60 protein-coding genes and 2 tRNA genes (2 of these 62 only partly in view) are annotated in these 57,671 nt (G+C 33.1%); 38 read left to right on the top strand and 24 right to left on the bottom strand.

Annotation, left to right across the window (positions count from 1 at the left end; all coding sequences use genetic code 11):
- From Q7I96_04600 to Q7I96_04565, 8 genes are all read left to right on the top strand, one after another.
- Nucleotides 1–163, top strand: the 3' portion of a protein-coding gene (locus tag Q7I96_04600) for a beta-ribofuranosylaminobenzene 5'-phosphate synthase (protein MDO9626890.1). It extends 839 nt beyond the left edge of the window; the window shows 163 of its 1,002 coding nt (coding positions 840–1,002); its start codon lies beyond the left edge, outside the window; it ends in the stop codon at nucleotides 161–163.
- Between the two features lie 104 nt (nucleotides 164–267).
- Nucleotides 268–753, top strand: coding sequence for a homoaconitase small subunit (gene hacB / locus Q7I96_04595; protein ID MDO9626889.1), 486 nt, complete (start codon nucleotides 268–270; stop codon nucleotides 751–753).
- 245 nt (nucleotides 754–998) lie between these two features.
- Nucleotides 999–1,682 (top strand): HVO_0476 family zinc finger protein, encoded by a 684-nt coding sequence (locus Q7I96_04590; protein ID MDO9626888.1) that lies wholly within the window; start codon nucleotides 999–1,001, stop codon nucleotides 1,680–1,682.
- 87 nt (nucleotides 1,683–1,769) lie between these two features.
- Nucleotides 1,770–2,453, top strand: a complete 684-nt coding sequence (locus Q7I96_04585; protein MDO9626887.1) for a protein-L-isoaspartate(D-aspartate) O-methyltransferase — start codon at nucleotides 1,770–1,772, stop codon at nucleotides 2,451–2,453.
- Nucleotides 2,454–2,783: 330 nt separating this feature from the next.
- A complete protein-coding gene (locus tag Q7I96_04580; protein ID MDO9626886.1) occupies nucleotides 2,784–4,052 on the top strand; it encodes a tRNA (N(6)-L-threonylcarbamoyladenosine(37)-C(2))-methylthiotransferase in 1,269 nt (422 codons plus the stop codon).
- Nucleotides 4,053–4,244: 192 nt separating this feature from the next.
- Complete coding sequence (locus Q7I96_04575) at nucleotides 4,245–5,027, top strand: hypothetical protein (protein ID MDO9626885.1); 783 nt, start codon at nucleotides 4,245–4,247, stop codon at nucleotides 5,025–5,027.
- Nucleotides 5,028–5,045: 18 nt separating this feature from the next.
- Nucleotides 5,046–5,747 carry a hypothetical protein gene (locus Q7I96_04570; protein ID MDO9626884.1) on the top strand — a complete coding sequence of 234 codons (702 nt, stop codon included), beginning with the start codon at nucleotides 5,046–5,048 and terminating at the stop codon, nucleotides 5,745–5,747.
- A 381-nt stretch (nucleotides 5,748–6,128) separates the two neighbouring features.
- On the top strand, nucleotides 6,129–6,908 hold the full coding sequence (locus Q7I96_04565) for a hypothetical protein (GenBank protein MDO9626883.1): 780 nt from the start codon (nucleotides 6,129–6,131) through the stop codon (nucleotides 6,906–6,908).
- Nucleotides 6,909–6,957: 49 nt separating this feature from the next.
- Here the strand turns inward: Q7I96_04565 and Q7I96_04560 are convergent, their stop codons facing one another.
- From Q7I96_04560 to Q7I96_04550, 3 genes are all read right to left on the bottom strand, one after another.
- Entirely contained in the window at nucleotides 6,958–7,155 is a 198-nt protein-coding gene (locus Q7I96_04560) for a hypothetical protein (GenBank protein MDO9626882.1), read from the bottom strand.
- A gap of 185 nt (nucleotides 7,156–7,340) precedes the next feature.
- Nucleotides 7,341–7,413, bottom strand: a tRNA-Phe gene (locus Q7I96_04555).
- A gap of 6 nt (nucleotides 7,414–7,419) precedes the next feature.
- Nucleotides 7,420–7,491, bottom strand: a tRNA-Val gene (locus Q7I96_04550).
- Between the two features lie 246 nt (nucleotides 7,492–7,737).
- Between Q7I96_04550 and Q7I96_04545 the strand changes: the two genes are divergently transcribed.
- Nucleotides 7,738–9,879, top strand: coding sequence for a PAS domain S-box protein (locus tag Q7I96_04545; protein ID MDO9626881.1), 2,142 nt, complete (start codon nucleotides 7,738–7,740; stop codon nucleotides 9,877–9,879).
- Nucleotides 9,880–10,047: 168 nt separating this feature from the next.
- Here Q7I96_04545 and Q7I96_04540 read toward each other — a convergent pair whose 3' ends face one another.
- The gene (locus Q7I96_04540; protein ID MDO9626880.1) at nucleotides 10,048–10,539 is read right to left on the bottom strand and encodes a rubrerythrin family protein; all 492 of its coding nucleotides are present in this window, start codon (nucleotides 10,537–10,539) and stop codon (nucleotides 10,048–10,050) included.
- Between the two features lie 275 nt (nucleotides 10,540–10,814).
- Nucleotides 10,815–11,018: a histone family protein gene (locus tag Q7I96_04535; protein ID MDO9626879.1), complete on the bottom strand. Its 204-nt coding sequence runs from the start codon at nucleotides 11,016–11,018 to the stop codon at nucleotides 10,815–10,817.
- A gap of 153 nt (nucleotides 11,019–11,171) precedes the next feature.
- Here Q7I96_04535 and cofH point away from each other — a divergent pair, with 153 nt between their 5' ends.
- Both cofH and Q7I96_04525 read left to right on the top strand, forming a co-directional pair.
- Nucleotides 11,172–12,287 carry a 5-amino-6-(D-ribitylamino)uracil--L-tyrosine 4-hydroxyphenyl transferase CofH gene (cofH, locus tag Q7I96_04530; protein ID MDO9626878.1) on the top strand — a complete coding sequence of 372 codons (1,116 nt, stop codon included), beginning with the start codon at nucleotides 11,172–11,174 and terminating at the stop codon, nucleotides 12,285–12,287.
- A gap of 338 nt (nucleotides 12,288–12,625) precedes the next feature.
- The gene (locus tag Q7I96_04525; GenBank protein MDO9626877.1) at nucleotides 12,626–13,066 is read left to right on the top strand and encodes a GNAT family N-acetyltransferase; all 441 of its coding nucleotides are present in this window, start codon (nucleotides 12,626–12,628) and stop codon (nucleotides 13,064–13,066) included.
- A gap of 32 nt (nucleotides 13,067–13,098) precedes the next feature.
- On the opposite strand, the gene Q7I96_04520 is transcribed toward Q7I96_04525, so the two are convergent.
- The 5 genes from Q7I96_04520 to Q7I96_04500 form a co-directional block, all read right to left on the bottom strand.
- A complete protein-coding gene (locus Q7I96_04520; GenBank protein ID MDO9626876.1) occupies nucleotides 13,099–13,449 on the bottom strand; it encodes a cyclophilin-like fold protein in 351 nt (116 codons plus the stop codon).
- A gap of 71 nt (nucleotides 13,450–13,520) precedes the next feature.
- Nucleotides 13,521–14,234 (bottom strand): deoxyribose-phosphate aldolase, encoded by a 714-nt coding sequence (gene deoC / locus Q7I96_04515; protein ID MDO9626875.1) that lies wholly within the window; start codon nucleotides 14,232–14,234, stop codon nucleotides 13,521–13,523.
- Nucleotides 14,235–14,472: 238 nt separating this feature from the next.
- Entirely contained in the window at nucleotides 14,473–16,161 is a 1,689-nt protein-coding gene (locus Q7I96_04510) for a tRNA uridine(34) 5-carboxymethylaminomethyl modification radical SAM/GNAT enzyme Elp3 (protein MDO9626874.1), read from the bottom strand.
- A 139-nt stretch (nucleotides 16,162–16,300) separates the two neighbouring features.
- Nucleotides 16,301–17,350 carry a site-2 protease family protein gene (locus Q7I96_04505; GenBank protein ID MDO9626873.1) on the bottom strand — a complete coding sequence of 350 codons (1,050 nt, stop codon included), beginning with the start codon at nucleotides 17,348–17,350 and terminating at the stop codon, nucleotides 16,301–16,303.
- 274 nt (nucleotides 17,351–17,624) lie between these two features.
- Nucleotides 17,625–18,248: an Hsp20/alpha crystallin family protein gene (locus Q7I96_04500; GenBank protein MDO9626872.1), complete on the bottom strand. Its 624-nt coding sequence runs from the start codon at nucleotides 18,246–18,248 to the stop codon at nucleotides 17,625–17,627.
- Nucleotides 18,249–18,483: 235 nt separating this feature from the next.
- On the opposite strand from Q7I96_04500, the gene Q7I96_04495 reads away from it, so the two are divergent.
- From Q7I96_04495 to Q7I96_04475, 5 genes are all read left to right on the top strand, one after another.
- A complete protein-coding gene (locus Q7I96_04495) occupies nucleotides 18,484–18,762 on the top strand; it encodes a PRC-barrel domain-containing protein (protein ID MDO9626871.1) in 279 nt (92 codons plus the stop codon).
- Between the two features lie 141 nt (nucleotides 18,763–18,903).
- Nucleotides 18,904–19,209, top strand: coding sequence for a DUF2098 domain-containing protein (locus Q7I96_04490; GenBank protein ID MDO9626870.1), 306 nt, complete (start codon nucleotides 18,904–18,906; stop codon nucleotides 19,207–19,209).
- A gap of 184 nt (nucleotides 19,210–19,393) precedes the next feature.
- Complete coding sequence (locus tag Q7I96_04485) at nucleotides 19,394–20,416, top strand: histidine kinase dimerization/phosphoacceptor domain -containing protein (GenBank protein MDO9626869.1); 1,023 nt, start codon at nucleotides 19,394–19,396, stop codon at nucleotides 20,414–20,416.
- Nucleotides 20,417–20,499: 83 nt separating this feature from the next.
- A complete protein-coding gene (locus Q7I96_04480; protein MDO9626868.1) occupies nucleotides 20,500–21,297 on the top strand; it encodes an EFR1 family ferrodoxin in 798 nt (265 codons plus the stop codon).
- Nucleotides 21,298–21,569: 272 nt separating this feature from the next.
- On the top strand, nucleotides 21,570–22,085 hold the full coding sequence (locus Q7I96_04475) for a DUF308 domain-containing protein (protein MDO9626867.1): 516 nt from the start codon (nucleotides 21,570–21,572) through the stop codon (nucleotides 22,083–22,085).
- A 184-nt stretch (nucleotides 22,086–22,269) separates the two neighbouring features.
- Here the strand turns inward: Q7I96_04475 and Q7I96_04470 are convergent, their stop codons facing one another.
- Both Q7I96_04470 and Q7I96_04465 read right to left on the bottom strand, forming a co-directional pair.
- On the bottom strand, nucleotides 22,270–23,157 hold the full coding sequence (locus Q7I96_04470) for a glycosyl hydrolase (GenBank protein MDO9626866.1): 888 nt from the start codon (nucleotides 23,155–23,157) through the stop codon (nucleotides 22,270–22,272).
- Between the two features lie 452 nt (nucleotides 23,158–23,609).
- Nucleotides 23,610–25,448, bottom strand: a complete 1,839-nt coding sequence (locus Q7I96_04465; protein MDO9626865.1) for a PQQ-binding-like beta-propeller repeat protein — start codon at nucleotides 25,446–25,448, stop codon at nucleotides 23,610–23,612.
- A gap of 387 nt (nucleotides 25,449–25,835) precedes the next feature.
- Between Q7I96_04465 and Q7I96_04460 the strand changes: the two genes are divergently transcribed.
- The 4 genes from Q7I96_04460 to Q7I96_04445 all read left to right on the top strand — a co-directional run bounded on the left by Q7I96_04460 (nucleotide 25,836) and on the right by Q7I96_04445 (nucleotide 28,765).
- Nucleotides 25,836–26,435: a TetR/AcrR family transcriptional regulator gene (locus tag Q7I96_04460; protein ID MDO9626864.1), complete on the top strand. Its 600-nt coding sequence runs from the start codon at nucleotides 25,836–25,838 to the stop codon at nucleotides 26,433–26,435.
- A 79-nt stretch (nucleotides 26,436–26,514) separates the two neighbouring features.
- A complete protein-coding gene (locus tag Q7I96_04455; protein ID MDO9626863.1) occupies nucleotides 26,515–27,258 on the top strand; it encodes a 4Fe-4S binding protein in 744 nt (247 codons plus the stop codon).
- A 1-nt stretch (nucleotide 27,259) separates the two neighbouring features.
- Nucleotides 27,260–28,051 (top strand): EFR1 family ferrodoxin, encoded by a 792-nt coding sequence (locus Q7I96_04450; protein ID MDO9626862.1) that lies wholly within the window; start codon nucleotides 27,260–27,262, stop codon nucleotides 28,049–28,051.
- Nucleotides 28,052–28,153: 102 nt separating this feature from the next.
- Nucleotides 28,154–28,765, top strand: coding sequence for a hypothetical protein (locus tag Q7I96_04445; protein ID MDO9626861.1), 612 nt, complete (start codon nucleotides 28,154–28,156; stop codon nucleotides 28,763–28,765).
- Between the two features lie 50 nt (nucleotides 28,766–28,815).
- Here the strand turns inward: Q7I96_04445 and Q7I96_04440 are convergent, their stop codons facing one another.
- Entirely contained in the window at nucleotides 28,816–29,601 is a 786-nt protein-coding gene (locus Q7I96_04440; protein ID MDO9626860.1) for a class III extradiol ring-cleavage dioxygenase, read from the bottom strand.
- Between the two features lie 154 nt (nucleotides 29,602–29,755).
- Between Q7I96_04440 and Q7I96_04435 the strand changes: the two genes are divergently transcribed.
- From Q7I96_04435 to Q7I96_04400, 8 genes are all read left to right on the top strand, one after another.
- Nucleotides 29,756–32,485 carry a DEAD/DEAH box helicase family protein gene (locus Q7I96_04435; GenBank protein ID MDO9626859.1) on the top strand — a complete coding sequence of 910 codons (2,730 nt, stop codon included), beginning with the start codon at nucleotides 29,756–29,758 and terminating at the stop codon, nucleotides 32,483–32,485.
- 30 nt (nucleotides 32,486–32,515) lie between these two features.
- Entirely contained in the window at nucleotides 32,516–33,958 is a 1,443-nt protein-coding gene (locus Q7I96_04430; GenBank protein ID MDO9626858.1) for an SEC-C metal-binding domain-containing protein, read from the top strand.
- 23 nt (nucleotides 33,959–33,981) lie between these two features.
- The gene (locus Q7I96_04425) at nucleotides 33,982–35,178 is read left to right on the top strand and encodes a restriction endonuclease subunit S (GenBank protein ID MDO9626857.1); all 1,197 of its coding nucleotides are present in this window, start codon (nucleotides 33,982–33,984) and stop codon (nucleotides 35,176–35,178) included.
- Complete coding sequence (locus Q7I96_04420) at nucleotides 35,172–36,659, top strand: class I SAM-dependent DNA methyltransferase (protein ID MDO9626856.1); 1,488 nt, start codon at nucleotides 35,172–35,174, stop codon at nucleotides 36,657–36,659. The genes Q7I96_04425 and Q7I96_04420 overlap by 7 nt, the downstream gene beginning before the upstream one ends.
- 516 nt (nucleotides 36,660–37,175) lie before the next feature.
- The gene (locus Q7I96_04415) at nucleotides 37,176–37,550 is read left to right on the top strand and encodes a DUF2283 domain-containing protein (protein ID MDO9626855.1); all 375 of its coding nucleotides are present in this window, start codon (nucleotides 37,176–37,178) and stop codon (nucleotides 37,548–37,550) included.
- A gap of 239 nt (nucleotides 37,551–37,789) precedes the next feature.
- Nucleotides 37,790–38,071: a nucleotidyltransferase family protein gene (locus Q7I96_04410; GenBank protein MDO9626854.1), complete on the top strand. Its 282-nt coding sequence runs from the start codon at nucleotides 37,790–37,792 to the stop codon at nucleotides 38,069–38,071.
- Nucleotides 38,064–38,234, top strand: coding sequence for a hypothetical protein (locus Q7I96_04405; protein ID MDO9626853.1), 171 nt, complete (start codon nucleotides 38,064–38,066; stop codon nucleotides 38,232–38,234). The genes Q7I96_04410 and Q7I96_04405 overlap by 8 nt, the downstream gene beginning before the upstream one ends.
- 358 nt (nucleotides 38,235–38,592) lie before the next feature.
- Complete coding sequence (locus tag Q7I96_04400) at nucleotides 38,593–39,780, top strand: restriction endonuclease subunit S (GenBank protein MDO9626852.1); 1,188 nt, start codon at nucleotides 38,593–38,595, stop codon at nucleotides 39,778–39,780.
- A 77-nt stretch (nucleotides 39,781–39,857) separates the two neighbouring features.
- Here the strand turns inward: Q7I96_04400 and Q7I96_04395 are convergent, their stop codons facing one another.
- The gene (locus Q7I96_04395; protein MDO9626851.1) at nucleotides 39,858–40,127 is read right to left on the bottom strand and encodes a type II toxin-antitoxin system mRNA interferase toxin, RelE/StbE family; all 270 of its coding nucleotides are present in this window, start codon (nucleotides 40,125–40,127) and stop codon (nucleotides 39,858–39,860) included.
- A 515-nt stretch (nucleotides 40,128–40,642) separates the two neighbouring features.
- The gene (locus tag Q7I96_04390) at nucleotides 40,643–41,101 is read right to left on the bottom strand and encodes a hypothetical protein (GenBank protein MDO9626850.1); all 459 of its coding nucleotides are present in this window, start codon (nucleotides 41,099–41,101) and stop codon (nucleotides 40,643–40,645) included.
- 141 nt (nucleotides 41,102–41,242) lie between these two features.
- Here Q7I96_04390 and Q7I96_04385 point away from each other — a divergent pair, with 141 nt between their 5' ends.
- Complete coding sequence (locus Q7I96_04385) at nucleotides 41,243–41,518, top strand: hypothetical protein (protein ID MDO9626849.1); 276 nt, start codon at nucleotides 41,243–41,245, stop codon at nucleotides 41,516–41,518.
- Here Q7I96_04385 and Q7I96_04380 read toward each other — a convergent pair whose 3' ends face one another.
- The 8 genes from Q7I96_04380 to sppA all read right to left on the bottom strand — a co-directional run bounded on the left by Q7I96_04380 (nucleotide 41,519) and on the right by sppA (nucleotide 49,450).
- A complete protein-coding gene (locus tag Q7I96_04380; GenBank protein MDO9626848.1) occupies nucleotides 41,519–42,049 on the bottom strand; it encodes a DUF2115 domain-containing protein in 531 nt (176 codons plus the stop codon).
- Nucleotides 42,050–42,138: 89 nt separating this feature from the next.
- Entirely contained in the window at nucleotides 42,139–42,663 is a 525-nt protein-coding gene (locus Q7I96_04375; protein ID MDO9626847.1) for a DUF2115 domain-containing protein, read from the bottom strand.
- Nucleotides 42,664–42,748: 85 nt separating this feature from the next.
- Nucleotides 42,749–44,830 carry a DEAD/DEAH box helicase gene (locus tag Q7I96_04370; protein MDO9626846.1) on the bottom strand — a complete coding sequence of 694 codons (2,082 nt, stop codon included), beginning with the start codon at nucleotides 44,828–44,830 and terminating at the stop codon, nucleotides 42,749–42,751.
- A 215-nt stretch (nucleotides 44,831–45,045) separates the two neighbouring features.
- Nucleotides 45,046–45,516, bottom strand: coding sequence for a cyclic pyranopterin monophosphate synthase MoaC (gene moaC, locus Q7I96_04365; protein ID MDO9626845.1), 471 nt, complete (start codon nucleotides 45,514–45,516; stop codon nucleotides 45,046–45,048).
- Nucleotides 45,517–45,599: 83 nt separating this feature from the next.
- On the bottom strand, nucleotides 45,600–46,670 hold the full coding sequence (locus tag Q7I96_04360) for a glycosyltransferase family 4 protein (GenBank protein ID MDO9626844.1): 1,071 nt from the start codon (nucleotides 46,668–46,670) through the stop codon (nucleotides 45,600–45,602).
- Nucleotides 46,671–46,762: 92 nt separating this feature from the next.
- Nucleotides 46,763–47,830 (bottom strand): cobalt-precorrin-5B (C(1))-methyltransferase CbiD, encoded by a 1,068-nt coding sequence (gene cbiD / locus Q7I96_04355; protein ID MDO9626843.1) that lies wholly within the window; start codon nucleotides 47,828–47,830, stop codon nucleotides 46,763–46,765.
- A 127-nt stretch (nucleotides 47,831–47,957) separates the two neighbouring features.
- Nucleotides 47,958–48,218 carry an MJ0307 family thioredoxin gene (locus Q7I96_04350; GenBank protein ID MDO9626842.1) on the bottom strand — a complete coding sequence of 87 codons (261 nt, stop codon included), beginning with the start codon at nucleotides 48,216–48,218 and terminating at the stop codon, nucleotides 47,958–47,960.
- A 314-nt stretch (nucleotides 48,219–48,532) separates the two neighbouring features.
- Nucleotides 48,533–49,450: a signal peptide peptidase SppA gene (sppA, locus tag Q7I96_04345; protein MDO9626841.1), complete on the bottom strand. Its 918-nt coding sequence runs from the start codon at nucleotides 49,448–49,450 to the stop codon at nucleotides 48,533–48,535.
- 374 nt (nucleotides 49,451–49,824) lie between these two features.
- Between sppA and Q7I96_04340 the strand changes: the two genes are divergently transcribed.
- The 9 genes from Q7I96_04340 to Q7I96_04300 all read left to right on the top strand — a co-directional run bounded on the left by Q7I96_04340 (nucleotide 49,825) and on the right by Q7I96_04300 (nucleotide 57,320).
- Nucleotides 49,825–50,682 carry a shikimate kinase gene (locus Q7I96_04340; protein ID MDO9626840.1) on the top strand — a complete coding sequence of 286 codons (858 nt, stop codon included), beginning with the start codon at nucleotides 49,825–49,827 and terminating at the stop codon, nucleotides 50,680–50,682.
- Nucleotides 50,682–50,978, top strand: coding sequence for a chorismate mutase (locus Q7I96_04335; protein MDO9626839.1), 297 nt, complete (start codon nucleotides 50,682–50,684; stop codon nucleotides 50,976–50,978). Before Q7I96_04340 ends, Q7I96_04335 begins: the two co-directional genes overlap by 1 nt.
- Nucleotide 50,979: 1 nt before the next feature.
- Complete coding sequence (locus Q7I96_04330; GenBank protein MDO9626838.1) at nucleotides 50,980–51,177, top strand: 30S ribosomal protein S17e; 198 nt, start codon at nucleotides 50,980–50,982, stop codon at nucleotides 51,175–51,177.
- Between the two features lie 297 nt (nucleotides 51,178–51,474).
- Entirely contained in the window at nucleotides 51,475–52,695 is a 1,221-nt protein-coding gene (locus Q7I96_04325; GenBank protein MDO9626837.1) for an aspartate kinase, read from the top strand.
- Nucleotides 52,692–53,585 carry a 4-hydroxy-tetrahydrodipicolinate synthase gene (dapA, locus tag Q7I96_04320; protein ID MDO9626836.1) on the top strand — a complete coding sequence of 298 codons (894 nt, stop codon included), beginning with the start codon at nucleotides 52,692–52,694 and terminating at the stop codon, nucleotides 53,583–53,585. The genes Q7I96_04325 and dapA overlap by 4 nt, the downstream gene beginning before the upstream one ends.
- A 494-nt stretch (nucleotides 53,586–54,079) precedes the next feature.
- On the top strand, nucleotides 54,080–54,901 hold the full coding sequence (dapB, locus tag Q7I96_04315; GenBank protein MDO9626835.1) for a 4-hydroxy-tetrahydrodipicolinate reductase: 822 nt from the start codon (nucleotides 54,080–54,082) through the stop codon (nucleotides 54,899–54,901).
- A 106-nt stretch (nucleotides 54,902–55,007) separates the two neighbouring features.
- Nucleotides 55,008–56,051: an aspartate-semialdehyde dehydrogenase gene (asd, locus tag Q7I96_04310; GenBank protein MDO9626834.1), complete on the top strand. Its 1,044-nt coding sequence runs from the start codon at nucleotides 55,008–55,010 to the stop codon at nucleotides 56,049–56,051.
- A 97-nt stretch (nucleotides 56,052–56,148) separates the two neighbouring features.
- Nucleotides 56,149–56,718, top strand: coding sequence for a phosphatase PAP2 family protein (locus tag Q7I96_04305; GenBank protein MDO9626833.1), 570 nt, complete (start codon nucleotides 56,149–56,151; stop codon nucleotides 56,716–56,718).
- An 80-nt stretch (nucleotides 56,719–56,798) separates the two neighbouring features.
- Nucleotides 56,799–57,320, top strand: a complete 522-nt coding sequence (locus Q7I96_04300) for a hypothetical protein (GenBank protein ID MDO9626832.1) — start codon at nucleotides 56,799–56,801, stop codon at nucleotides 57,318–57,320.
- An 87-nt stretch (nucleotides 57,321–57,407) separates the two neighbouring features.
- Here Q7I96_04300 and Q7I96_04295 read toward each other — a convergent pair whose 3' ends face one another.
- A protein-coding gene (locus tag Q7I96_04295; GenBank protein ID MDO9626831.1) for a cyclase family protein crosses the window boundary here: on the bottom strand, nucleotides 57,408–57,671 show its end. Its footprint extends 471 nt past the window's final position; 264 of the gene's 735 nt are visible here — the last part of the coding sequence; the start codon falls outside the window, past its right edge — the gene reads right to left on this strand; it ends in the stop codon at nucleotides 57,408–57,410.

Here is a 57,671-nt window from a genome sequence, read left to right as displayed (position 1 = left end):
TGCTCCAGGGGCAGGTATGAGTTCTTTTGGCCCGACATTATTTGCAGTAACTAAAAAGAATTCCAAAACAGTTTTAAATGCAGCAAAAGATGCTATGGGGGATCAAGAAGGTATTCATATGATTACCCGTGCTCAAAACACTGGGGCTAGAATTAAAAGTTGACTGAATTATCTTAAATTTGAATATTCAATAAACTAATATTAATAAATGAATATTTAATTATTAAACGAATATTACACTCTAAAATTAACTTGGGGCAAAATACAATGAAGGAAACATTAGAAGGAAAAGTTTGGAAATTTGGAGATAATATTGACACTGATGTCATAATACCTGGCAGATATCTCAGAACTTTCAGTCTGAATGATTTGGCTGCCCATGTAATGGAAGGTGTGAGTGCAGATTTTGCTAAAAATGTTGACAATGGTGATATAATTGTGGCCGACTGGAATTTTGGTTGTGGCTCTTCTAGAGAACAAGCACCAGTAGCTTTAAAGCATGCAGGTGTATCTGCTATCATTGCCCGTTCCTTTGCCAGAATATTTTATCGGAATGCCATAAATATTGGACTACCAGTTATAGTTGCAGATATTGAGGTCAATGAGGGAGATGAACTTAGAATAAATTTGGAAGAAGGAATAATCCAGAATTTAAATACTAAGAAAACCTTTGTAATCGAACCCTTCAAAAAATTCATGCTTGAAATTTTAAAAGACGGGGGTTTAGTCGATCATTATCTTAAAAAAAAGTAGAAAATCAAATAATTTTAAAAAATATTTAGAATTATAATTAATTATATTTATTATATTAATTTATTTTAGATTTTTAATTTCAGATTCTATATCTATTAATATCTAGATAAAGATAAATTCAATAAACTACATATCATAAATAATAATGTTGATTAAATTTTCATTAAATTAAATTTATTATATTAACCATACAATCTAATTCAATTGGAATTATTTTTAATAAAATTTTTTAAGAGGTAAAGATAATGAAATGTCCCACTTGCGGATCTAATTCTTTTGAAGCTTTAAAATCTAAAAAAGAGACTTCAAAAACTCAAGAAATAGAAAAACTTATTTTAAAATGTAATGAATGCCAAACGGTTTTTAGAGAAACTATAAGTTATGATAAACCTGTTAATTTCAGAATAATAATCAGTGAACTCGATTCTTCCAGAAAAGATTTCATCAAGATTTATCCTGATGATATTTTGATTGTGGGAGACATATTGCGATTAAATGATGAAGCCCTAGAAGTTACTTCTTTGGAAAATAAAAATGGCAAGCGTGTAGATAAGAGCCCGGCTTCAGATTTAGTTACTATCTGGGCTGCTTCTCTCGATACACCGGCCCGAGTCGGAATTTCTATTGATTATCATGGAAGAATCATTTCCTACAAAGTAGATGTGGATAGAGACCTTTTATTTGCTATTGGTGATGTGATAAGAGTTGATAACATCTTCTTTAAAATAAGTTCCATTAAAACTGAAGAAAAAAAGATGAGAAAAGGTGCGGTGATATCTTCATTAATAAGAAGGATTTATGGAAAGCCATTGCCTCACAAAGTCCCTTATAAATTTAATTTGACCAGTAAAGTTGTTAAAACATCTATGGATGAGAAAACAAGAACTAAATTGTTAAATAGGATGGCTTTTACTAATTCCAAAAAATAACTAAATATTTCTCCAGGTTATTATTCTCCAAGTGTTATAATTGATTTTTTAAAAAAATAGGGTTTATAAGTAGCTGTTTGTGATTTCATGAGTAAATTACATGGGGATAAAAATAAATTTCAGAAGCGATTGTTAGAACGCCAAAAACTGGTTAAAAATCTTCTAAGTTTCGGTTTTATTAAATCTGATAGCGTTAAACGGGCTATGGAATATGTTCCCCGTGAGGAATTCTTACCCATTGAACAGAAGCCCTATGCCTATATTGATAGGCCCTTACCCATTGGTGAAGGCCAGACTATTTCAGCACCACATATGGTGGCCATTATATGTGAAATTCTTTCTTTAAAAGGTGAAATGAAAGTTTTAGAGGTGGGAACTGGTTTTGGATATAATGCAGCAGTGGTGGCTGAAATATTAGGTGAGAATGGGCAATTATATTCTATAGAACGTGTTGAAAGCCTTTTCAAAATCGCAAAAGAGAACCTTAAAAGAACTGGTCATGGAAATGTTAAATTAGTTTTAGGGGATGGATCTTTAGGTATTCCTGAAGCAGCACCTTTTGAAAGAATTTATTTGACTGCAGCAGCCCCATACATACCAGAAACTCTAAAAAAACAACTTAATGTGGGTGGAAAGATTTTAGCACCTATAGGCCAAATGGATCAATATCAAGAACTAATACTAATGGAAAAAATTTCAAAGAACAAATTCAAAACTTCTAATTTAGGTGGAGTTGCCTTTGTACCACTTATTGGGGAACATGGTTGGTAATGAGCTATTTATATATTCATTTATTCAAATTCACCTAATTATATTCATCTTTAATCTCAAATCAGTTCAGATTATTATTGGAACTGAATTTTTTTGATTTATACCACATTTATATATCATAATTTTGTAAACAATTGTTAATTGATAATATTAATAATTAAATTTGAATTTCTAATTCTATTACAAGGGATAATTAAATAATAAATTAGTTTAAATAACTTAGTAACTTTAGAACTATATTTTAAAAATTCTATTATTCTAATTACTTAATAAACTTAAAATAACTTTAATTTATATAATAAATCTTATAACTCCTTAATTCGTGATAAAATGAAAGTTTATATTGAAACTCTGGGATGCACCTTTAATCAGGCGGATTCTCAAATAATGGCCGGTTTACTTCTGGAAAATAATGCAGAAATTGTTAAAACAATTGAAGAAGCTGAAGTGGCCATTTTAAACACTTGTTATGTGAAACACCCCACTGAACACAAGGTTATAAATAAAATAAAAAAATTTAACCAGGATTATCCTGATAAAAAGCTCATTGTAGCTGGATGTATGGTGGAAATAGAACCAGAAAAGCTCCATCAGATTGCACCTGAAGCAGGATGGATTGGCCCACATCAAATAAAAAAAGCTCCTGAAGCTGTTGAGGCTGCTTTGTGTGGAGAAAACCTTCGATTGACTGGATTTTCCAGAGAAGAAAAAGTGGGCCTTCCAAAAATGCGTTTCAACCCATATATTCACATAATACAAATTTGTGAAGGTTGCCTTGGAAAATGCAGTTACTGCTGCACCAGATTTGCTAGAGGAGGATTGCAGAGCTATCCATCCGGAGCAATTAAAGAAGAGGCAGCTCAGGCCCTGAAAGAAGGTTGTGTTGAAATCCAGCTCACGGCCCAGGATACAGCAGCCTATGGAAAAGAAACGGGAGAAAAGCTTTCAGATCTTATTAAATCTATATCTTCTCTGGAAGGTGATTTCAGAATCAGAGTGGGTATGATGCATCCTAAAAATATGATGGATGATGTGGATGGTCTAATTGAAGCATTTAAATCAAAAAATGTTTATAAATTCCTCCATATTCCCATTCAAAGTGGAAATGACCAGGTTCTCCATGATATGCACCGAGGCCACACTGTGGAAGAATTCAAGGAAATTATTGCTGCTTTTAGAAAAGAAATTCCTGAAATCTCCATTGCCACAGATATAATTGTTGGTTATCCTACTGAAGACGAGGCGGCCTTTGATGATACTTGTGAGTTAATAAAGGATATAAAGCCCAATTTTATTCACCTTTCTAAGTATAAACACCGACATAGGACAGAATCTTCTGCTCTGGAGGAAATTCACTTCACAGAATTAAAAAGACGTTCTAAATTCATTGAAGGTATTAAAACTGATATAACTCGCGAAGATAACCAAAAACTAATTGGAACAACTCAGGAAGTTCTGGTAGTGGAAGAAGGTAGAAAAGGCGGATTCATTGGAAGAACAAACTCTTACATGCCCGTGGTTGTCCAAGATGCTGAAGTAGGATCATTTAAAACAGTTAAGATTACTGAGGCCACCAGCACTTACTTGAGGGCGGAGTAATTAATTCATAGGCCTTAATTCCTTTATTTTTTACATAAATATTCTAATTTTTCTTATTTTCTTAGTTTGCCCTATTTTTTTAATCATCTAATTCTCAGATTAATTAAATTATTATACTTAGAATTTTTTAGTAATATTTTAATACTACTTGAACTGATTATTTAGATAATTAGAAATAAATTGGGTGGGAAAATGGGTTACATAATCTGTGAAGAGTGTGGGGGCTACTATGAACTCCAATCTGGGGAGTTTGCTGATGATTTTGAGAATTGTCAGTGCGGTGGCCATTTAAAATTAGTTGAAGATTCTTTTTTAAAGTCTGAACCTGAAAAGAAGGCCAGATTTGTTTGTTCTAATTGCTTGGAAGAAAATGAACCAGGTATTTATTGTTCTAAGTGTGGTGGAAAGTTAATTTCTATTAATAATAAAAATAATGAAACTAAGTCTGGAAGTTCTTATGATATGGATCATATTGAAAGACTTGCTAGAAATTCTAAAAACGCTTCTGGAAATTACAAAAATAATTATTCTAATAATGAAATTGACTCATATAATGAACCAAAAGATATTTTGGAAAGGATTAGTTGGTTGGGAGTAATTGTAGGCGTATTATTTTTTGTAATAACTGCGATTATCACAGTTCTAGGCTTAGTTCTGATAGTATTTGGTGAATATGGTTCTGGGTCTGTTTTTGGATATTATTCGCCGGGAATTTTATTATCGGCTGTTATTTACATATTATTATTGATTATAATAGCTATAATTTCCGGAGCTTTAGCTTCTTTAATTAGCAAAAGCAGAGATTTTAAAGATGGGGCATTAAATGGTGGCTTAGTCGGCGTTATTTTCTCATTATTATTGGGAATTATTGGGGGATCACTTTCTGGTCTGTTTATTGGAATATTCTTTTATGGTGGGCTGGCAGCTTTTGGAGGAGCACTAGGAGTATTTTTGAGAAGGAAATTGGATAAATAATTTCAAAATGGTATTTTCATGAGTTATTTAATCTGTGATCAATGTGGGGCCTGTTATGATCTTGAGGATGATGAATCTGTGGATGATTTTGACTTGACCTGTGAGTGTGGTGGCCATTTTAAACATGTTGATTCCATTCCATCTAAAAACGATAAAAGATTAATAAAATCTGTTCCAAATAAAGTTCTTTTAATACCAGTTACAGTCGTAATTGTTCTCATTATTTTTCTAAGCTTTAATTCCACACCTTCTTTGGAAAAAATGGATCAAATTATTCCTAATCAAGTTGGGGCTTATCAAGTTCCATCTTCTTCTGAAAAAATGAGATCATACACTCATAATCTCCTGCAACCAGTTAATTATCAGGAATCTAAGTATCAAATGGTTGTGGATAAATATTATTTTCCACCGAATGGTTCCATAATGATGCATGTAAGCTTGCATTGCACTGGTGATCATACTGAATTCGATTCCATTGAAAATTCAATGGGAAATAAATTTACTGATGACAAAGTAATCAATGGAAAAAGAGTAAAATTCGTGCAAGTGGACTTAGGTGTGTACATGGCATTATTTCATGGTGATACTTATTCAGTAACAATATGGGCCTCACCAGCTTATGAAAACTCAGTTATACCCGTAAATAATCTTCAAACTGAATTAGTTAGCTTTACAGAAAATTTTATCCCGGAATTTGATAAATCGAATGTGTATTCCTGATCATTTTTTAATCCTGCTGAATCAAAATAAACTTGAATTATAGGCCTTTCTTTTAAATCAAGATGAATCATCAACTTTTAAAAATCAAGATTTATAAAATTAGATTAACTGTACTTGAAAAGTTGAAAGATGCATGGAAAATTAGGTGTTTACCATTTTGATAGTCTGGATAAACAAAAATCCAATTTTATATTATCATTAATAGTTGTCATGTAAAATAATTTCATGCAATTATTCAACTCTCCAATGGATTACTATTGTTAATGTAGATTGAAAATATCCGAATTTTAATTATCACAATCAAAAATAAAGCAAATAAAACCAAATAAATATATATTACTTTGACAAAAAGATTCACATAAGAATTTTTTCGGTGATACGATGCCTTTTTTAGAATGTGATAACTGCGGGGGATACTATGAATTGGAAGATGGTGAATCCCTCGATGATTTTGATGTATGTCAATGTGGAGGGGAATTAAAATATTTTAATTCACTGTCGAATTTTTTAGATGATCAACCGGCTTTTTATCATCAAAATAACTCTGGCTCCAGGAAAAGCAGAGGTGGCTTTGGCTTTGGAAGTCTTGCAAGCAGTTATCATAAAAAGGAGCCGGATGAATACAGCTTAGGGCCCAGTAGTTATAATAATAGTCTGAGTAGGAATGCCAGTAGTTTTGGCCAGAATAATCAAGAAAAAAGTCGCCCAAAAGTATCAAAACCGGGATTTCTAGGAAGAATAAGTTTTTTAGGCCTTTTTGCAGGTTTATGCATTGTAATTTCAGGTTGTTTACTTTCTTATGTTTTATTCTTTGATTATCTCTATTCCACAGCCATTAATGTTTTCAGTTCCACTGGAAATGTAATGACTACCATATCAGTACTTGGGTTTTTGATATACGGAATTTTATTTGTTATCGCTGTAAGTGCAAGTGCGGTGGCCACATTTATTGGTGGTAGTAGGAGCTATGGTGACGGCCTTTTAAATGGACTGTTATTTGGTTTGATAATTATTTTTTCAGCCCTGTTTTATGTGAATAACCTTACTGGAATGTCATTGGCCTTAATGTCCACTTTTGTTCTAGGTTCGGTATTTGTTTCTTTAACATCCTTTGGAGGATTTGTAGGAATAGCATTTAGAAAAATAATTTTTAGATCTTAATTTAATTAATTTATTTTATTTATAATTTTAATATAATTCAAATGTTAAACTAAAATCTTCCTTTTAGAAGTTTTTTCTGGAGTTTTTCCATTTTTTTAGATTCTTTTAATTGCTTATTTGTTTTTGATGATTCCAAAACAAAAATTCCCTGGTATTCACAGTTTTGACACTTCCAGATTCCAGCTTCTGGATTAAACCATTTAATTTTCTTTGATCCACATTTTGGACATGAGGTAACACTCTTCACGATTTCACCAAATAATTTTTATATATTTATTATTTCATTATGTAAATTTAATATTATCTGGTTTAATTTTTACAAAAATGTGAATTTAAAATAAGTATCTATTCTATAAAATGGCTAATAATAACGAATAATTAAATTATTTTAAATTAAATCAAAATTAGAAACAAAATTTTTAAAAAAGTTAGTGCCGTGGGCCGGACTTGAACCAGCGACATCCAGATCTTCAGTCTGGCGTTCTCCCAACTGAACTACCACGGCATAATATGGGCCGGACGAGATTCGAACTCGTGATCACCTCCGTGTCAGGGAGGTATCATACCCCTAGACCACCGGCCCTAAGGAGCGTCCATCTTCAATATAGTTGTATTCCTATATAACCTTTTCTATTAGAACTTTATTAATCTGCTTTTCTAAAAGGGATTATAATAAACTTCTTAATAATTCCCTTGCTCAAAAAACACGAATTTTTATTATTTTTATCAGTTTTTTAGGAATGAAATAATTTATTAGAACTTCTAATACTTATTAATTAGTATAAACATATTATAAACTAACTTATTTTAATTTTTTAAGAGGATAAAAATGAATAAAAAAATTCTTAATGTTTCAGGATTCCATGAAAAACTGGAAGATAAGAATATACAAAATGGCATAATTGTTTCCTTAGTGGGAGCTTGTACCATAATTACTATTTATTTCCACATATTTTTAAATATAAGTACGGTGTTTACTCATTTTTTCTATATACCTATTATTCTTTCTGCTTTATGGTGGAAAAGAAGAGGTCTCTTGGTTACTGCTTTTTTGTCTGTAGTTTTAATTATAACTCGTACTGATATTGCATTATCATTTTTTGCTATTGAAGAAGACCTTTTTAGAATTGCTATTCTATTTTTTGTGAGTATAGTGGCTATTTTATTAAGTGAAAGTATGGCCTATTCACAGGAAGCTTTTAAAAGAATTAGTTATCAAAATAAACTCATTTTAGACTCTGTTGGTGAGGGAATCTATGGGGTTAATAAAAATGGAATTGTCACCTTTTTTAATTCATTTGCCGAAAAAACTACTGGATTCTCTTTTGAGGAGGCTATTGGGAAAAATTCACATGAACTAATGCACCACACCAAAGCGGATGGAACTCATTTTCCTTTAGAGGAATGCACCATACATAACTTCAGTATTTTGAAAGGAGGAAGTAAAAGAGTAACTAATGAATTATTCTGGAAGAAAGATGGATCCAGTTTTCCAGTTGAGTATATTGTAACTCCTATTATCAAATCTGGAGAAATAAATGGGGCAGTAGTGGTATTCCATGATATTTCAGATCGAATAAAAATGGAAAATGCTCTAAAAAATAGTGAAGAAAAATTTAGGGAAGTATTTAATAAAGTTAATGACATTATCACTCTGATTGAATTAAAAGCTGATGGTCGGGCAGGAAAATATATTGAAGTTAATGATGTAGCAGTGGAGACTTTAGGTTATAATTTGGACGAATTTCTTAAAATGACTCCTGGTGATATTGGTAAAAAAGGAGAAGTTACTCGAAATGAAGTAAATATTCTTTTAAACGAGGGTAAGGTAACCTTTGAAAGGACTTATATTACTAAAGATAGGATAGAAATTCCCGTGGAAATCAATTCCCATATTTTTGATTTTAAAGGGAAAAAAGTGGCTTTGTCGGTGGCCAGAGATATTACATATAGAAGAAAAGCTGAACACGCCCTACGTGAGAGTGAAGAGAAGTATAGGTCCCTAATTGAATCGGCCAAGGATCCTATTTCTGTAATGGATTCTAATGGTATTTTCCTTTTAGCTAATACTGCTGGTGCCCATAGTCTAAATATGGAACCCTATGAATTAATAGGTAAATCATTAATGGATATTTTTCCGGAAAGTTCTGAAAAGCAGATGGAAGCTGTTCGGAAAGTCTTTAATACTGGAAAAGGATTAGAGATTGAATTACCTGTAGAACATGAGGGGGTCGTGGGATGGTATAGTGCTAGCATACAACCACTTTTTGGACCTGAAAATAATGTTAAAAGTGTACAAACAATTTCCAGAGATATTACTGATATTATGGAAACACAAATGAAATTGAAGATTGCTTTAGAAGAAAAAGAAATGCTACTCAAAGAAATCCATCACAGGGTTAAAAATAATTTGATGATAATATCAAGTTTATTGAGTATCCAATCACGTTTCATTAAAGACAAGGAAGCTCTCGGTATTTTTAAAGAAAGTCAAAATCGAGCTAAATCCATGGCCCTTATTCATGAGAGATTATATCGCTCCACGGATTTAAAAAGAATTGATATGGGGGACTATATCAGAACACTTGCAAATGACCTTTTCCATGCTTATGTTACCAATGACCAAAAAATTGAGATTAAACTGGATGTAGAAGATATTATGGTAGACATAAATACATCTATTCCATTGGGCCTTATCATTAATGAAATAATTACCAATGCCTTGAAACATGCCTTTCCTAATGAAATGCAAGGTACAATATTGATTTCGTTCCATCGAGTAGGAGATAAACTAAAATTAGAGGTTTCTGATGATGGAATTGGATTCCCTAAAGATTTAGATTATAAAAATACATCTTCAATGGGATTACAATTAGTAAATAGCCTTAGTAATCAAATTGATGCAGAATTAAATGTGGTTATGGAAAAAGGAACTAGTTTCCAGATAACATTTCCGGAAAAAACTTTTTAGACTTTTTAATTTTTAATTAAAGTATCAAATAAGCTTTAATTAAAGTTTAAACCTTTAAATTAGATCTAAATCAATTAAATTTTATAAATCATAAATTCTAAAATAAAAAATAATAAAAAAGTTAGAATACGATTTGTATCCTATTTACTTTAATATTTAATTAAATATTTAATCAATTTTTATAAATTTTGAAGCTGGAACTCCACAAATCGGACATTTTTCAGGAGCTTCGTTTTCTACAGTGTTTCCACATACTTGGCACACATAGTAGTCAACTTCTTCGTTGTTGGCCATATTTTCTAAAGCTTTTTTGTATAGGTCAGCGTGAATCTTTTCTACAGCATTAGCATTTTCAAAGGTAATTACTGCAGCTTTATTATCTTCTGCTTTAGCTTCTTCAATGAAACCAGGATACATTTCTTCGAATTCTTCGGTTTCTCCTTCAATAGCTCCTTTAAGGTTTTCTTCGGTGCTACTGATTCCACCCATTACTCGAAGGTGAGCGTGTGCATGTACAGTTTCTGCATCGGCGGCAGCTCGGAATAATTTTGCAATTTGTGTATGTCCTTCGGCGTCTGCTTTTTTAGCAAAGGCCAGGTATTTTCTATTAGCTTGAGATTCGCCAGCAAAGGCTTCTTTTAAATTATCCATGGTACTCATTTTCACTTCTCCTTTTTAATAATATAATAAATATATTTTTATCAGAATTATATTAACTTTGAGTAATATTAATTTTTTCTATTATAATGAGCGCAAAAATAAAATTCGTGTTTCAAATTCATAAAACTAGTTAGTTTTACTATTAATTTATTAATAAATACTAATTTGAGAATTATTAGATTATTAATGCCTTAAAATAAAAATAAACGATACAATAATGCCTTAATAAAAAATAAAAATAGAAATAAAAAAATGATCGTAATAGAAGCTTAAACTTATTGTTTAGCTGCCATTTCTATATCATTAGCTTTGACGGTTTTTCTACCAGCGTGCTTTGCAAGCTCGACAGCTTTTCGGGAAATTTCTTCACCTTTCTCTTCGAGAGCTTTGGCTAAAGCCTCCTTTGCGTCGTCGCTTATTCTTTGTGCACCGGCATTTTTGATGATTCTGCCTACTGGTGCAATTGGTAATTCGGCCATAATTTCACCTCCAGATTAACCTAGGACTCTAGTATATTTAAATTTATCGGTAATTATGATGTCTGGAACCACCAGTAAGGGCATACTGTATAGGGTGTTGAGATATGCATTAAACCAAAACTTTTAAAGATATAGACTGAGATACTAAATCGCATGTTTGGTAAGTTGAACATTAAACCACGCACCGAGGAAATTTTGGAAGGTGCTTTTAAAGGACCAATTTCTACTGAAGATGCATTATATTTGATTAATACTACTGGAAATGATTTAAATGCATTATTAATTACAGCGGACCTTCTAAGACATGTATTGGTCGGTGATGAAGTGACATTTATTAAAAATTGGAACATCAACTTCACCAATATTTGTTCAGGAACTTGTGGGTTCTGTGCTTTTAAAAAGGATTCAGAAGACTCAGATTCTTACTTTTTAGAAATATCTGAACTGGTAACTAGGGCCAAATCTGCTGCAGATAATGGTGCTAGGGAAATATGTATTCAAGGTGGCCTTCATCCGGAAGTGGATGCCTATTTTTATGAAAAAATCCTAAAAGAGGTCAAGGCCGAACTTCCCAATATTCACATTCATGCCTTTTCCCCAATGGAGATTTATTCTGGTTCAAAAAAAGCGGGTTTATCACTGGAAGAAACTTTAAAGATGCTTAAAGATGCGGGCCTAGGGTCCATGCCGGGGACGGCCGCTGAAATTCTGAATGATGATGTAAGAGAGATTATTTGTCCGGGAAAACTGACTACTACTCAGTGGATTGAAGTTGTAGAAACGGCTCATCGTGTGGGAGTTCCTACTACTTGCACCATGATGTATGGCCACGTGGAAACTTTGGAACATAGAATAAAACATTTAGATATTTTAAGGAACATTCAAAAGAGAACTGGTGGATTCACGGAGTTCGTCCCCCTAACATTTATGCACCAGCATGCTCCAATTTATCAGGAAGGCATTTCTAGGCCAGGTACAACAGGGGCAGATGATTTAAAGCTTTATGCAGTGGCCCGTTTGATGTTCTATGATTCTATTAAAAATATTCAGGTTTCTTGGGTTAAATTAGGCTTTAAGTTTGCTCAAATCTGTTTGATGGCCGGGGCCAATGATTTGGGTGGGACTCTGGGCGAAGAGAATATTTCAAGGTCTGCTGGGGCTTCATATGGTGTAAGAACTGAACCCAGTGAATTAGAAGGAATAATTTCTAATCTGGGTAGAATACCTGCAGAAAGGGATACAGTTTATAAAAATATTCGGAGAATTTAGACTTAAATAATGGCTACTTTACCATACATCACTTTTCAGATCTTTTTTAGATCTTAATGAAATGTTCAGAGTTACAAAAGACAAACATTGTTTTACTTACCTGGATTGATTGTACAGAGGGATTTATTAAGGCATATTGGGAAGATAAGAAATGTGTTTAGATCTGCAAGGAAGTTTATATCAACATTTGCATGTACCGGAAATTCAATAGGGAATTAAATAAACTCATGATGATATCAATCGGAGCATGGAGTAAGAAATATTGAAACTTGATTGGAAAATAAAGTTTGGATTTGTGGTATAAATTGGTTTCAAAAACTTAAACAGAAGTAGGAACAATGAAAATAAGAAGGACTATTAAAGAGGACATATTGGAGTTAGCATTACTGTATAAGCAGTTTTGGAATGAAGATTCCTCAATTGAACTAATGGAAATGAAGTTTATAGAGTTGCAGGAAAATCCTAACTACATTTTACTAAGTGCTTTGGAAGAAAATCATTTGATTGGGTCAGTTTTAGGTATTATATGTGAAGAACTGTATGGTGAATGTAAACCATTTTTGTTAATTGAGGATTTAATCGTCGATCGCAAATACAGAAGAAAAGGCATTGGGAAAGCACTAATGACTGAAATTGAGAAGTTAGCCCTTGAAAATGACTGTTATCAGATTTTATTAATTACTCATAACGATAGAAAAGATGCTATTGCTTTTTATGAATCTTTAGGATTTAACCCTGACACACATAAAGGGTTTAAAAAAACTTTAAACGATAAATGAGTAATAAATTTATTAAAAACTTTAATATTTCTTTAAATTTTTCTTAAAATTATTCTATCTCCCTCATCCACTTTAAAAAATAGCTCCAAATTCTCGGTAATCTGGCCAATGTGATTAACCTCGGAATAGGGCTGTGTATCTCCAAAAAAGATGCAAAAAGCATATCCTGGTGGCCAGTAGGAAATATCTCCTATTTCTGCCATTTTAGAAGGATTTTCTTCTTCCAAAGTAACTGGAATATCAAAATAAATCTCTTCCAACCAGAGCAAGGCCTTATTTTCCAGGGGAAGACTATCATAAATAGCTTGGGCTGATTGAGGGTTTCTATCATCTAACTCTGCAATGGCCTTTCCTTTTCCTTCCACTTCAATTTCTATTTTCAAATTTATCACCTAATTAAATAGAATAAAGAAATTAATGAATAATAATTTTATTCCATATTTATTCATGGTTGTTATTTTTTAATCATTTCTTCTATGATTTGAACTCCGGTGGAAGTTCCTAATTTATCTGCTCCGGCTTCTATCATGGCCAGTGCGGTTTCAAGGTCCCTTATACCACCAGCTGCTTTAATTTTCATATCTGGACCAATAGTTTCTCTCATTAATCTAACATCTTCTATAGTAGCCCCAGTTAGGCCTCCATAAGCTGTTGATGTTTTAACATAATCAGCCCCTGATTTTTTAGCAATAACACATGATACGACTTTTTCTTCCTCATTTAAAAGAGCAGTTTCCAGAATAACTTTCACTACTTTTCCTGAGGCCGCTTCTACCACATCGGTGATGTCTTTTTCTAAAAGATCTTCCAGACCGGATTTAATGGCTCCAATATTCATTACCATATCGATTTCATCTGCACCATGTTTTATGGATTCCTTAGTTTCAAAAGCCTTAGTTTCGGGTGTACTTACTCCCAATGGGAATCCAACTACTGAACAGACATTGATGGGGCTGTCCTGAAGTATTTCACTGGCCAACTGAACATTGGTGGCCGTAACCACGGCACTGGCAAAATTATACTTTACAGCCTCGTTACAGAGTTTAATCACATCGGCCTGGGTGGTATCACCCTTAACATTGGTGTGGTCAATCATTTTGGCCAGATCCTGTGGTGATTTTATTTTAGAAAGTCTATCTGCCCCATATGTATTCTTGTTTTCACTCATTATTTCACCATACCCTTTATTTTAACTAATTTAACTATTCTAATTTTAAATTTGTTTAATAAGTAAAAATAAAAAATTTAAAGAGAATTTAAAATATTAAATGGATATTTTAAGTGGATATTTAATAATATTCCAATATTTTTATCTCCAACATTTTTAAGAAAATTAAAGAAATTATTAAAGAGAATTTAAAATATTAAATAATGAATATAATTGGGCAAATCATTATATTTCTTATTCAAATCAACTTTTTAGTCATATAAGGCCCTTCTCTTTCATATCCAAACTTACGGTAATAGTTTCGAGTTCCTATTCCACTTATTATGACCATTTTTTCTCGATTATATTTTTCTATTGCTATTTCTTCTGCTCGAGCCAGTAATTCTTCTCCATATCCCACGTGCTGACCTACCACAGATTTTTTCTCTCCAATTGGAACTAAAGAACCATAAACATGGAGTTCTCTCACCAAAGCAGTTTTATCATCTATTTCTGGCCTATGGGCTTTATTTGATGGAATTCTCAGCCTTAAAAACCCGGCCAGAACATCGGAAATAGGGTCTTCCTGGGAAAGGAATATTTCTCCCCCACCTACTGACGAATAAGTTTCTTCCATCAGTTGTATTTGGTCTAAATCAGCTTTTATTCCTCTTGAAGCTTGATGGCCTACTTCCCTACACCTTATACATTGGCATTGGACTCCCTCTTCTTCTAAACGATTGTAAACTAGCTCTCCTAAATTGGACTTTTGCACCCCGGCTTCTATTAATGGTGAAGGAATATCCCGTTGTATTCGCATGGTTCTAACCCATTTGGGGAGCATTTTTTTTATTTCTACAATGAGATCAACGGCTTCTTCAGTGGTGTAAGGTTCATAATCTCCTCTTTCCCACATAGCATGCATTTCACTACCTTTAGTTATTAAACAGGGATATATTTTCAGCATGTCTGGTTTAAAGGATGAGTCTGTGAATAAACGGTTGAATATTCTCATATCTCGTTCAAAATCTGAGAATAATCCGGGCATGAGGTGCATGGCTACTTTGATTCCTGAATCTCTCAGTACTCGATTGGATTCAATCACGTCCTTTACACTGTGGCCTCTTTTTATTCGTTGATATATGTAATTATAAATGGTTTGAACACCTAACTCAACTCTAGTAACACCCATATTAAGCATACGATTCACATCTTCCACTTTACAGTAATCTGGGCGAGTTTCAAAGGTAATTCCCACGCATCTTATCTTTGATGTTTCATTGGCCTTTTGGGCATCTTCCAGGAGTACGTATTTTTCTAGGCCATAATGAGGTATGGGTGAATTTAAAATGGAATTGGGGGATGAATTGTTATGGCTTTCTGGTATTTCATCCATAATCTCATGTTTTAAATTTATTTGAGATTCTTTTAAACCAAAATCAACCATGGCTTCCAGGCACTTGGCTACAAACCATTCTTGATAACATAAAACGTGGGCCGGGAAAGTTCCACCCATAATTATTAATTCCACTTTATCTAAGGCATGTCCGATGCTGTTCAACTGTTTTAAACGGTTGTAAACTTGGTCATAAGGATGGAACTTGTACATTCTGGCCCGGAGTGCTGCAGGTTCCTCTCCAGTGTAACTAGGTGGTGCATTATCACTTTCTGGACAATATAAGCATCTTCCATGGGGACAATCCTGAGGTTGACACATCACGGCCACTATGGCCACCCCAGATATGGTTCTGGTGGGTTTTTTCACTAAAACATCACCCAGAATCTTCTTTTCACGGGGAGTGGCATATTTTAGAATAAGGGAATTACTCATGAATTCTTCCAATTTAAAGTCACGGCAGGTCTGACGCTTTGCTTTTTCCAGCTCTTGCTTTGAATTGATTTTTCCTTGAAGTATATGTTCAATTATGGTTCTGCAGGCATTTTCCATGCATTATTCTCCCTATTTTAAATTTAATAATATAATAAATTAGATTTTATTAATATCTGTATGAAAAATCATAATAGTTTGATTATTTAAGCTATCTGATTAACTATTGATTATAATTATTTTATTAATAATATTAGATTTATTTGGCCTTATTCTTCATTAGATTTAAAATCTTAATAATATCTGTTTTTGATATAATTCCCACCAATTTATCATCTTTCACTACAGGCAAACGTCCTAAATTATGTTTTGTAAGTTTTTCAAGGGCAATTATAACTTCCTCATTTGGATTGGTGGTGATTAAATCTTTACTCATCACATCAGATACTAATAAGTTTTTATTTTCTTTTTTAGCATTTGATAAATCATGAAAAGTTACTATACCCTCTAATTTTTCCTCACTCATAACTGGATAACCCATGTGTTTGTATTGAAACATCTTTTCTAGTGCTTCCTCTATACTTATCTGTGGTGAAAGTGTCATAACTTCGGAGGTCATGATATTTTCAACCTTCAGGTCTCCTAAAAGTGAAGAGATTATGGTAGCTTTGTATTCCTGATCAGCTCCAATGTAAATAAACAGTGCAATTAATATAAGGAAAAAGTTAGGTAAAAATATTCCTGCTCCGGCCATTAGTATGGCAAAAATTTTCCCAATAGAAACTGATAATTCTGTGGCCCGCACATATTTCATTCTTTCTGCTAAAATAGCCCTTAATACTCTTCCACCATCCATAGGAAACGCAGGTAGCAAATTAAACACTGCTAAAACCAGATTAACTAAGGCAAATTGCAGTATAAATGCAGAAGCAAATAGGGGCAATGCTGACTCAGTAACTAAGAATAATAGGTAGGAAAGTCCAGCAATTATCACATTGGCCATGGGCCCCACTGCAGCAATATAAAGCTCTTGCCTAGGTTCTTTAGGAATTTCTCCCATTTGGGCCACTCCACCAATAGGTAGAAGCACAATTCTTTCTATATCCACCCCATATCGCTGGGCAATATACGAATGTGAAAGCTCGTGAATCACCACGGTGACGAAAACAAGGGTTATTAAAACTGCTAACTCTAATTGGATTATATTTAAAATGGCCATTAAATAAATGAATAATATTAATAATAAAAATGAGATATCCAGTTCAATTGGAATTTCAAATACAGTGAGAATTCTCAGGGATGTTTTCATGAAATTATATTTGTTTCATTTACTCTAAATAATTTTAGAATTATTAATACATTTTTTTAGACTAACAGATTAGCATAATATTTTGGAAAATAGATTTAGCTTTACTATTTGTAAATATGCAAATTCTGATTATAAAAATAAGCTATTAAAAATAAGCTATTATGAAAATAAAAAATTCTAGAAAAATATATAAAAAAATATATAAATTAAAGTCAGTATTTTTAATTTATTTTTCAAATACTAACTTTAAAACTGATTTGAGATTCAATTATAATTAACTGATATCTACCTTAAATCGTGGTTCCTTTATTTTAGGAAGATCCACAATTAGCACAGACCCTTCAAAGCGAGCTGCAACTTCTTCAATATTTATTTGTACGGGAAGAGGTATATATCGCTCTATTTTTCCTTTACTTCTCTCTTTAAGGATATATTTAACTTTAGGAGATTCATCATCAGATTCTTCTTCGGCAGCTGCTTCTTTCACCATTTCTTCAATATCTTCTTCGAATTGAACAGCGATTTCCACACTTTCTTCAGTAACTTCTAAAATTACATCATCTTTGCTGATATTTGGTAGGTCAACTTTCAATATTAAAGATTCGTCGATTTCTAAGAGATCCACTAAAGGTTTTTCAGTAACAGTGGTGTAATTGGAAATGGTCTTACCAAACTCTTCCTGTTTTCCTTTAAAGGTGCTTATAATATCATCCAGAACTTTTTCTGCATGGGTCTGGATTTTTTCAGTGTTCTCTTTAATGTCCTTTTTTAAATTGGAATCTTCCAATTTACCCTCATTTTCCTCTTGGGTTTCCTGGCTTTTTTCTTTTACCTCAGTTTCAAGTTCAATACTTTTTTCTGGTGCTTTTTCCTTTTTTGCTTTGGTTTTTCTTGCCATTTTTGAAATCCCTCAATTTAAATTTTTTCAGAATTTATTCCATTTTATTGTTTTCTACCTATTCTCTTTTTAATTGATAAAAGAAAGGCTATTTTTAATTATATGCTTATTTTTCACTATTAGTATCTGTTTTTCAGTTTATTTATATATTTTGTTAGTTAATTTTAAATTAAATGGTTCTATGAATACCAAAGTTATAAGTTTTTAAACTAACATAATAAAAAATGGTGTTTTCATGAAGGTGACTGAATTTTTAGGTAAAAAAGTTATAGATAAAAATGCAATGGAAATTGGAAAAATCTCTGATATGGAAATTGACCTTTCAAAAGGTTCTATAAATACTGTAACTATTTCTAAGAGTGATATCGCTTTAAAACAAAAGACTTTCATAGTTTCTGTTGAGGATATTGGGTCAGTAGGAGATTATGTCATTCTCGCACTATCTGGTGAGGATGCAAATCATGATAAAGATTCTCAGGAACCCGAATCTATCTCTATTTCCATTGAAAAGTAAGAATTATTTTTTCATTTTGTTCTAATTTTGGGGCAATAAAATTTTTAAAATAATGACTTAGTAAATAATGCATAATTATCTTTTAAATCATTTAAATCAAACTAATTAATTAATCATTATAAAAATACGGGGAGATTAGATATGCAAATTATTGACGGCCGTGGAAAGCAAGTAAATGTAGGTTTAACTGTTAGATACGGAGGTACTGGAACTACTGGAGAAGTTTCTGCTGTTAAAGTAGAAGAAGATGAAGGATGGATTCAAATAGATCATTCCGAAATGTGGTATAATAGTGAATCCCTTGAAGTTCTGGCTGAAAATAATATTAAACCCCAGAAAAAATCTTCTAAAAAGTTCAATGCGGCAAACGCATTAGAAAAATCTAAGAATAAAAACGATTTGGCCGACGTATCCATGGGCACTGGGACCTGTGATGGTGGTGGGTGATTAAATTTTTTCATATTTCTCATTTTTTCATATTTTTCAATTAATTACTTAAATTAAATTAAAATAATTTGCATAATAACATAAATTAAAGCCAAAGAATCATATCATTTTTAATAACAACTTTTTTATAATATTCTTTTTAATAAAATGACTATCATAAGGATAAAAATTTTAAAGGTTTTTCATGACAGAATACAATGCTCAAATTTTAGAGTCAGACAATATTTGGAAATACGTTTTTGATGCCCTACCAGATCTTATAGCTATTTTAGACACTGATCATAGGGTTGTAAAGATTAATAAGGCTATGGCCAATCGTTTAGGTGTCTCTTCTGATGCAGGTATTGGGTTGCATTGCTATGAAGTGGTACATCATACTGATTCACCTATATTAGAATGTCCTCACTCTAAACTCCTTCAAGATGGCCTGGAACATACACAAGAAGTTCAGGAAGATAATCTAGGCGGTTATTTTTTGGTAACGGCCTCTCCTATTGTTAATCCTGATGGTGAACTTCTGGGAAGTGTGCACATTGCCCGGGACATAACTGAACGTATGAAAATGGAGAAAAAACTGGAAAAAGCGTTACATGATAAGGAAATACTCATGAAAGAAATTCATCACAGGGTGAAAAATAACTTGATGATGATTTCCAGCCTTTTAAATATTCAATCTCACTATATTAATGATCCTGATGTAAAGGATCTCTTTACTGAAAGTCAGAACCGAGCAAGATCTATGGCCCTTTTGCATAAGGAGTTGTATGAATCCGGGGATATGAAAGATATTGAGCTTTCTGAATACTTAAGTACTCTTTCTAAAGAAATTATGCATAGCTATAATTCCCGGGATTTAAATGTTGATTTAGGCCTGGATTTGCAAAAGGGAACCATTGATGTGGATCGTGCTATTCCTTTAGGTTTAATAGCCACAGAAACAATTATAAACAGTTTTAAACATGCTTTCCCTAATGGAAAAGGAAAAATAAATATTAAACTTTATAAAGATGATGATTCATATGTATTAATAATTTCAGACGACGGTGTTGGATTCCCTGAAGATTTGGATTTTAGATCTCAGGGTAATATGGGAATGATGCTTATAAATGGATTAATCAATCAAATTGACGGTTCGATTAATATGAAATGTGAAAATGGAACACAATTCATCATTAAATTTAAAGATGAAGAACCTATTGATGAATAATATTTATTTTTTTATTACTTTATTTAAAATTAATTCTCTACTTTATCTAATCATTATTAAATCATTATTAATCGAAATAACGGGTGATAACTATTAAATCTAAAAGCATTGATTTTTACTATTTTTCTGGTACGGGAAACACTTTGCTGGTAGTTAACAAGATGAAAGAAGTATTTCAAGGGAAAGAATACTCTGTGGAACTTAAGCCCATAGAAAAACACGATGCCCGTGCAGTTAATACTAAAAATACCATTGGATTGGCCTTTCCAGTGGCCGTTTTTTCTACATATAACTTGGTCTGGGATTTTATTAGAAACCTTCCAGAAGCTAATGGAACTGAAATATTTATGGTTGATACTTTAGCTGGCTATTCTGGAGGTATAGTGGGGCCTTTGAGAACTATTGTCGAAAAGAAAGGTTATACTCCCATAGGGGCCCGTGAAATAATAATGCCGGGCAATATATTTTTCATTGCTAAAGACAAGGAAAACGATAAAAAAGTTAGAAAGGGACTCAAACACGCAAAAAAGTATGCTAAGGCCCTTATTAAAGGTAAAGCAAAATGGGGGAAGGTAGCTATACTTCCAGATATTATGAATGTAGTCTCTCGTGGTGGTTTGTGGTTAACTGGGGTTAATCTACATCAGAAATATCTAAAATTCAAGGTTAAAGAATCAAAATGCAGTAAATGTGGCCTTTGTGTTAATCTATGTCCAGTATCTAATATTAAGATGGAGGAATATCCGGTTACCGGGAATGAATGTGAATATTGCATGAGGTGTGTTTCATTTTGTCCTAAAAAGGCCATACCTTGTGTTTTTAATTACAAAGGGAAAACTTATAGTGCGGTTAAGGCCAGAAAATTGTTAAAGGATGATTAAATACTGCCATTATACTGTCAGGTTACTGAAAAAATCTTTATAATTTTTAGAAATTTTACTCATTTTTAATTTATCTATTATTTCTATTCATTCATTTTTCTTTCTTTCTTTCTTTATTTTTTATTTCTAATTCTACATATTTTTTATAAACGGTTTTTAGATACTAATTGAAAACTGATTTCAACTGAGAATTAAATGATTATAATTAAAATATGAGAAATGACTAAATTATAATAAATATTAAGAGGGGCACATATTGGAGGTGAGATTTGATGACCAATAATTCTCTTTTAGGTATTTTAGCTATAATTTTAGGTATTTTAGTCATGGTATTCCCATTGTTTTCAGTATTCACGGTCAGTGTGCTTGCTGGATTAACCGTATTATTAATCGGTATTTGGTTGCTTTCTTTAGGTTTCCATGCTTGGGGAGCAAGCAAAGGAATGGGTATTGCCTATTTAATATTGGGGATTCTAGCAATTTTTGTAGGAATAGCTTTATTTGGTAATATTCTAGCTTTAAGCTTCTTAGCAAGCTTCTGGTTCTACTTTGGTGGTTTCTTCTTGATTATTGCTGGTATCATGGGATTCTTTGCCCGTGAACACACCGTACACAAAGGATCAAACGCCTTACTAGTGATAATGGGTATTCTTTACATTATTTTAGGCGCTTACGCACTAGATCCATACTATTTGGCCATTATAATTGGTATTGGTCTGGTTATTGATGGATTTGTATTATTATTTGTAAATCCGGCAGATGTTGTTGAAGCAGCGTCTGCTGAATAAATAATAGATAAATAAACATAAATAAGGCCCCTCTTATTTATTTTAATTCATATGCTTGGCTTATTGTTTTTAATTGAATTCATTTATTTTATATGAAAAGTAAAAAAAGAAATAATTATCCTATTTGCTTGCTTTATTGTTTTATAATGGGAATTATTTATTAAAAAAAGAAATAATTGTTAATTTAAGTAAATTGGGCTTTCTTAACAAAGAATGAACTTTTAATTGAATTTTTATAAGTATTTAATGCACTTTTAGATGAATCAAGTCTTAAACGAGACATGCTTCCATCAGAATTCTGCCAGTTTTCATGCCAATAACTCATGGCCTTAATTCGAGGATATTTTCCTTTTTTAATAGAAACAAGTGCATCACTTATCCATTTAGCTTTTTTAGTTCCCCTTTCAGTAACTCCAAACTCCAAAACGGCCAGAGGCTTTTTAGAGGATATTTTGGTAAGTTGAGGATAAGAACTGCTCATAACTTGATTAAAAGTTTCCCAATCTTCTGAAGGAGTTTGTGCTCCATAAACACTGACACCTATCCAATCAATGTAACTGTCACCAGGATAATATGCCTTATAATTATTCCAGGACTTTTCAGGTGTGTTATAGGCATCCACATGGAACACCCAGGTAATCTTGGTGGCTTTTTCCTGTCTAAATATGGTTATTATGTGTCTGTAAGCATCCCTGTATTTTTCAGGCCCATCAGCCAAATTAAGGTTTCCATATTTATTCTTAGTTCCTGCCCCATTGAGTTTCCCACTCCAAGGGAACCAGTCACCATTCATTTCCGGGGCAAAATCAATAATCATGGGAATATTAGAATTTTTAGCATCTCGGGCCCATTTTCGCAGCTGAGTGTCAAATTTCCCATTTATAATATTGTCTAAGCTATAAACTCGGTCGGGTTTTGAATAAGAATCTTCTAATGTGCTGCGGGGCATTAAACGGATGTAAGGCACTAGACCTGCCTGGTGAATAGTCTTAACTGCCTTGGATGGGAAAGTAATTTTACTCTTTCCCCAGTTATCAGAGAATGCGGCCAAAACTATGGTCTGACCAGTCATTTTCTTAAAGGCTGCAATTCTTTTAGCAGTTACTGCATCTTCGGAACCTCCAAAATCAGGAAAAGCAGCTATAAACTCCTTTAGTGGAGGCCTTGAGCTTTATGATTTGATTAGAATCACTGGCCGAAGCACAGCTGATAGCCATTAGAATGATAGAAATAATCATTAAAATTATTATAATTTTTTTCTTGGAGATACCAATTAGAATTTATAAATATAATTTTTCTATTTTCATTATTAAATACAGTGATTTTTAAAAAAATATATTTTCAATAAAATGATTAATAAAATGCTTAGTCATAGAACAAATCTATAAAATATTCTTAAAATAAGTTATTTATCAATATAAAAACCAAATTAAATGTAAAAATTCCAACATGAAAAAATACTCAAAAAATAAAATAATAAAAAATAATAAAAGGAATATTTGGCGTTTTTATTCCTTTTGATGTTTATTTCCTCTTTTTAGAACTAACTATTCCACCTAAAACCATTAAAAATGCTACAATTGCTGCTCCTATTGGAACACCAGTATGCTGCATTCCCACATCATCAGTACTGTTGTTACTGGCTGCTTGAGCATTAATAACAATACTTTGGGTGTTACGGGCTAAATTTGGATCATAGGTTAGTGTAGATAGAATTGGAGATATGGCATAAGTGCCTTTGGCCAGTACTTTAGTCCACACATTGAGATAGGGGTCAATTACTCCTAAATCACCCAGATACCAGGTTATAGTACTGGTGGATCCGTCGTAAGTGAAAGTCCCACTTTGAGCTAGGGCCTTAATGAATTGCAGTCCTTTTGGTATTTTTAAGGTCATAGTGGTGTTGTAAGCAGTTCCAGGACCGTTATTTCCCACTTTAAAAGTGATTTTAACAGTGTCTCCTACTTTCGGATTTTTATTGTCCACTAAAGTTTTGAGATACAGGTCTGATTGCTGGCCAGCTATGGCGTGTAGGGAAGTAGTTGAATTTGCTTCAAAACCCCAAATACCAATGTAAAGGGTACCGTCCTTGTTAATGGAAGGTATTCCATAAACCGGATAGTTGTATTTCCATTTTTCGGTTCCATCAGGGTTAAGAGCAATCAAAGGACTTCCCATTGATGCCAGATAGATAGTACCATCAGTGCCTATGACTTGGCTGCTGAATCCTTCTCCCAGTGCCGGTTGGGTGTAGTTCCATAGTTTGGTTCCATTTGGGCTGAAAGCATGCAGATTGTTAAATGCGTCTTTATCAGAAGTCCCGAACATGGTAGTGAGATAGACCACGCCGTTGGAAGCTACTGAAGGAAGACCCATCACGAAATTATGGGCTCCATCATTAATGGTTTGCATCCATTTAACAGTTCCGCTTGGATTGAAGGCATATAAGTGCACTTCATTGATTTTATCTACTAATGAAGTTACGGCAGCATATATTGTTCCATCAGGCCCAACTGCTGATCCCCAACTTGCTGATCCTATTCCCCAAGACTTATAAAGATCTTCAGTAAAGGTATAGTTCCATTTTAAGGTCCCGTCCGGATTTATAGCATTGAGAACACCATAGTAATCTTCATCTTCGCTTTCAAAGTAGGATCCTACATAAAGGGCTCCATTTTGACCTACTGAATTGAAAAATGTGTATATGTGATCTTCTACTCCTCTATGGATTTTGTAGCTCCATTTAAGTGTTCCATTTGGATTAATAGAATATATTTTGGTAAAATCATTGTCATCATCGTAGAGATTTAATCCTACCAGAATACTACCATCTTTCCCAATAACGGGATAGGAAGCTACACTAGATTCATATTCTCTAAATGTGTATTGCCAGCGTATTGTTCCATCAGGATTAATTGCAGTTAGAACTGGGACTTCGTAGTCACTCATAATGTATAGGAGGCCATTGTCCCCTATAGTTGGAGCAATTGAACTGTCCAGATTTTCAAAGGTCAAATTCCACTTGATGGTTCCATCAGGATTGAGAGCATATACGGTACCGTTATCATTTGATGTACTGGTGAAATATATGGTTCCATCAGCACCTATGGTCTGACCACCAATTCCATTATCTCCACTGGTATTAAAAACCCACTTAGTAGTGTTGTTTTGAGGTCCTAGATTTTTTGATTGGCCATTACTTTGGTTATTGGCAAAAATGTCAGGCCAGATAGGCTCTGACTTTTTCAAAGTGTAATTAGTGTTATTGTAGGTTGTGTTACTTTCATTTCCTGGTGCGGGCGTGGCCATGGCAGGAGATAATGAAACAGCACATATCATGAAAATCAGAGCAAAAATTGCCATCCTTTGGGCTGTTGTTTTTTTGTCTATATTTTCACCTCCTTTTTTTTAATCATTTTTTATAATAATCAGGAGATTTAATTAAAAACAGTTGTAATGTTTAATCAATTATTGATTAACTAGAAGGACGATGGCCTTAGAATACGTAGTGATTAAACCCCCATTAATTTAATAATTTGTCTTGTTTATGGATATATAATTTTTGAAATGATTTTTGCAAAAAATTATAAGTTTTGGTGCTTTTTTGACTTTTTATCAGTGTTTTATGCATTAATTTCTCCTTAAATACAAATTTAATAGTTAATTCAAATTTTTTTTAAATGATTATATTTATATATGAAATCAACATTATTATTAAATACCGACCGTCGGTTTTTAAGGAAGATTATAATGTCAAAAAGAGAACCTAAAGAAAAACGTATTAATGAAATTACTCGAGCAGCCATGGATGTTTTTTTAAAAAAAGGATACGAAGGTACCACTATGGAATCCATTGCACAGGAAGCAGGAATTAGTAAAGGGGGCCTTTATCATCATTTTGAAAGTAAAGACATGATTTTGATGGCGGTTAATGAAAAAATGATGGAAGAAATGGGGGAAATAATCCTCAAAGCTTCACAATGTGGTTCGGTTAAGGAGGGAATACTATACTATATAGAAAAATACATTCTCTTCTGGATAGAACACCCTAAAGAGACCAGCTTTCTCTTTTTATCACTGGCCAAGGTTCTGGATAATCAAGAGCTTTTAAGTTATTATCATGACTACACTGTTGATTACATAAATTATTTTGAGGAAGCATTTACTATGGGGATTCAATCTGGTGAATTCATCCCGCACAATGTTAAAACAAGTGCTATAACCTTGATGGCTGCTTTGGATGGAATTTTGAGTTATATGATTTTTGATAACAGCCTGCAACTGGATGAAGTTGTGGAACATTTTGAAGAGAAATTCATCAAACCGGTAGTAAAATCTAAATCAATTTAATTGTTTTGAATTTAGAAAAAAAATTATATTTTATTTAAAATTCGTTTTAATTATGAATAATTGACATGGAAGTTCAAATATGTTCAGTAAACCACAAAAAATTAGAAAACTTACGCTACTTCTTTCATTTTTATTATTTCCAGTTACTATATTTTATTTTTCACCATTTTTAATCATATGGGGTGCATCATTGGGTATAATCACGGGGAGCTTTTTAACTTTCACAGGCTTGTTTATATTATCGTTATTCTTTGGCAGAGCATTCTGTGGATGGGCCTGTCCTACAGGTGGGGTTCAAGAGTATTGTTTTACCATAAATAACCAAAAAACAAGAGGCGGGAAATACAACTGGATAAAATTTTTCATTTTTGTCCCCTGGATTGCAATAATAGCTTCTATGGCAATTTTAGCAGGCGGTTTAACTACCATTGATCCATTATTCATGACTAAATATGGAATTTCTATCTCAGAACCATTTATGTATGTTATTTACTATGGAATTTTAATAACAACAATTTTAGTAGCAATTTTAGCTGGAAAAAGAGCTAATTGTCACTATTTTTGTTTTATAGCTCCATTTATGATTATCGGAACTAAAATAAAGAATTTCATCAGGTGGCCATCACTCCATATTGAATCAGATAAAAAGTTATGTGTGGGGTGCAACATCTGTAAAGATTGTCCTATGAGTCTTAATGTTAAAGAAAATGTATTAAATAAGGATATGCAAGATTTAGAATGTATTTTATGTGGTGAATGTATATCATCATGCCCTAAAGGCGCAATAAAATATTCATTTGGTATTCCTAAAAGAGGTAGTTAATATGAAAATGCAAAATGTAGATTTATATTATTTTTCAGGAACTGGAAACACGTTTTTAGTGGCCAAAAAGATGGTGGAAACTTTCCAGGATAATGGCATTGAAGCAAATTTACTGAAAATTGAAGATTCCAATCCTGATGAAATTAATTTAGAACATACTATTGGTTTAGGATTTCCAGTGGCAGAATTATCCACTTATGAATTTGTTTGGGATTTTATTAAAGCCCTGCCTGAGGCCAATGGAACGAATATCTTCATGGTGGATACTTTAGGGGGTTTTTCTGGTGGAATTGTAGGTCCGGTGAGGGAAATAGTCAAAAAGAAAGGATATGATCCTATTGGTGCTAAAGAGATTGTAATGCCCCCTAATATTTTCTATGTTCAAGATGAGGCCACCAATAAGAATAAAATTCAAATAGGCCTTTTAGAAGCGGAAAAATATGCTCAAAACATAATTAATGGTGAATCCAAATGGGGAAGAGTCCCTGTGATTTCAGATTTACTATATTACACTTCAATTATTGGTTTAAAGATAACTGAATCTAATTTAAATCAAAAATTCTTTCAAATGGCTCCGGATATGGAAAAGTGTAACAAATGTGGCCAGTGCGTAAAAATGTGCCCTATTGACAATATAACCATGGCATCTAATGATGAATTTCCGGTTAATAACATGAAATGTGTTTACTGTCTAAGATGTACTTCTTTCTGCCCAAGAAAGGCCATTCCAGCACCATTTAATTACAAAGGAAAGACTTATGCTGCGGTGAAGGCCCGAAAATTATTGGATTAAATAATTCATCCAATTTTTTTGAAATTTTTTTCTATTCCATTTCAATTTGTGTCAAAATATTAATCTATTTCAATAAATAAAAATAGTAAATGGATGATTTATATGCTTAATTTAGAAAATAAAAATTTGGATGTTGAATCAACAGCTAAGGTAGCTATAGAAGATGTTGATTCACTTAAAACATTATTGGCCGGTATTCTTTCTAAAGATGATATTGTTAGATCTAATTCTTTTGAAAGTCTACTTTTTCTGAGCAAAATGGACCCTGAATTTCTTTATTTGCACTGGGATTTTTTTAAAGAGATGCTCTACAGTAAAAATAACTACTCTAAATATATTTCGGTGTATATACTGGCTAATTTAACATTGGTAGATGATGAAAACAAATTTGAAGAGATATTTGAGGATTATTTTGCTCTACTCGGTGGTACCAGGGCCATGATATCATCTCATGTAGCCCTGAATTCAGCAGTTATTTTTAGAAATAAACCTGATTTAAGACCGGAAATTCTAAATAAACTATTAGACATTGATAATATTCATGAGGGCAAACAGATTGAAATGATAAAATCCTATGTAATTGGAGCTTTAAGTGATATTTACAATTTAATAGATGATAAAAAATCTATTGGTGAATTTGTTAAAAATCAAAGGGACAGTAAAAGCCCTAAAACCCGTAAAATGGCTGATGAATTTTTAAATCAGAGGGGATAATTCAATATGAATTAATGATAGCAACTCAATTTAATTTAAATAATTATTTTTTATTTATCATCAAAAATATAGGCCCCCAGGCCTAAATCACCAGCATACCAGCTTTTATGGGCCACTTTACCTTCTTTATTATCCGCAGCTCCAAAAACAGTTAAAAGCGGCATTAAATGGTCTGGATAAGGATGGGCCCTCTCAGAATAAGGTGATATTCTTCTGTAGTTTAAAAGAGAATCCTCATCACCACTAGTAACAGCCTTAGTCAACCAGGCCTCAAAATCAATGGCCCACTGGTCAGGTTTAGCACCAACTCTAAAGGATGCATAACCAAGGGGATGCACTGCCCCACCACTACCCATAATTAAAATTCCTTCATTTTTTAATTCACTAATAGCACTTCCTAAATTCATATGCCGGGCCGGATTCATGTGGTGTTGTATAGATAGTTGAATGATAGGAACATCAGCTTCGGGAAACATTAAGTTCATGGGAACCCACGCCCCATGATCGAAGCCCCGGTCATGGTTTTTCAAAGCTTCCAGGCCTGCGTTCTCTATTATGTTGTAGGTCTTCCTGGCTAAATCTGGTGAGCCAGGGGCCCAGTATTTTATTTCATAAAGCTCTTCAGGAAATCCATAAAAGTCGTGTATGGTATTGGGTGAAGGATTGGTGGTAACTTCAGGCACCGAAGTTTCCCAATGGGCGGATATACATAAAACGGCCTTTATATTTTTATATTTCACTCCCAGCTCTTTTAGGAATGTTCGGGCCGGAATGTCTTCTAAGGTCAGGGTAGGGGCCCCGTGTGATATGAATATGGGTGGGATTGGTTTGGACATGTGGGTTTCTCCTTTTTTTGAGATAATTGGATGAATATTGTTATTAATTAATTTGGTTTTTGTAGAATATTAAATTAGTTATGGGTTGGAATTGTTAATGATTGCTCTAAACTATAAGACAATTTTTAAATATTAGTATTACATTTAACTTATTATGGACTCTTATACTGATGATGTATCACAGATTAGTGAACATAAAACCAGAAAAGAGTATATTGATCCTTTATTAGAACGAACAGGTTGGCTGGATAAATATATTAAAGAAGAAGTCAATTCTGTTAAGTCTAATTTTAAAAATAAGAATATTATTTATTTTAATGGTTCTGTGGAACGTGGTGTAGATAGATTCATTGATTATGTTCTACTGGATGAAGATTACACACCTTTGGCCATCATTGAGGCCAAGAGATTTTCCAAAGATCCTGATATTGGTCGGATACAGGCCCGCAGCTATGCCCAGGACATTGAAAGTCAGGTAGGGTTTAAAGTACCTATTTTTCTAACCAATGGTCAAAAATGGGTTTTAATTGATGAATATGGTATTGAAAGGAAAGTAAGTGGCCCCTTTTCTCAGAGTGATTTAAAAAGACGAAGGGACCTTTATAATAACCGTAAAGATCCTCGCGGTATTAAATTAAATACTTATATTGTGGATAGGCCCCGCAGTGTGCAGATTGTGAGGAAATTAAGTGAACACTTTGCCGAATGCCATAGAACGGCCTTAATTGAAATGGCCACCGGTACAGGAAAGACCAGAGTGGCCATGGCCATCATTGATTTGCTGATTAAAGCTAATATGGTGCGAAATGTCTTATTTATTGCTGATAGGGTAGCTCTGGTAAGGCAGGCCAAGGATAATGGATTTAAAAAATATTTCACCGAGCCGGTGGCTGATTTAAGGAATGGATTCAATGATAACAGCCGATTGTATGTTACCACCGTCCAGACTTTAATGCAGGGCAAGGAAACTCGTTTATTTGAAAAATTCTCCCCTGGATTTTTTGATTTAATTGTTTTTGATGAGGCCCACCGTTCTATTTATGATAGAAACAATCTAATTTACCAGTACTTTGACTGTATAAAAATTGGATTAACGGCCACGCCTCGTGAACGGGAAACTCAAAGTACCTTTGATTTATTTGGTAAGGCCACCGTGGAATACGCTTATGATGAGGCAGTGCGTGACGGAGTATTAGTCCCCTATTTTGCCCATATTATATCTACCAAGGTTTTAAATGAAGGGATAAAACCTGAAAATCTGGATAAGTTTCTTAAAGACCATTTAAGAAGACAGAAAGTTGATCCTGATGAGTTGGAATTAACTGGTTCTCAATTTGACCGGGTATTCATGGATGATAAGACCAATGCTCTCATAATTAAAAGTTTTATGGAGTATTGCTATAAATCAGATGAGGGAAAACCAGCCAAGTCTATTTTCTTCTGTGCCAGCCGCAACCATGCCAAGCACATGAAAAAGGTTTTTGGAGAATTATTTCCTAAATTCTCTGATGAGGTGCAGGTTATAACCTCTAATATGGCCCGCAATGACGATGAAGTGGAACGCTTTAAAAAACAGTCCAATCCACGAATTGCCCTATCAGTGGGAATGCTGGATACTGGAGTGGATATTCCAGAAATCTGCAACCTGGTATTTGTAAAACCAGTCTATTCACCCATAAGATTCTGGCAAATGCTGGGCAGGGGAACCCGGAATTTACAGGCCTGCAAACACAAAGACTGGCTACCTTCGGGTAAGAAGAATGATTTCCTAATATTTGATTTTATGATTGGGGGCCATTCCAATATAGAATATCACGAACTGGAAAGGGGAAAAGGTACTGGTGTGCCTAATGATGTTTTAACCACCATTTTTAACAATCGGGTGGCTCTTTTAGATAAAGATTTGACAGTAGAGCAGAAGGAACTGATTACTGGAAAAATTAGAGTTACCATGGATGAGTTGAATGAGGAGTTCTTTTTAGTCCGGGAAAAAGCATCTATAATTTCTAAGATTAAAAATAGTGATGATTTAGAGGGCTTTGTGGATCCCTTAATTGAGGAAATATCTCCTTTAATGATTACCCAGTTTGGCTCTAATTCTAAAGTTTCCTCATTTATCTTGAAATCAGAAAAACTCTTTGAGTGTATTCTGGATCTTGATAAGGAAAAAATAGATAAAATACGCCGGGAAGTGGTCTTCATGATAAGTAATGTCATGGAAAAAGACAACCTCCAAGTAATAAGCGAGAAGAAACCCCAACTAATTAAAGCAAGGCAGAGTGAATTCTGGGAGGATTTAACCTTTGAAGACGTGGAATTTTTGGTTACAGAAGTAGCACCCTTAATGAAGTACTTTGAACCCACCGGAGAAGGCATTATTGATATACCTGTGGCCGACGTAATTACCGACTGGAAGAAGTTTGAAAAAGAAGTCCAGGAAGACGAGGAACTTAAAAGACTTCTGGAGCGGAATGAATCTGTCCGCAAATTAAAAGAAGGTCATGGTATTAATTCAGGAGAGTTACTGGATTTAGAAAGGGAACTATCATCTCTAAAACCAGAAATAACCATAGAATACATTCAAAAACAGCAAAATATTGACTTTTTACAATTCCTGAGAGATATTATTGGCCTCTCCCGTGATGACGATCCAAGGATGATAATTGAGAAGAGATTTAATGATTACATAGTGGAGAATGTGCATTACACCTCCCGCCAGGTTGAATTTCTAATGTTACTGAAGAAAGTCTTCTCTGAGAGGAAGCATATTGAAATGAAGGATTTAGGTGGGCCTCCCTTTGAGGATGAGAATCCACTGGATTTGTTTAGTTATGAGGAGTTAGTGGGGATTGTGGATAAGTGTAATAGGATTAGGATGTGTTGAATTTAACTTATACTAATTAAGGTTATCAAAATGACAAAAGGAACTAATATTAAACTTGGAAATAATGATCCATGTCATTGTGGAAGTGGCAAAAAATATAAAAAGTGTTGTCGCAAAAAAGATAGGAAAAACAGTAATTCTATACAAAATATTGATTTTTCTAAAATTAATGAAACTAATAAATTAATAAAAGACAATCCTTCTGCTAAAGAAATGAAAGAATCGCTTGATGGGATGAAAGCTTTAAGAAGTGCTACTGAATCAGGTCTTTTAGATGGACTTATTCCTGCCGGTCTTGATGTCGATGAGTTAACTAATACCTTTCCTGAAATAGATAAACTTGAAAAACAATTCTCTATATTTGAAATTCCAGATAAATTCAATAAACATTTCTTAAAATATGGATGGATAGCTCACGAATCAATTAAATTCGAAGCTATGAAAAAAGCAGTTGAATTAGCTGAAGAAGAAAAATTTGAAGAAGCTGAACAAGTTTTGATAGATGGATATAATGAACAATTGGAAATAAATATTCGAATTATTAAAGGAGTAAGTGAATTCGAATTAAGAATTGATTTAATTCAAAAGGCATATGAAGATTATTTAAATGAAAGATATCATTCATGTATTCCTATTGTTTTTTCTATAATTGATGGTGTCGTAGCGGATATGAACGAAATTGGTGGTAATAAAGGGTTTTTTACCGATGGAGATAATATATATGCATGGGATTCCATTGCAGCTCATCAGACTGGATTAAATAAGCTAAAAAAATTGTTATATCAAAGTAGAGGAACAACAACCACTGAAGAATTAGATATTCCATATAGAAATGGAATTATTCATGGACGAGATCTTGGGTATGCTAACCAGAAAGTTGCAGTTAAAACATGGGCAACACTAATAGCTTTAAAAGATGGAATTGTTGCCATAAAAACAAAGGGTATGGTGCCTATAGTAAAAGAAAAACCTACAATAGGAGATATGATGACTTCAATTGTGGATCATGAAAAGAAAATGGAACTAATTACAAATTGGAAACCACGAAAGTTAAAAGTGAATGAAAATTTTCCCGAGTTTGGAACATCAATAGAATATCAGGATGGAAGTCCAGAAAGAACATTAGTTGAATTTTTTGAGTCTTGGAAAAGCAATAAATATGGATTAATGGTTGAAAAACTAAATTATCGCTTCTTTGAAGAGGATACTTTAGGAAAAATGGTTTTTGAATTGAAAAATGGTATTTTTAAGGATAAACAAATAAAAAATTTCTCAATTCTAAGTATTGATGATTCTGCAATGACTTCTACAATAACAGTAAATCTTACAATTCAAAAAGAAGATGACGAAATATCAAAAGATATTATTTTTCATATGAATTATGAAAACGAAAATGGTGAAATGGAGCCAATTGGTATGAAAAGTGGCTCATGGAAGATTTATAATGGTATTTATGACATTGAAGGATTATAATTTACTTAATAGAGGTTGCAGAGATGGAAAGAAGAACAGAAATTAAATGCAATCTTATGAATGAATGGAAAAATTACACAATAAAAGATATTGGAAGTGTTGTCACGGGCAACACTCCTCCAAAAAAAGATCCAGAAAATTATGGTGGAAATTTAGTTTGGATCAAACCTCCAGATTTGGATAAAAGAAAGTTTGTTTCTACTTCAGAAGATACTATTTCAGAAATTGGAAAAAAGAAGGTTAGATTATTACCAAAAGGATCTGTTTTAGTTTCTTGCATTGGTAATATTGGAAAAATAGCTATATCAGATTGTGAATTATGTACAAACCAGCAAATTAACAGTATAATTCCTAATAAGGATATAGTTGATCCTATTTTTTTATATTATGCTATAAAAAGAATGAAACCTTATCTTGAAAAGATAGCATCTTCAGCCGTAGTTCCTCTATTAAATAAAAATGACTTTTCTAAAGTTAACATTAAGCTCCCACCACTCGAAACCCAAAAGAAAATAGTCGAAATCCTGGAAAAGGCCGAAAAACTGAAAGAATGGCGGGCCGAAGTGGATGAATTGGCCGATGAATATTTGAAAAGTGTATTTCTGGAAATGTTTGGAAATCCATTAACAAATTCTAAAGGATGGAATTTGAAGGAATTAAAAGAATTTGGAGAAATTAAAACGGGCAATACTCCTTCAAGAAAAATATCCGAGTATTATGGAGATTATATTGAATGGATTAAATCAGATAACATTAATACGCCTTTTACTTATTTAACAACTAGTGAAGAAAGGCTTTCTAAAGAAGGATCGAAAGTAGCCCGTATAGTTCCTAAAGGCTCAATTTTAGTAACTTGTATAGCTGGAAGCATATCTTGCTTAGGCAATGTTGCAGTTACAGATAGGAATGTAGCTTTTAATCAACAAATTAACTCCATAACTCCTAAAGGTGTAAATGAATTATTTTTATATCATTTAATTTTATATACTAAACATTATCTACAAAATTTTTCTAGAAGTGCTTTAAAAGGAATAATTAATAAAACAACTTTTGAGTCAATTCCAATGATTTACCCTCCAAATGAATTGCAGGAGCAGTTTGGAAAAATCGTCCAGCAAGTAGAAACACTAAAAACTCACCAAACACAATCAAAACAAAAAATAGACAACCTATTCAATACCCTAATGCAAAAGGCCTTTAAAGGAGAACTTGTATGTTAGATTCAGACCTCAAATCAAAGATTAATCAGTTATGGGATAAGTTCTGGAGTAGTGGGATATCCAATCCCCTGCAGGCCATTGAACAGATGTCCTACTTAATGTTCATGAAACGTTTAGATGATGATGAGATTGCCAAGGAAAAGAATGTTCAATTAAGTGGAGAACCATTCGAATCCCTCTTTAAAGACTGTCCTGATTGCCGCTGGTCACAGTGGAATAACATGGCCTCTGATGAGATGCTGGACCATGTCCGGGATAAAGTATTTCCTTTCCTTAGAGATTTAGGAGATGATGACTCACTATACAGTCGTTATATGAAAGATGCAGTCTTTGCCATTCCCACTGGTACTCTATTAACTGAGGCCACCAGTATCATTGACGGTATGCACATCAAGGAGCAGAACCTGGACACCAAAGGGGATATCTACGAGTACCTCTTATCTGAACTTAAAACCTCTGGTAAAAACGGCCAATTTAGAACTCCCAGACACATCATCCAGATGATGGTGGAATTATTAGACCCTAAAATCGGGGAAACCATCTGCGACCCGGCCTGTGGTACCGCTGGTTTTTTAGTCAATGCCTACCAGCACATTTTAAAGGCCAACACTTCCCGGGATTTAATAAAGATTGATGAGGATGGAAATGAACGTAACTTCAAAGGGGATAAATTAAGCCAGAATGAATTCAAAGTTCTGAAAAATAAATCATTATATGGGTTTGACTTTGACCAGACTATGGTAAGAATCTCTTTAATGAACCTTATGATGCACGGCATCAGCAATCCAAGGATAGATCAAACCAACACCTTGTCTATGCGTTACAGCCAGCACCCTAATTTTGATGTTGTACTGGCCAACCCACCATTTAAGGGAAGCATAAATAAAGATGAGCTCAGTGATGATTTCTCCATAAACACCACCAAGACCGAGATTTTATTCTTAGAACTGATGTACAACATCTTGACCATTGGGGGCCGTTGTGCAGTTATTGTTCCCCAGGGCGTTTTATTTGGAAATTCTAAGGCCCATAAAGCCATCAGACAAAAATTATTGGAAGATTGTAGATTAGACGCTGTTATATCCATGCCATCGGGAGTATTCAAGCCTTATGCTGGAGTATCCACTGGTATTTTAATCTTTACTAAAGGAGAACCTACAGAAGATGTGTGGTTCTATGACATGGAGGCCGATGGTTATTCCCTAGATGATAAAAGGACTTTTATTGATGGTAAAGGGGATATTCCAGATATTATTGAAAAATATAAAAATAAAAATAAAGAAGATCTGGAAGATCGTAAGGCCCAATGCTTTGCTGTTCGATTAGATGAAATAAAAGAAAATGACTATTCTTTGAGCATTTCTAATTATAAAGAAATAGAGTACGAGGAAATAGAGTATGAGGCCCCGGAAGTAATTAAGGCCAAGATTTTGGAATTAGAAGAGAAGATAATTAAGGGGTTAAAAGATCTGGAAATTTAATTAATTCTATCCTTTATTTTATTTTTTTATTAATTATGCTAAGTCAAGTTATTGAATTCTTGAATTTATTTTTAATTTTAATATTAAGAAATAAGTATCAGTTTAAATAGTATTACTAATAATACTTTATTTAATAAAATCTGCATATCAAAATTAAACCTGGCTACTCTTTGGATGTGGAGGTGTTTTAGATTCGTGATTATGATATTGGTCAAGTTTGGGAGATTTTAAACAGTCTTAAAGAGATAAACGAGTATAATGTTAGAGAGTCCCGTCATGTAATGCTTTCTTTTTCTAAAAGAAGCTCTTTTATTGATCAAGATATTGTTTATGATTCATTAGTTAATAAGAAGCCTGTTTTGATTGGGAAAACTAGTTATGACACCTTTAAAGTCTTATATGAACATCCAAATAGAAGTAGTGAAGATATTTATATTATCTTTAAAATTGATGAAAGCAAAAATATTTTATTAGTAACAATATATACTCACAGTATTGAAAGGAGGATTAGACATCATGAGAGGAGCTAATTTTGAAGTTGATTATCAATACGATATGGAGGTGGATGGTTTATTCATCTATGTTTCCCAAGATTATCAGTATAATACTTCTATTGAGTTAGATAATGATGTTATTCTTGATTTTGATAAAGGTGGTATTCCAGTGGCCCTGGAGATACTTAATGCTTCTCATGTTCTTAAAGTTCCAAAATATGCTTTAAATGGTATTGAAGAAATAAAAATGACTATAAACGTGAATGAAAAGTCTATAAGTCTTAAAGCAGGGTTTTGCGTGATTTTACATAACCTGGAACAAACACAATTAGTAGATACATTCACTTCCAACGATATTGGAATTCCAGCCATGGAAACTGAATTAGCAACTGCTTAAAACAAAAATATTTTTTATTTTTTATAAATTTCCATTAAAGATGGCCTTATTTGGGGAATAACATCTTTGATAGTACGCCATACCAGTTCGTATTTTATTCCAAAATAAAAATGAATAAGTTTATCTCATCATTCTACCATCTTCAAAAATTACTATAATTTTTCAAACCTAAATTAATTAATAATAGTTATTCACAAATTAAATCACATACTAATTGTTACTTTGGTGATGGTGTTATTATGAATGTTATCAGTGTCATGAAAAACCACAAAAGTGAGATAAAGGCCAAATATGATGTCAAGAGAATAGGGATATTTGGTTCTTATGCCAAAGGCTTGCAAAATGAAGAAAGCGATATAGATGTGCTGGTAGAATTTGAAAATCCCACCTTTGATAATTTCATGGAACTATCATTTTTCTTGGAAGATTTATTTGGTAAAAGTGTGGATCTTCTTACTCCCAAAAGTTTAAGTCCTTATATGCGCCCTTCAGTGGAAAAAGAGGTAGTTTGGTGTGAATGAGGATAAAGTATTCTTGGAAAATCATTTCAGTGATTTGAAATCGGAAAATCTAGAAAATAGTGAGTTCGAAAAAAGAACTGCAGAAGCACTGGAAAGATATGAAAAAGGCCAATTTACAGAAATGAGTGCCAAGAAATTCTTAAAAACTTTAGGGAAATGGTAGATAAGGAAAATTTGCTTTCATTTATTTTTTTACAGATACTAATTTCAAAATAATTCATTTTTCACTAATTTTAATTATAAGACTTCATTTTCTTATCTTCAATACCTTAAGGATATAGGACTTATTAGAAGAAAATTTTAAATGAATAAAACGAAATTATATATTATTCTAATTTAAATGAAATAATAGAAGAACTTTATTCCATTGAATCAAGTTATAAAAAATTTTAAAAGTTCATTTTTCTTATAAACAATAATTTTAGGAATAAATTTTTATATGAACCATATTAAAGGTTACCACAATATTTTATCAATTTCTCAGCTTTTTAATGAGATTTACACGAATACGAGTTATTTAAATGAGCGATGAATACACATCAGCAGCAGAATGGGAAGAGGTGAATCTTTTCAAATATATGGCCATGGTCAAATCTGGTGTTGTAAAATTCAGTGGATTTAAAAAATACATATCTACTAATTCATCCGTATCATCCAGAATAACTTATCATGTCGAGCTTACCTACGATTCCCGGCCTAATAATGCCAATATGGAATTTAAAGAAAATGACATAATATTTGCTAAGGCCAAAAATAATGCTCATGTTTATTTAATTGATTCTGATTCTAGTGATAATTTGTATTCAACTGGATTTTTTGGTTTAAGAATTAAAAATAATGATAAAATACTGCCAAAATTTGTATTTTACTGGCTGCGGAGTAATTTATTCCAAAAAGAAAAGGATAGAAATTGCAAAGGAATAATTAAGGAATCTATTAATTGTTCAGCATTAAAAAATTTTGTAATTCCCCTTCCACCCATGGAAACCCAAAAGGAAATTGTGGAAATCCTTGAAAGGGCTGAAAAATTAAAGGAATGGCGACAAAAGTCAGAAAAATTATCGGCTGACTATTTGAAGAGGGTATTCTTGGAGATGTTTGGTGATCCTTTTACAAATCCAAATATCTGGGAAGAAAAAACATTGGGTGATGCCTGTTATACCATAAAAGATGGATTACATACGGTTCGCTATAAAGATCAAGGAATTCCATTTATTTTTGCTAAAGATATTATAAATGGGCCTGATGATTTTAAAAACAATGGCTCTAGTAAATATATTGGTCTGGCAGATTATCTAAAATTTATAAATAAATGCCGTCCTGAAAAGGGTGATGTTCTTTATACAAAAGGGTTTAAAACTGGATTTGCTAAATATGTTGATAATGATCATGATTTTTCTATTTGTGAGCATTTAGCAGTTTTGAAATTTGATGAAAATCAAATTAATGGCCTCTTTTTAGAGCATATTTTAAATTCAGATTACTGCTATAATCAATCCAGGATATTTACTCGAGATGCATTTAATCAAAATCTGGTAATTGCTCAGATGAAAAGAATAAAAATAATGGTTCCCCCCATTGATCTCCAAAACCAATTCGCAGATTTTGTGCAGGAAATAGAAATTCAAAAATCTCAACTAGCTGAATCCAAAAAAGAGATTGATGGAATATTTGATAATGTCATGGCTAGTGTATTTGAAGAGGAATAATTTTATTCGCTGTGTTTTTGAATAATTAATTTTCATGACTTAATTTTTTTATTCATAAAATCAATAAACACTCACTATTAACCATAAATTCGGTCATGGTGATCGTAATCATCAATTATAATACTCTCTGGGTCTTCATGATAAATCAATACAAAATCGCCCACATGGGCCCGTCTTTCACCACTGAGATTTCCTTTTAGTGGTTTGTAATGTTCAGGATTTCTTATTATTTGTTTAATCTTTTTTTCTACATGCTGGTACTGGACCTGGTTCTTGTGAGAAAGTTTTTCCAGCTTATGGTGGGCGGTGTGGGATATTAAAACATTCTTATGGAAGTCGTTACCCAAATTTCCTGAATTTGAAACAAGTATTCCTTTAACTGGTGACAGTTACCTTTTTTAACTTCTGCCTTAATTCTATCCAGTTCTTACCAATATTCATAATTTATTGGAGGATATATTCCTTTTTTCATTATTAAAACCCATTAAATCAAATAAAAGACTTAATTAATCATCATGTCCGGTTTTTGAACATTCCTTAAATCAATTTTGTTTTGCTTAGTTATTATTTTATTTAATATTATTAATTAAATTATAGGTAATTTTATAACCTTTGAAAACAATCTTCTATTTCAGGTAATTCCTGGGGGCCTGCACCCTATTTGGCTGCACACGAGCTCACGTTCCGAAGGCCCTCGGGTACTGAATTATACTTATTCTATTTTAAAACCTAAATTAAGATTTTAATGCCAGCCATTACTAAAATAAAAGCCATTATTCAATTATTCCGGCCAGATTTATCACTAGCTGCAGGAATATATGTGGTGGTAGGTGAATGTTGGATAGGGGTTATTAAAAAATAATCACGAAACTAATGAATTTGCTTTTAAAGACTTTTTTTCTGAAATCTCTTTTTTATTATTATTTTTATTATTAGATGATTCTTTTAATTCTATTTTATCGAATACGTGATCAACAATGTCCATGATTTCTTGATCTTTGCTAGTTTCTTTAGAATCATCTATCTTGTAAATATTAATTTGTTTTTCAATTTCTATATTAGATAATATATTTTGAAATGCACTTATGGCCTTCATGGCGGGGGAATTCATATCTGCTTTGTAAAACTGCCCATTTCCTTCTTTTTTAGTTTCTTTTATGAGATGGTAATCTTCTAATTTGTTAAAAAATTCGTAAAGAGTTCCTCTTGCAATTCCGGCATATTCGGCCATATCTTTTTTTGTATATTCATTGTAAGGGTGGGATATAAGAAGATCTATCACCTTTACTTGAGGGTAACTACCAAAAATTTCTGTTAACATTTTTAAACCTCTGATTGTTCATATTTTGGACAATCAATAATATAAATTTTTTGTACTTTATCATTTACTTAAATATCATTTTTTATTATTACTATTTTAAAAAAACATAATATTTATATTTATTAAAAACTAATTGGTATCATGAATTCTGAGGTTCCTCTAGAATACATTATTCTCATAAATTTGTTAAGACATGCTTATGTAGGTAAAAGACACACTCCTCTAGACAATGCAGTGAAAGGAATTCCTTCTCATGAATTAAAAGATGCTAAAAAAGCTCTTAAATATTTAATTAGAATAAGATGGTTAAATCCAAAGAAAACAGGTCATGGACTGGATGTTTCGATTAATCCAAGATTTTTAAATGAAATAAAAAATATTCCCGAAATAAAAAGAGTATTTAATAATGATTTTTGACTAAACACTATCATCCTGCACACTAACACAGAAGCGACACAGTGCACTAGGAGTATTGATTTGTTTTTCCTTAACCGGACAATAATAAACACCATTTTCATATCTTAAAACAAAACCACCCGGAAACTTAGTTCCCACCGGGTGAATTGACTCTTCTCTGACAAAAGCAGTGTAGGTGGCCACAATACGAGCAATCTTCTGAAAACAAAGCTCGTGATGACTTCGGGCCTCATTTTTTTGCATTTCCAAGACCTGCAAAAAATCCTTTAACTTTTTATTATTTACTAAACCCTCGTAATGGGTCTTATCTTCTTTAATATCTTTTATTCTAATGAAAAAGGCCCGAGTAAATCTTTCAATATATTCTTTTTGCTCGGGTAATGGCATGAACTTAGCATCTTCCTTCAGATACCCACTTGCATCCATAATTTCTTTAATATGGATATTACGGGACTCTTTTTTTAGAATCTCTTGAAGATCCATTTTGCTGAGGGGAATTGTAAAATCAATATTATCAATATTTTTTAACATATAATTCACGTAATTACTGATTTTTTTGATTAAAAGTGCTTATTACTTTTTAAGATTTTTTCTAATTAATTGAATTTAAATAACCTTTTTTAAACACTTTCATCCTGTTCTGCAATACAAAAACCACATACTGCACCGGGATTGTCCTTTTGACTTTCTTTTACCGGGCAAAAATAGGTCTCACCTTCTAATTTAACCTCAAAACCTCCAGGAAATGGTGTTCCCGGGGGATGAATGGGTTCATCCAGGACAAAAGTGGTGTAAACTGATATTATCATGTAAATCTTAAAAAATGAATGATTGAAATCCTCATTTACATCATTATTTGCTTTTTGTACTTTTAATAAATCAAGAGCGGATTTCAAATCTTCAAAGTCTAATTTTCCGGAATATTGGGCATTATCATTTTTCAAATCAGTTATTCTTATGATAAAACCATTCACATAAGCTTTTACAAACTTTTTTCTATAATCTGCCTGTATATAGATGGCATCTTCATGAATAAAATTACTAGCTGAGATTATGTCAGAGATACCTATGGGACGGGCCTCTTTTTGCAGGATTTCTAATAATTCCTGTTTAGATAATTCCTTTTCCCAGTTTAAATCCAGCATAAAATCACTTTTTATTTTACTTTTTTATTTTTAGAATAAAATAATTAGAATTCTATTAGAATTCTTTTTAATAGAATTTAATGAATTATTCTCCACGAGCAAATCTTACAACAGCCTCTGATAATTTAGGCCCGATACCATCAACTTTTTGAAGTTCCTTTTCGGTAAATGGTCTTAAATCTTCTCCAAAGGTTTTAACCAAAGCACGGGCCCGTTTTCTTCCTAATCTCTTAACTCCCAGTACCAGAGGAATAAGTTCGTCCTTCACTCCATAATACAAACGTGCAGATAGTATTTCTAAATCTCTAGAATGGGCATAAATTCCAGAAACTTCGCATATGTTCTTAAAGAACTTCACTAGTAGTGAGGCCTCATAGGCTGCCCTTCTGGTGGTGGCAGCATAAACATGGAATGCGTTTTCAATCTCATATTCATTACGCTCATCAATCCACTCCATAAGAGATGCGGTAGTGGCCTCCTGGTTACGCATATCCACCGCAAAGATTCCCTTACTGGATAGCTTCTCCCGAACAGGATCTTTGCTTTTACGGCCTTTAAAGGATATTAATGGCATGTCTGGAGTTCTACACATCTGGTAAATTAACTGATTAAGATCCAGTTCTTCCATTTGGGTGGCATACTCTTTCAATTTCACTGCGGTTTCCACGGTGTAATTGGATTTAGCTATGAGCAAACCATACGCAGTAGCCTTTAGTCCTTCGGGTGTGGCCTGTAATATTCCGTTTTGCATTAAAAAATTTACGGATTCATTAATTTCAAATTCCAGACTATCCGCAGCAAAAGCACTCATATATGGGTTGTGCTGCATCTGGTAGCCATAAAATGTTTTAGTAAAGAATTCTTGAATTTCTACAGGATTTTTGGCCAGAGTTGAAGCTACCTGGGCAATAATCTGCCTATAAACAGCGTCTTTATTTTCTATGAGCTTTGAATTAGTTGCTTCTACTTCTCCATTAACATAGAACTCTTGCAGGTTTTGAGCTTCATCCAGGGTCTTGGCAATCAAGTAGGAGTAACCCACATCGTCGTACTGGGGCCGACCAGCACGGCCTGACATCTGCTCATAATCGAAAACTGGAATGTTTTGAGGCCCTTGAGAGGTCCATCGGGTGTAATCTCTAATAACCACACTTCGGGATGGTAAATTAACTCCGTACATCAAACTAGGAGTGGCAGTAATCATTAATAAATTCCCTAAACGGAATTCGTCTTCAATGATTTCTTTTTGTTCATTGAAAAGGCCGGCGTGGTGAAAAGCCACTCCGTTTTCTGCACTCTCGGCTAATTTAAGGCAGATAGAGGTTGGTCGGGTTCCTTTCTTTTTAGGAACTTCTAGAATCTTGTCTGCAACTTCTCGGAATGCTTTTTTCTTCTCTCGAGGAACTTTACGCTTTATTTTACCAGAAACGAATTTAGCCAGTGATTCAGTAAATAGGCGGGTAGAAACAAAGGCCAGGGCTTGAGCATCATCTTCAATAGATTTTTCCAGGATTTTAACTATGACATCGTTTTTATTTTTAGTATTGAACATCTCGGTGTTGAGGATTTCTTTGTGCAATGGTACTGGGCGGTAGTCATGCTCCACCACTTTTGCATCCAACCAGCCGCAAATCTCTTCCATGTTCTGTAATGTGGCAGATAAAGCAATTATTCGCATTCCAGGGTTTATAAGATTTGATCTGGTTATGGCACATTCTATGGTAGGTCCACGGGAGTATTCACCAATCATGTGAAATTCATCCACAATTAAAAGGTCCACTTCTCTGAGGGTGTTCCAGGAAAACCGGGTAATGGCATCAAACGATTCAAAAACCATTACTGAAAGATCAGATGAGTTGGGATGTCTTCCTACCTTAATTCCATACTCTTCAAAGGCTTTAAACTCTTTTATCTTCTCATTTTGGATGGAAATTAAAGGAACGGCATAAACTACTTTTCCACCATCCATAAGGGTTTTTAAGGCAGCCATCATTCCCAGCAGGGTTTTCCCACTGGCGGTGGGAATGGCCACAATAAAGTTCTGGTTATCTTCTAGATATCCTGATTCAAGAACAGCTTTTTGGGCAGGGTTCAGTTGTTCTATGTGGGGATAGCAACCCTGTAAAATTTCTCTTAAAGAATGGTCTAATGTTTCCATGGTTATCAGCGCGTGATTAGTATTATTTTAATTAATTAAGCTTTAGTAATATTATAATTTTTTTATAATTTTTTTAAAAGTTAATAAAGATTATATTGTTTTATTCTTAAGTTAGATTAACTTTTAATTAAATTTAATTAAAATTTGAAAAATAAAATTTTTTTAATATTTTTAGTTTAATATTAAAATAAGAACTTAAAAAGAACGAAAAAAGTAAAAACATATTATTCTTTTATTTTTTCAGTTACTTTTATCTCTTCTATTCTAGTGGTGGGGTATTGTCCATTATCATCCTTTTCCACACTTTTGACCATGTCCCATATAGTTAAAAGAGCAACACTGGCCCCAGTCAGTGCTTCCATCTCTACACCTGTTTTTCCAGCACATTTTACACTTACTGATGTCCAAATGCTTTCTTTTTCCACTTCAAAATCCACTTCAATTCCAGTGATACTCAAAGGGTGACACAGAGGAATCATATTAGAAGTGTTTTTAACAGCATTTATGGCCGCGATTTGGGCGGTGGTAAGCACATTACCTTTTTTTATTTCTTGATTTTGAATTAAATCAATGGTCTGCTGATTTAAGAATATTCGGCCACTGGCAGTTGCACTTCTTTTCATGGAAGGTTTTTCTCCCACTTCTACCATGTGCACGCCCTTAGAGGTTAGGTGAGTAAAGTCTTTTTTTGGCATAATTTTCCCTTTTTTAATTTATTTTTTATAATAATATTAATTAATATTTAAAATTCGTTTTATGAAAAAATTCAAATAATATTTTAGTAGGGTATTTCTAGTTCTGCAAACTTCATTGCTCTTTTTTGGGCCATTTTTCCCATTTTTTCCCGCATATGAGGATCTTTAAGCAATTTATCAAGAGCTTCGGCCAGGGCCACAGGATCTTTTGGTTCTACCAGTATTCCCACATCTTCATTTACTAATTCTGGAATTCCACCTACATTGGTGGCTACTACTGGTTTTCCACTAGCCATTCCTTCTAAAAGAGCTATTCCAAAGCTTTCATTTATTGAAGGCATGACTATTACATCTGCATCAGGAATCAGTTCTTCCACATCGCTTCGAGGCCCGGTAAATATGATACTTTTTAAGCCTTCATATTCAGCCATTCCTTTAAATTCCTGCAAGAGAGGCCCACCACCAACAATAACCAGCTTTGAAGGTTCTTCCATGAGTTTTTTGGCCCTTAAAAGATGTTTAACTCCTTTTTGAGCAACTAAATTTCCTACAAAGAGAATAATTTGTTCATCATCTTCAATTCCCAGTTCTTTTCTGAGTTTACCTTTATTCTGGGGATTGAATCGATGGGTATCCACACCGTTCCAGGTTATTTTTATTTTTCGCTCCAAATTAGGTATTTCTAACTCCAGAACTTTATCCTTAACTGCTTCACTCACTACGAAAACGCCTAGGGCATGATTAAGTATCAATTTGAAAATTGGCCTTAAAATTCGATTTGATGATAGTAAAAATACATCGGAGCCATGAAGAGTCACACAAAAAGGTACTCCTGTTATCATGCTGGTCATTAACCCAATTAGGCCGGGAGGGGATAAATAATGGGCGTGAATAAGGTTTATATCATTTTCTCTAACCATTTGAATTAATTTAATGGTCCCGGTTAAGGAAAAAATCATTCCTCGCAGCCCCTTAATATTAGGTGCCGTGGCAGATTCCACATGAATTCCTTCCAGGGATTGAACATTTTCATGGGGATAAGTGATTACAAACACTTCATCTCCGTTTTCTATCAGTTTTTTTGATAATAAGTAAACATAAGAAGAAATTCCACCTATATGTGGAGGGAAATGGCCTACCATAGCTATTTTCATTTTTTCACCTTAAACAATAGTTAAATAACAATATATGATTATTTTTTGTAAAGAATATTATAAAATATATTTATTAAGAAAATGCTTACCTTTTATTTATTTGAGTTTAAAACAGTTCCATTCATCCTAACAATAATTACTTCCAATTCTAAATGATAACGATCTTTAATATTTTCTTTTATGGCCCGTGCAATACTATTAAATACTTCTTTTTCTTTATGGGATTGGATTAATATATCAATCATATCTTCCGTGGTTTTGGAATTGAAGATTTCCTTTAAAGTATCTTGATAAACTCCAACAAGGGCCGCATGAGCAGTTATTATTTCTCGGCGGCCATCAGCCACACTGTGTTTAGTATTAAATATTCCACCAGCTATTTTCACCAACTTTCCAGCATGACCAAATAAAATGATTTTTTTAACCTTTTTTTCCACAGCCTGTTCTAACATGTAACCCACATAATTGCTCATGTGAATTATCTGGTCCTTTTCAACATCCATGGACTGGAGGGCCAGTTTTTCCCCAATATTCCCAGGTACAAATATTAATTCTTCATACCCCTGGCCCAATGCAATATCTATCTGGCATGAATTTGCCTTTTTAAATGATTCCAGAGACATGGGACGGGCAATTCCAGTGGTGCCTAATATGGAAATTCCATTAATTATCCCTAAACGGGGGTTCATGGTTCGAGATGCAATTTCTTTTCCTCGAGGAACAAAGATAGTAATTATTGCACCTTTTCCAGAAGGAAGATACCTCTGAATATTTTCCCTTATCATTTCTTGAGGGACGGGATTAATTGCGGCCTGGCCCACGGGTATTTGGAGTCCTGGTTTGGTGATGGTGCCTACACCTTCACCTCCAATAATAGTGATTCCTGGTTGGGAGGTTAATTCAACTTTGACCATAATTTCAAGATTGATGGTTACATCGGGATCAGGATATGGTTTTTTAACCACAGATGCCTGGGCAATGTTTTCAGAAACTTTCTTAGTATCATATATTTCAATCTCCAGCTCGCCAGATGGAATAGAAATCTTAATGTGGTCATGAATTTTATCTTCCAGAATGATTTTCAAAGCAGCCAATGCAGCTGCAGTGGCAGCACTGCCAGTGGTTATTCCAAAAAATATTCCTTCATCTTTTTTAGCCATATTAAAAAAGTCCTAAAAGTATTTTAATTAATAAATTTCATTAATTATAATTATTTTATATTTTTAATTATTCATTAAAATAAAAATTCTAAAATAAAAAAATAAGTATTTTAAGAATAATTTAAAATTATTCTTTTAATTCTTCTTTAAGGGCAGCCATTAGTTCTTCTTTACCAGGAGCTCCGACAAACTTAACTACGCCATTGATGGCAACAGCAGGAACTGCCATTAGCCCATAATTCACTGCTTTTTCCCGATCTTCCATGATATCGACTTTTTCGATTTCAATGGAATCTCCTAAATCTTTTTTAGCTTCTTCTACGACTTCCACTGCCATAGGACAGTAAGGACATGTAGGGGATGTGAATACTTCGATTTTAACAACCATGTTTTAACCTCCGTATGAGAATTGTAATAATACTAATCTATGTAATCTGTACCATATTCCATTTCAAGAATTTAATTAATGACTATAATTAATTAATGATTATTTACATTTATAATCATTTGATTATTCTTTTAAAGAAATTTTAGTACTTATTTTTATTCAATGTTTTTATAATTCCCATAGAAATTATATAATTGTTTTTATTTGCTCTTTTTGAATAAATACTTATCTTTATAATTCGTTTTTATTAGTCCTTTAATTAATATTGAATAAAAAAATAATTAATAATTAATTAATGAAAATTAAAAAGAAAATTAAAAGTAACTGCTTTGTGGTTTGCTGCTACTATTAGAATCTCCTATTCCCTCACCCATTGAATATCCTAGCTGGGAGGTTATTCCACTTAAAATCTTTTCAAAGGTTGTTGGTGGTGACATAGTGATTATATTATAAGAATCACCTATTCCAGCTAAATCGGCTGCTTCTTGAATGGCCTTATCTTTACCTCCCAGTGAATCTACCAGTTTAATATTTAGGGCCTGTCTTCCCGTGTATATTTTCCCTTCTGCAATGCTTTTAACATAATCTGTTGTTAAATTTCGGTTATTAGCTACTAGGGATATAAAATAATTGTATTCTTCATCAACCATTGTTTGTAGCATTTTCTTTTCATCAGCTGTTAAATTCCTGTAATCTGCACCCATATCTTTGTACTGGCCTGCTTTTAGTGAATACTTGTTTATACCCATCTTTTTATACATTTCAGAAAGGTCTGACAACTGTAAAATTACTCCAATACTACCTACCCATGAGGATGGGCTGGCCACGATTTTATCTGAGCCGGATGAGGCCAGGTATGCTCCAGATGTTCCACTATCACTTATCCAACTCACAACTGGTTTTTTAGACTCTTTAATGGCTTGCATTATCTCTTCACTTGCCACAGGAGTTCCACCTGGACTATTTACATCTAATACTATGGCACTGATAGATGAATCATCATTAGCTTCTTTAATTAAACTTTTGATTTCATCGGGATTGGTATAGTAACTATCGCTACTGCCATATGATATTTCTCCATAAATAGGTATAACGGCTATGGTGTCCCCTAAACCAATATTTCCTGATTCTAAGCTAGTAGACCCAATAAAAACACTTACTAAAATAAAAATCAGGAAAAAAGCAAGTAATATTCCTACGATTGCAAAAATTATTTTGGTGTTTTTTTCCATTTTATCACTGAGGATTATTATTCGAGATAATTATGTATTGTAAGATTTTTAAATTATATTGTAATTGAATTATTATAATCTAATTTTTCCACTTGTAATCTAATTTTGAATTTATTTATTATACTATTTTATACCCATATGATCATAAATATTTTAATAGTTTCATTCAAACTCGTAAATCGAATTTTTGTATGTTCTCAACTATTCATAATCTTAAATTTATCTTAATTAATCATATAATAATAAGATATTTGCTAATCAATATATAAACCATGAGAACATGATATATTAATTCCATAACTTTTCTCTGATTTACAAATTCTCAAATAATTTTGATAAAAATATGAGATGTTTTTAGTAAGACCGGTGATATATTGAAAAAAACAGTTAGATCTCCAGGATCAGCTACAGTTATCAACGCCATTTCAACTGGTAGTGGTTCTGCCTTTGGTATTCAACTTTATGTAACTGCAGAAGTTCAATTAACATCTTCTGAAGTTGAATGTACTTCTGAAAGGCGAGTTAATCCTAAACTAATGGAAATTTGTGTAAATAAAGTCATTCAACACTATTCTATTGATACAGGAGTAAAAGTTCATACAGATTCTACTTTACCGGTGGCTTCTGGACTTTCCAGTAGTAGTGCCACCTCAAACGCTGTGGTAATGGCCACATCCAGTTTAATTGCTGAAGAATTTGACCTAAAACCAATGAATGACATGGAAATCTTAAATACTGCTATTGATGCTTCATTATATGCAGGAGTTACTATAACTGGTGCATTCGACGATGCCAGTGCTTCCTACTTTGGAGGACTTACCATAACCAATAATCTGGAAAGAGAAATTATCCAGAGAAATGAAATGGAAAAACAAAACATATTAATATACATGCCTAACAGAAAGTCTCTGACCGCACAATCCAATGTTAATAGGATGAAACTTTTATCCCCACTGGTAGATATGGCCTATAAAAAAGCCATTCAGGGAGATATTTATAAAGCACTCACCTTAAATGGAATATTGTATAGTGCCGCACTTGGATTTGATTCAAACATTGCTCTCGATGCATTAGAAGCTGGCGCGATCGCATCAGGATTATCTGGAACTGGCCCGTCCTTTGTGGCGGTGGTTAATGATGAATGTATTGATAGGGTTCATGAAGCTTTGAATAATCATCCTGGAAGAGTTATTGCTACACAAGTAGATAATAATGGGACCAAGGTGATATGATGGATGAATCTCAAGCACAAAAGCTTCTTCAAGAATCAAGAGAAAAGATTGATATTATTGATACAGAGATAATTACTTTAATCAGTAAAAGAACTGATCTGGCCAAAAAAATAATCAATGCCAAAGTTATTTTAGGTATGGAGATTCAAGATAAGAAGCGAGAAGAACATATTCACATGAAAACTCGCAAAATCGCCAGAGAATTTCAGATTGATGAAGATATGCTCAGTCAAATAATGAAAATATTGACTGACATAAATAAAAAAGAACAAGAACAATTGTTAAGGAGGAAATAAAATGGGAAATATAAGAACTTCACATGTAAAAAGATTGTCTAAAGAACTAATCGAAACTCACCAAGGTAAATTTACCACTGATTTTGATGAAAACAAAAAACTGGTAGAACAGTTTTCAACTGTAAGTACTAAGCACTTACGGAACAAAATCGCAGGATATGTTACTCGATTAGTTAGAAACGAAGCAAGACAAGCTTAATTATCTTAAGGTAGTTTTATAATTTATTTGCCTAGTATTTGATTTTATCAATTCAGGCAAATATGATTTAAAACATCAATAACTTAATCATTATCATTTTTTTAATGGTTTAACAATATTTTTAAGCTTTTTAATAGTCTTGATAATTAAATTTATTTAACATTCAACTAATAAAAATTCGAAATATACATTTAACATATCTAATTTAGATTTTATAATTTTTATAATATTTACAAATTTTACAATTACGATTTTACAATATATTATTATTATTAGTCACCAAGGTTGTGAAGGTTAATGGAATTAATAGTGGCCAAATTCGGAGGAACATCCATAGGAAACGGTAAACGGATAAAAAAAGCAGCTCAAGCAGTGGTCAATGAGTACATGAAGGGAAAAAAGATAGTAGTGGTTGTTTCCGCTATTAACAAGACTACTGATGAACTGTTACACATAGTTGATGAAGCTATGGAAGATGCCGTTACCGAAAAACAACTGGCAGAAATTGTGTCTATGGGTGAAATGACCAGTGTTCGCATATTCGCATCTGCAATTGAATCATTGGGTGTGAAATCTGAATATATAGATCCTTTCATGGACCAATGGCCTATCATAACAGATAATAGTCTTTTAAGTGCTAAAGTAGATTTTAAGGCCACAGAAGATAAATCCATGGAGCTCATGAAAATGATGGATCAGGGAATCATTCCGGTGGTCTGTGGATTTTTAGGAAAAGATCCTCAAGGCTACATAACTACTTTAGGAAGGGGAGGAAGTGATATCACGGCTTTCCTTTTAGGGCACTGCCTTAATGCTGATGATGTTGTCATTGTCACGGATGTGGGTGGAGTAATGTCCACGGACCCTAACAAGCTACAAAGTGCTCAGAAACTCGATAAAATTTCTGTGGAAGAAATGCGAGACCTGGCCACGCACGGTGCCCAAGTACTGCATCCTCACGCCTTGAAATACAAGGATCCTAAAATTAATGCAAAAATTATTGGATTTGATCATGGAGATCTTTCTGCTCATGGGACTGAGATTTTAGGTCCCTCAAAAAATGAAATGCTTAAAACAACCACTTTAAATTCAGAACCTATTTCTGTCATTGCGGTGGTTGGGGAAGAAATACTCAATAAACCCGGAGTTCTAGCAGAGCTAACTGATATACTGTCTGAGAATGAAATCAATATATTTGGTATTTCTACTGGCCAGAATTCAATAACTTTATTTGTTAACAAAAAACACGCTGATGATGCCCATAGAATATTACATGAGGTAGTGGTTAAAAATGAAAACCTTAGTTCTCTTTCATTGGGAAGAGAAATTGCAATGATTAGTATTGCCAGTCCGGATTTCATTGATACACCAGGAATTATATCTGATATTACAGAGCCTCTCAGAGCAAATGATCTCAATATTGTTGAAATATCATCTTCACAGACATCAGTTGTTATTTTTGTAGAATGGAAGGATGGCGAAAAAGCTTATGAACTTGTAAGGAGTGTCTTGGAATGAGTTTTGAAGGTACTATTGTGGCCATGGTGACTCCATTTACCTCAGAAGATGAGGTAGATGAAGAAGGCATGCGCGAAAACATAAATTATCTAATAGAAAACGGTGTGGATGGTATTCTGGTTGCAGGAACCACTGGTGAATCAGCAACCATTACCCACGAAGAACAAAGGAACATGATTGATGTTTTAATTGACGAGGTAAATGGAAGAGTTAAAACTATTGCTGGTGCAGGTAGCAACTCGACCAAAGAAGCCTTAAGCCTAGTTAAATACGCTGAAAATTCTGGAGCAGATGCTGCTCTGGTTATTACGCCTTATTATAATAAACCACAGCCTCATGGTCTGGTAGAACATTATAAAATCTTAGCAGAATCTACAGAAGTTCCCATAATTGTTTATAATGTTCCATCTCGAACTGGAACCGATATTGACGTGGAATCTATCGGACAAATTGCAGGTATTGATAATATTGTGGCCATAAAAGAAGCCAATCCAGATATGGACAAAGTTTCTATGATTTACAGGAAACTCCTGGATTTGGGATTGGAAGATGAGTTCAATATTTTATCTGGGAATGATGATCTTACACTTCCTATGATTTCCATGGGGGCCAAAGGTGTTATTTCCGTCGTGGCCAATGTTGATCCGGCAAGAATGAGTCAGATGGTTAATCATGCACTGGAAGGAGATTTCAATGCGGCTGCCCAGACCCACTATGAGTTATACGAACTCATGAAAGCTTTATTTGTAGAAAGCAATCCAGTACCTTCAAAAGAGTGCTTGAATTTAATGGGAAGGCCAGCCGGCCATGTTAGAATGCCTCTTGCTCCTTTAAAAGAGGAAAGCAAACAAAAACTCGCTGCAGTTTTAAAAGATCTTTCCTTAATTTAAAATCTTTCCATTTGATTTTTTAAAAGATTTTTTTAAGACTTTTCCTTAATTTAAATTAGATTTCTTTTTTTAATTTATTTTTAGATTATTTTTAATTTTCCGTTCATCTTTTTTGTAATTAAATTTGAATTAATTTATTTTATACTATTAATCAAAATTAGATTAATTTGATTATAATAAAACTTTTTAAGTAGATTATAAAGATAATTTAATGAATCAAGACAGATTCTATCAATTTAAATTTAATATATTAATTATATAAGTTGAAAATAAAAATTAGCATATCTTGAGAAGAGAAGTTATATTCTAATAAATAAAAAGTATTTACAAACTATTGAACAAATTATTTACCAAATTTAAATATAAAAATCTAATATAAAAAATTTTCAATTAAATCATTTGACAATTCATTATAGATTTAATACATATAGAATATTTTAATATCCAATAAATATTTCAAAATAATTAACTATTATCTTCATTGGAGTGATAAAATGATAAAAGTGGCAGTAACCGGTGCATGTGGAAGAATGGGTTCTAAAATAATAAAAACCATTCTACAACAAGATGATATGGAAGTAGTAGCAGCTATAGAAGCTCCCCATAGTCCTTTGGAAGGTAAAGATGTGGGTGAAGCAATAGGGGTAGGTCCGCTCGGTGTAAAAATTACCGCAGCAGAAAATTTAGCTAAAGCACTAAAAGAAAGTAGGGCCCAAGTCCTGGTGGACTTTACCATAGCCACTGCAGCCATAAAAACCATAAAAACCACGGCTAGTTGTGGCGTAGGTCTGATAGTAGGTACCACTGGTTTTTCAGAAGAACAACTGGCTGAAATTAAAGATTCAGTTTCTAAAAACAATGTAAAAGCTGTTATTTCTCCTAATATGGCTATTGGGGTTAATGTATTCTTTAAAATTCTCAAGGATTTAGCTCCGATTCTAGCGGATTATGATGTGGAGATAATCGAGGCCCATCACAAGCATAAAAAAGATTCACCTTCAGGAACTGCAGTTCGGGCTTTTGAAATTATTTCTGAAGAAACTAATAGAAATTCAGCTGATGTAGGAGTTTATGGAAGACATGGCCTGGTAGGTGAACGTACAAAAGATGAAATAGGAGTTCACGCTGTTAGAGGGGGAGACATTGTCGGCGATCATACTGTCCTATTTGCTGGTGATGGTGAAAGACTGGAAATTACTCATAGGGCCCATAGTAGGCAGTCATTCGTCAGCGGAGTTATAAAAGCTCTTAAATTTATTCCTAATGCAGAAGAAGGAAAAATTAATGATATGGCTGATGTATTGGGTATTAAATGAATATTAAATGAATTAATATTTAATTTAACATTCAAAGATTATATAATAGAGATAAAAAATACATAAATAGAAAATAATTATATATAGCATTATTTTGGTGATAAAAATGGTAAATGTAGGTATTCTTGGTGCAACAGGAATGGTAGGCCAAAGATTCATTGAATTACTGGCTCAACATCCAAAATTTGAAATTACAGCGTTGACAGCATCTCAAAGATCAGCAGGAAAAAAATATGAAGATGCCACGACATGGTATCTGGACAGTAATATGCCGGAATCTGTAAAAGATATCACGGTAGTTGATACAGATCCATCTCAAGTTGATGATGTAGATATAGTCTTTTCAGCACTTCCCACTGAAAATGCAGCTATTGTTGAACCAAAATTTGCTGAGAAATATATTGTGGCATCTAATGCCAGTGCCATGAGGATGGAGGATGATGTTCCTCTGGTTATTCCTGAAGTAAATCCAGAATATCTAGATTTAATAGAACTTCAGCAGAAAAATAGGGGATGGGATGGATTCATAGTTACCAACCCAAACTGTTCTACCATCGCCCTTACTATCACTCTAAAACCAATTTATGACCAGTTTAATATTAAAAGAGTGTATGTGTCTACTATGCAGGCTGTTTCAGGTGCTGGATATAATGGTGTGCCTTCTATGGCTATTGTAGATAATTTAGTACCATTCATTGGTGGGGAAGAAGAAAAAATGGAAACTGAAACACAGCACCTTCTGGGAAGTTTGGAAGATGGTGTGGTTACTCCAGCATCATTTGGAGTAAGTGCTTCCTGTCACAGAGTATCTGTGGTGGATGGACATACAGAGGCTGTTTTTATTGAAACAGAAGATAAATGTGACCTGGATGAAATTCACGCTGCTATGGATCAGTTTAGAGGTATGCCTCAGAAATTGGATCTTTACTCTGCCCCTGAAAAACCTATTGTGGTTCGTTCTGAAGATAACCGACCTCAACCACGTATGGATCGTAATCAAGGTGATGGGATGGCAGTAACTGTAGGAAGATTAAGAGAAGATGCTGCATTTGAAAATAGCTTCAGATATGTTTTAGTGGGCCATAATACTATTCGTGGAGCTGCTGGAGCATCTATACTCAATGCAGAATTAATTAATGAAATCATGTAATTAGACATTTAATCATGATTTCATAATTTATTTTTTATAATTAATTATTTTATAAGGATTATAAATCATTTATAAGAGTATTTACTAGGAGAATTCCATGTTTGAGGCGTTTTGGGCTAATTTATACCACATGGATCTTAATTTATTCTATTTTTTTAATTTATACATTCATAATCCAATTTTAGATATATTAATGCCTCTAATCACCATGGCCGGAACACAAATATTCTGGATTATAATTTGTATAGGGTTATATATTTTTGGAGGCCCTAAGGGGAAACAAACAGCTTTTCTTTGTATAATTGCATTATTCATTGCTTTTTTTGCCAGCGAAATATTGAAATTTATTTTGGCCCGCCCTAGACCCTATGAAGTTCTAAGCGGCGCCAGACATTTAATGGATGTTATGGGCTATTCATTACCTTCTGGTCATTCTACTGCAGCATTTGCTGCTTTCACCGTTATAGGAGTTAAATATGGATATTTATATATTTTTTTAGGTTTGCCTATTATGGTTGCAATTTCCAGAATTTATATGGGCCTTCATTATCCTTCTGATGTATTGGCCGGTGCTCTTTTAGGAATATTTTGTTCAGTAATAGTTTTAAAGTATGAAGGAAAACTTATAAGAACTAAAAACAAGATATTAAATAGAAATAGTCAGTAAAGCTTAAACAAACTTAAGATAATTGTTATAATAAAACTTAGATTTATTATTATATATTTATTAACGATTCAAGTGATAGCATGCGATTCATGAAAGACCCGGAAAAGGACCAACTAAAACGTCTAGTAAAGGCATGCATGTTAGAGATAAGCAAACTTAAGATGGATCTCAAAAAATGCAGCGAGACCAACCAAGAATGTAAAAAAGCCACGCAATTACAACATAAAATCGAAAAAAAGGAAGAGCGTATTAAAGAGCTGGAAAATTTTCTCAAAGAAAAGGATAAAACTATTGCTGACCTTAAAAATGATTTAGGCGATAAAAATGATTATATTAATGATTTAGAGGAAATAAAAACGTATTTCGAGGCTTTAACCGCAAAACCAAAAAGAGACCTCACTTCTTTCCAATCTCAAGTTTATTTATTATTGCCTCCAGAAAAATCAAATACTCGTAAAATGCACGCTTTTATTAAAAAAGTAGGATTTACAGAACTTTCTTATGATAATATGTTCCATATATTACGTAATTTGGAAAGGAAGGGATATTTCAAGTCCTATCAGATTGATGAAGAAATTACATGGGAAAAAATTCAGAAATAAACTATTTTAAATCTATTCTTAATGTATAATAATAATAATAATAATAATAATAATAATAATAATAATAATAATTTTTTTATTCAATTATTAATCTTCAATTCGCACAAAAGCTCGTATGGGTGATGCTTCAGTAGGTAGGGGTAATGGTATAAAGAAAAATTCTAATGAACTTGTATAGTCTGTCTCTGGTATCATTTCCAGATTTTTCAGGTTTTCTATAATCCATATATCATTAAAAAGCATTTTTTTGTGGATATTGGTTTCTCCAAATTTATCTACACTAGGTCCGTCTATGGCCAGTCCTCTAATCTCTTTTTCAATCAAAAATTCAACTGATTCATTAGATAAATA

The organism is Methanobacteriaceae archaeon (genome assembly GCA_030656015.1).
Classification (GTDB): domain Archaea; phylum Methanobacteriota; class Methanobacteria; order Methanobacteriales; family Methanobacteriaceae; genus UBA349.
This window is presented reverse-complemented; position numbering and strand designations above follow the sequence as displayed.

Coding starts and splice junctions, on each gene's coding strand:
- Q7I96_04385 (MDO9626849.1), top strand. CDS start 41,243: ATGAATTCTGAGGTTCCTCTAGAATACATTATTCTCATAAATTTGTTA.
- deoC (MDO9626875.1), bottom strand. CDS start 14,234: ATGAGTGAAAACAAGAATACATATGGGGCAGATAGACTTTCTAAAATA.
- Q7I96_04350 (MDO9626842.1), bottom strand. CDS start 48,218: ATGGTTGTTAAAATCGAAGTATTCACATCCCCTACATGTCCTTACTGT.
- Q7I96_04475 (MDO9626867.1), top strand. CDS start 21,570: ATGACCAATAATTCTCTTTTAGGTATTTTAGCTATAATTTTAGGTATT.
- Q7I96_04410 (MDO9626854.1), top strand. CDS start 37,790: ATGAATGTTATCAGTGTCATGAAAAACCACAAAAGTGAGATAAAGGCC.
- Q7I96_04495 (MDO9626871.1), top strand. CDS start 18,484: ATGAAGGTGACTGAATTTTTAGGTAAAAAAGTTATAGATAAAAATGCA.
- Q7I96_04585 (MDO9626887.1), top strand. CDS start 1,770: ATGAGTAAATTACATGGGGATAAAAATAAATTTCAGAAGCGATTGTTA.
- Q7I96_04425 (MDO9626857.1), top strand. CDS start 33,982: ATGGAAAGAAGAACAGAAATTAAATGCAATCTTATGAATGAATGGAAA.
- Q7I96_04400 (MDO9626852.1), top strand. CDS start 38,593: ATGAGCGATGAATACACATCAGCAGCAGAATGGGAAGAGGTGAATCTT.
- Q7I96_04300 (MDO9626832.1), top strand. CDS start 56,799: ATGCGATTCATGAAAGACCCGGAAAAGGACCAACTAAAACGTCTAGTA.
- Q7I96_04535 (MDO9626879.1), bottom strand. CDS start 11,018: ATGGCCGAATTACCAATTGCACCAGTAGGCAGAATCATCAAAAATGCC.
- Q7I96_04325 (MDO9626837.1), top strand. CDS start 51,475: ATGGAATTAATAGTGGCCAAATTCGGAGGAACATCCATAGGAAACGGT.
- Q7I96_04305 (MDO9626833.1), top strand. CDS start 56,149: ATGTTTGAGGCGTTTTGGGCTAATTTATACCACATGGATCTTAATTTA.
- Q7I96_04490 (MDO9626870.1), top strand. CDS start 18,904: ATGCAAATTATTGACGGCCGTGGAAAGCAAGTAAATGTAGGTTTAACT.
- Q7I96_04440 (MDO9626860.1), bottom strand. CDS start 29,601: ATGTCCAAACCAATCCCACCCATATTCATATCACACGGGGCCCCTACC.
- asd (MDO9626834.1), top strand. CDS start 55,008: ATGGTAAATGTAGGTATTCTTGGTGCAACAGGAATGGTAGGCCAAAGA.
- Q7I96_04545 (MDO9626881.1), top strand. CDS start 7,738: ATGAATAAAAAAATTCTTAATGTTTCAGGATTCCATGAAAAACTGGAA.
- cofH (MDO9626878.1), top strand. CDS start 11,172: ATGTTTGGTAAGTTGAACATTAAACCACGCACCGAGGAAATTTTGGAA.
- Q7I96_04450 (MDO9626862.1), top strand. CDS start 27,260: ATGAAAATGCAAAATGTAGATTTATATTATTTTTCAGGAACTGGAAAC.
- Q7I96_04590 (MDO9626888.1), top strand. CDS start 999: ATGAAATGTCCCACTTGCGGATCTAATTCTTTTGAAGCTTTAAAATCT.
- Q7I96_04430 (MDO9626858.1), top strand. CDS start 32,516: ATGACAAAAGGAACTAATATTAAACTTGGAAATAATGATCCATGTCAT.
- Q7I96_04330 (MDO9626838.1), top strand. CDS start 50,980: ATGGGAAATATAAGAACTTCACATGTAAAAAGATTGTCTAAAGAACTA.
- Q7I96_04565 (MDO9626883.1), top strand. CDS start 6,129: ATGCCTTTTTTAGAATGTGATAACTGCGGGGGATACTATGAATTGGAA.
- Q7I96_04575 (MDO9626885.1), top strand. CDS start 4,245: ATGGGTTACATAATCTGTGAAGAGTGTGGGGGCTACTATGAACTCCAA.
- Q7I96_04570 (MDO9626884.1), top strand. CDS start 5,046: ATGAGTTATTTAATCTGTGATCAATGTGGGGCCTGTTATGATCTTGAG.
- Q7I96_04580 (MDO9626886.1), top strand. CDS start 2,784: ATGAAAGTTTATATTGAAACTCTGGGATGCACCTTTAATCAGGCGGAT.
- Q7I96_04500 (MDO9626872.1), bottom strand. CDS start 18,248: ATGGCAAGAAAAACCAAAGCAAAAAAGGAAAAAGCACCAGAAAAAAGT.
- Q7I96_04375 (MDO9626847.1), bottom strand. CDS start 42,663: ATGCTGGATTTAAACTGGGAAAAGGAATTATCTAAACAGGAATTATTA.
- Q7I96_04380 (MDO9626848.1), bottom strand. CDS start 42,049: ATGTTAAAAAATATTGATAATATTGATTTTACAATTCCCCTCAGCAAA.
- Q7I96_04525 (MDO9626877.1), top strand. CDS start 12,626: ATGAAAATAAGAAGGACTATTAAAGAGGACATATTGGAGTTAGCATTA.
- dapA (MDO9626836.1), top strand. CDS start 52,692: ATGAGTTTTGAAGGTACTATTGTGGCCATGGTGACTCCATTTACCTCA.
- Q7I96_04390 (MDO9626850.1), bottom strand. CDS start 41,101: ATGTTAACAGAAATTTTTGGTAGTTACCCTCAAGTAAAGGTGATAGAT.
- Q7I96_04470 (MDO9626866.1), bottom strand. CDS start 23,157: ATGACTGGTCAGACCATAGTTTTGGCCGCATTCTCTGATAACTGGGGA.
- Q7I96_04485 (MDO9626869.1), top strand. CDS start 19,394: ATGACAGAATACAATGCTCAAATTTTAGAGTCAGACAATATTTGGAAA.
- Q7I96_04465 (MDO9626865.1), bottom strand. CDS start 25,448: ATGGCAATTTTTGCTCTGATTTTCATGATATGTGCTGTTTCATTATCT.
- sppA (MDO9626841.1), bottom strand. CDS start 49,450: ATGGAAAAAAACACCAAAATAATTTTTGCAATCGTAGGAATATTACTT.
- Q7I96_04435 (MDO9626859.1), top strand. CDS start 29,756: ATGGACTCTTATACTGATGATGTATCACAGATTAGTGAACATAAAACC.
- Q7I96_04460 (MDO9626864.1), top strand. CDS start 25,836: ATGTCAAAAAGAGAACCTAAAGAAAAACGTATTAATGAAATTACTCGA.
- hacB (MDO9626889.1), top strand. CDS start 268: ATGAAGGAAACATTAGAAGGAAAAGTTTGGAAATTTGGAGATAATATT.
- Q7I96_04360 (MDO9626844.1), bottom strand. CDS start 46,670: ATGAAAATAGCTATGGTAGGCCATTTCCCTCCACATATAGGTGGAATT.
- Q7I96_04445 (MDO9626861.1), top strand. CDS start 28,154: ATGCTTAATTTAGAAAATAAAAATTTGGATGTTGAATCAACAGCTAAG.
- dapB (MDO9626835.1), top strand. CDS start 54,080: ATGATAAAAGTGGCAGTAACCGGTGCATGTGGAAGAATGGGTTCTAAA.
- Q7I96_04415 (MDO9626855.1), top strand. CDS start 37,176: ATGAGAGGAGCTAATTTTGAAGTTGATTATCAATACGATATGGAGGTG.
- Q7I96_04420 (MDO9626856.1), top strand. CDS start 35,172: ATGTTAGATTCAGACCTCAAATCAAAGATTAATCAGTTATGGGATAAG.
- Q7I96_04335 (MDO9626839.1), top strand. CDS start 50,682: ATGGATGAATCTCAAGCACAAAAGCTTCTTCAAGAATCAAGAGAAAAG.
- Q7I96_04455 (MDO9626863.1), top strand. CDS start 26,515: ATGTTCAGTAAACCACAAAAAATTAGAAAACTTACGCTACTTCTTTCA.
- cbiD (MDO9626843.1), bottom strand. CDS start 47,830: ATGGCTAAAAAAGATGAAGGAATATTTTTTGGAATAACCACTGGCAGT.
- moaC (MDO9626845.1), bottom strand. CDS start 45,516: ATGCCAAAAAAAGACTTTACTCACCTAACCTCTAAGGGCGTGCACATG.
- Q7I96_04505 (MDO9626873.1), bottom strand. CDS start 17,350: ATGAAAACATCCCTGAGAATTCTCACTGTATTTGAAATTCCAATTGAA.
- Q7I96_04510 (MDO9626874.1), bottom strand. CDS start 16,161: ATGGAAAATGCCTGCAGAACCATAATTGAACATATACTTCAAGGAAAA.
- Q7I96_04540 (MDO9626880.1), bottom strand. CDS start 10,539: ATGAGTACCATGGATAATTTAAAAGAAGCCTTTGCTGGCGAATCTCAA.